Raw genomic sequence first — 57,671 nt, 5'->3', positions numbered from 1 at the left:
ACACCCTGGAGCGCTTCTACTACGGCTCGCTCTACCTGATCGGCTCCGCAAGCCGGGCGGGCAGGACCGCTCCCGGCCTGTACGGTGTCTGGGCCACGACGGACTTCCCGCAGTTCAACGGCGACATGCACCTCAACTACAACTGGATGGCCAACTTCTACGGCGTCTACTCCAGTAACCGGCCCGAGCTCGCACTGCCCTACTACGACCTGGTCCAGGCGTACCTGCCCGAGGCCCGGCGACGCGCCCGCGAGGATCTCAACCGGGTCAAGCCCGACTACATCGGCAGCCGTTTCCCCAGCGGCGGCCTGCCCGGCGGGGTGCTGTTCCCGGTCGGCATCGCGCCCTTCGGGGCGACCGCGGACGACAACTACCACCAGCAGGTCGGCAACTCCCTGTTCACGGTCACCCAGTACATCGCCTACTACGACCACACCCAGGACCGAGCGTTCCTGTCCGGCAAGGCGTATCCGTTCATGAAGGAGGTCGCCACCTTCTTCCGTCACTATCTGGAGTGGGACGGCACCCGCCACCGCCTGTGGACCGGGCCGCACGAGGGGACCTGGGGCCGCAACTCCAGCGCCGACGTCGGGATGCTCCGGCACCTGCTGACCTCGCTCGTCAACGCCAGCGTCGAGCTGAACGTGGACGCCGGTGAACGTGCGACGTGGCAGGGCATCCTCCAGGCGCTGCCCCCCATCCCCACTACGACGTACAACGGGCAGACGGTGTACGCGCTCGCCGATCCGGGCACGATCTCCGGCGGTGACACCCGTGCCATCCGGCCGGGCGACAACACCGTCAACCTGGAGTTCGTCCACCCCGGCGAGTCACTGGGCATCAACTCGCCGCAGGCCGACCGGCAGCGGGCGATCGCCACGCTGGACGCCATGAACTCGTGGGGGCAGGACAACAGCTTCCCGAAGGTGTTCACCCAGGCCGCCCGGGTCGGGTACCCCGCGCAGAGCCTGATCGACCGGCTCAAGGGGCAGATCACCGCCAGGTCCGCGCCCAACCTGCGGGTCACCGACCCCAACCACGGGCTGGAGAAGGCGGGGGCGATCGAGGCGGTCAACAGCATGCTGCTGCAGAGCGACGGCGGCGTCCTGCGGCTGTTCCCGGTCTGGCCCGCGGCGAAGAACGCGTCCTTCGTCAAGCTCCGGGCGAAGAACGGCCTGGTCGTGTCCAGCGCGCGCAGCGGCGGCCAGGTGAGCTACCTCGACATCACCAGCGACGCGGGCCGGACCGTCCGCGTGGGGAACCCGTGGCCGGGCCGCACGGTCGTGGTGACCCGGGCCGGCGGCGGCACCGTCGGGCACACCGTCTCCGGTGACGTCATCACCTTCGCGACGCAGGCGGGCTCCACCTACACCGTCGCCCCCGTCTGAGCCGGTGGTGAGGCGGGCGGCCGCCCGCCTCACCACCCCGGATCCCCTAGTACAGAGATCCGATGATTGACTGACGCCCATACAACCCTGAAACGCCCTGGTCCGGCATGGACCGCTCCACGTCAAGGCCGTATCTGCATGGCTATTCTCGCTATCCCACAATCTGTTTCCGGGATGTTGTGCGCTTATTGCGTTCAGGTGTCAAGGACTGTCAATATGGTGAAAGTGGTCCGAGGTTATGTCGGCGATGACGTCTGGCCCTTCGTGCCTTCTGGTGGCGTCCGCCTGCCGGGACAAGCCCGCTCGATCGATGATCGACAGCATCGGTCGCCCTCGACGTCGGCACGGTGAAGCACCTGAAACCGTTCCGACCGAGAGGAGTGCACGTGGAAGTCTCACGCCGGAGGTTCATGACTTCCATGGCGGCCGGATCCGCCCTGGCCGCGGCGTCGGCGTCCCAGGTGATGTCCGCCCTGACGAGCGCCGCGAGCGCGGCGAGCCCCGTCGGCGACGTGGTCGGCAAGATCACGGTGGGCTATCAAGGCTGGTTCGCCTGCATCGGCGACGGAGCCCCCATCAACACCTGGTGGCACTGGAGCGCCAACGCGGGGCAGCCGCCCTCCCCGAGCAACACCACCATCGTCGCCTGGCCCGACATGCGGGAGTACCAGCGCACCTACCAGACCGCGTACGCCAACCTCAACAACGGACAGCCGGCGACGCTGTTCTCCTCCTACGACCAGCAGACCGTCGACACGCACTTCCGCTGGATGCGGGAGAACTCCATCGACACGGCCGCCCTGCAGAGGTTCAACCCGAACGGCGGGGAGGGGCCGACCCGCGACGCGATGGCCGCCAAGGTGCGCACCGCGGCGGAGGCGAACGGCCGCAAGTTCTACATCATGTACGACGTCTCCGACTGGTCGAACTTCCAGCCGGAGATCAAGGCCGACTGGACGAACAAGATGAGGGCGTACACCTCCTCACCGATGTACGCCATGCAGAACGGCAAGCCCGTCGTCTGCATCTGGGGCTTCGGCTTCAACGACGGCCAGCGCCCCTTCGCCCCCGCCCCCTGCCTGGACGTGGTCAACTGGTTCAAGAGCCAGGGCTGCTATGTGATAGGCGGCGTGCCGACCTACTGGCGGCAGGGCATCAACGACTCCAGGCCCGGGTTCCTCGACGTGTACCACGCCTTCAACATGCTCTCGCCGTGGATGGTCGGGCGCATCGGCAACGTCGCCGACACCGACCGGTTCTACACCAACGTCAACGCCCCCGACCAGGCCGACTGCAACGCCCACGGCATCGACTACCAGCCCTGCGTGCTGCCGGGCGATGTGAAGAGCCGGCAGCGCGCCCACGGCGACTTCATGTGGCGCCAGTTCTACAACATGGTCCGCGTAGGCGCCCAGGGCATCTACATCTCCATGTTCGACGAGTACAACGAGGGCAACCAGATCGCCAAGTCGGCCGAGACCCTGGCCACGGTCCCCGCCAACTCCGGGATGCTGGCCCTGGACGAGGACGGCACCGCCTGCTCCTCGGACTACTATCTCCGGCTCACCGGCGACGGCGGCAGGATGCTCAAGGGGCAGCTGCCGCTCACCGCCACCCGGCCCACCCCGCCCGTGGTCTCCGGCGACAGGCAGCCGCCCAGCGTGCCGGGCAACCTCTCGGTGACGGGCAGGACCGCCACCACCGTGACGCTCGCCTGGTCGGCCTCGGCCGACAACGTGGGGGTGACCGGCTACCAGGTGCTGCGCGGCGGCACCGCGGTGGCCACCGCCCCCGGCTCGCCGTACACGGTCACCGGCCTGACCCCGGCGACGGCGTACAGCTTCACGGTCACCGCGCGCGACGCGGCCGGCAACACCTCGGCCCCGTCGAACGCCGTGAGCGTGACCACGGCGCCGGGCTCGGCGGCGGTCTCCCTGCGCTCCCGGGCCAACAACCTGTACGTCACCGCCGCCGGCGGCTCGCCGCTGATCGCGAACGGGACGTCCGCCGGGGCCGGGCAGCAGTTCGAACGCGTCGACCTGGGCAACGGCAACGTGGCGCTGAGAGCCAGGGTGAACAACCTGTACGTGTGCGCCGAAGCGGCCGGGGCGCAACCGCTGATCGCCAACCGCACCGCGGTCGGCCCGTGGGAGACCTTCCAGGTGGTCACCAACTCCAACGGGTCGATCAGCCTCCGGGCCCAGGCCAACGGCCAGTACGTGTGCGCCGAAGGCGCCGGGGCTCAGCCGCTCATCGCCAACCGCGGCGCGATCGGCCAGTGGGAGCAGTTCGACCTGGTCGCCGGCTGACCACCGGCATCCGCGCCGGGCGAGCCGTCGGGCCCGCCCGGCGAACGGGACGGCGGTGAGCACCCCCGTCCATGCATGCGAGCGCCCACGGCCGCCCCCGCTCCGGGGCCGGCCGTGGGCGCCGCGTTCAGTTGGTGATGAGGTCGAACGACTCCCAGGGGCCGACGGCCGCGCGGTTGGCGATCAGCGGCTGGGATCCACCGCCTTCCGCGCAGACGAACATGTTGTTGACGGTGGCCTTGAAGCTGACCGTGCCGTCCGGATTGCTGATCTGCTGGAAGGTCTCCCATGACCCGGCCGAGGCGCGGTTGGCGATCAGCGCCTGGGCGCCGGCGTTCTCCGCGCTCACGAACTGGTTGTTGCCCTTCGCCCGCAAGGCGATGTTCCCGTTGCCGAGACTCACCCGTTCGAACTGCTCGGCCGTGCCCACCGCCGTCTTGTTCGCGATCAGCGGCGAGCCGGTGGGCGCGGTGACGTACATGTTGTTGGCGCGGGAGCGCAGGCTGATCGTCCCGGTGCCGGAACCGCCGGTGGTGACGCGCAAGGCATCGACCATGCCGACCGCCGTGGACTTGTTGACGATCTTGAGGGTGTGCTGGCCGCTGGACAGGCCGGTCTTGCCGTACACGACCTGCTGGACCTGACGGCTTCCCGAGACGTTGAGGTTGACGTTGGCCTGGAAGACGTTGTCGAGGTAGACGTCCACGTTGCCCATGTCACCGTTGCGCTCCGACAGGTAGTCGATGCCGGTCCCGGTGAAGGTGTACGTCGCGGTGGCGCCGACGGTGGTGGTGTGGTGGGTGTCGTCGTTGTAGTCGCCGTAGCCCCGGCCGGTGGTCTGGTGCCAGTTGGCGTCGTAGGTCAGCTCCGTGTCGTTGATCAGCGCGTTCCCGGTCTGGCCCGCCAGGCCCAGGGCCGAGGCGGTGCCGCTCAGCGCCTTGGCGCCCTGGTTGGCGGTGCCGGTGAGGCGGGTCGAGGTGTAGGCGCTCAGCGGCTTTGCGGTGCGCTCCACCACGTACACGGTGTTCGCCGAAGTCGGGAAGGTGATCTCGCCGGCCGACCCGGTCGTGATGATCGCGCTGTCGGAGGCCCGCCGCACCCGCACCTGCTGGGTGCCCCATGGGTTCACCACGGTGGCCTGGTTGCCGTACTGGCTCCGGATGCCGACGTACTTCGTCTCGCCGCCCTCGCGCTCCGAGCTGACCAGGAAGCCGTCCTTGGCGAGGAGCGTGAACTTGCCGACGAACGAGGAGTCTCCCGGCGCCGCCGGGAACACCCGGATCTTGCCGTTGTAGCTCTGCATCAGCGCCTCGTTCATCGCCGTCAGGTGCACGCCGAGGTACTCGAAGACGCCGTTGGTGTTGCTGGTCATGCCGTTGGGGTAGTTCTGGTACTTCTGCAGCATGGTCTTCATGCCCTGGTAGGTCTGGTCACCGAGGCCGAGGCGCGCCGCCTGCACCGCGTCGTTGGACCAGACGTTGCCGTAGGGGAACGGCCGCTGGTTCCACGTGTTGACCGCGGTCTGGTGGTCGGGGTAGCCGATCCCGGTGAGGTCGTACGGCCAGATCAGCTCGGCCGACACGTTCTCGTTGTTCCTGGTCTGCGAGATGGGCGGCTGGTGCGGCTGGTAGGCGCCGTTGGAGACCACATACGGCGTCAGGTGGTCCAGCACGTTCTGCCAGCCGGAGCGCAGGCCGCTGTCCAGCCCGAGCTGATTGCTGGTTTGGATGGTCAGCGGGAAGATGCTGCGCACCGCGGCGAGGTCGGTGATCGCGTTGCGGACGTTCCAGTACGTCTCGTGGGAGTTGGAGTTGGCCATGTAGTAGGTGTTGGTGGCGGCGTCATGGGACAGCATGGCCGAGTAGAACTTCGCGGTCTCGCGCATGAAGGGGTAGGCGACGTTGCGCAGGTAGTTCACGTCGTTGGTGTACCGGTAGCGCAGGTACATGCTGTAGGCGGCCTCGTAGCCGGTCGACAGGATGTTCTTGGTGTAGTCGCTGCCGACCGTGCCGCGCGCGTTGCCGTCCCAGCCCATGGTCTCCGGCACCCACAGGCCGTCCACGCCGTACCTCGTCTGCGTGTACGACTTCAGCGCGTTGTAGTTACGGCTGAACAGGTTGTTGTGCCGGTCTATCAGGTCGGTGTGGTTGGACCCGAAGAACGAGTAGTAGACGTCGCGTTGGTTCCAGTACCAGTAGGCGTTGCTCCACTTGGAGTTGTCCTGCGTGGCGCGGAACACCCCGTTGATGAAGTGGGCCGGGTAGTTGCCGTAGCCGGCCGCCGCGATCATGTACGTGGACAGGTAGTAGACGTTCTCCATGTAGTCGGCGTCGCGGGAGGCGTTGGAGTACTGGACGAACGACTTGGCCCAGAAGGCGTGCCACCAGTTCTTGTAGTTGGTGAACGTGGTGGAGTATCCGGTGCTCTTGACCGACGACAGCTGGCTGCGGGCCTGGGCGACCGAGTCCCGGTTGGGAGCGTTGATCCGGCTCGAGGCGGTCAGCCAGATCGTGTAGCTGGAGGTGGGCGTGATGTTCAGCCGCACCTTCCTGCCGTCCACGACCTGGGTGGTGTAGGCGGCGCCCTCGACGGTGGCGGCGAAGGTGTAGCCGAAGCCGTTGGCGTCGGTCTGGCCCCGGCTGAACCCGGCGACCTGCGAGTCGGCGAAGGTGGAGATCGTCCGCCAGGTGTTCAGGTCGGGCACGTCGGCGATGTTCTGGACGGTGGCCGGGTCCCACATGCTCAGGTCGAGGGCCACGCTGGAGACGCCGCCGCGGGTGTCGTCGACGTGGATGCCCATGACCTCGGAGTTGGGAGAGCCCATGACGGTCACGGTGCGGTTGGAGTCGTACTTGGTGGTCAGCGTGCCGTCGTACAGCGACAGGCGCTGCTGGAAGCTTGTGTAGCCGGTGTCCATGCCGGGGTTGGAGTACAGGTTGACCAGGCCGGCCGCGTACGTCGACTGCTGGGACAGGTCGACGCCCGACACCTGCATCGTGAGGCCGTTCTGGTTCCACGCCATCGCGCCGGTGCGGCCGTTGCCGACGGTGAGCCCGTACAGCGGGTTGGTGTTGGGCCGGTTGTACACGATGTCGTGTTTGGACAGGTATCCCGGGTAGTCCACGTTGAGCGTCCCGGTCGTCTGGTCGAACGCCGCGTCGGTGACCGAGGCGAGGGCCGGCGTGGCCGCGCCGGCGACCAGGAGGCCGGCGACGAGCGTCAACGTGGGCAGGGAACGTAACAGCCTCTTCAAGGTGGTTTCCTCTCCTGCAGGCGGGCGCGCGGAGCGGCGGCACTCCCCTGGTCCGAGACGTCGCACCGCTTCGTTTTCAGACTGTCAGGCGCAGTTAACATTGGATGTCTTCGCTCGTCAATAGGCGCACGCCAGCACTGAAAACTCGGCACATGCCCGGATTTGGCCGGTGATTACGTTACCTCGGCCGCTACCAGCGACGATCGCTAGCTCGGGAGGACAGGGATACCTCCGATGTATAGCCTCATCAGAGCTGCGGCTTCGCTCTCAGGAGAGCCCGGATGCGGAGAGCCGGGTGAGGGTCTCCTCGGCCTGCCGGAGCAGCAGAACCGCGCCCTGCGCGCGGGACAGGCCGGCTGCTCGCCGCAGGAACCTCGACGCCTCCTCCGGAGGCCGGCCGCAGGTGAGGAGCGTCAGTGCCCGCAGGCGCAGGTTCCTGGCCTCGAAGACGCGCTCTCCGGTCCTGGCGGCGATCTCCTCTGCCGCGTCGAGCCGGGCCAGGGCCTCGCCCGCGTTGCCCCGCCGGAGCTCCTGCTCGGCCAGCATCGCCAGGAAGCAGGGCAGGTTCAGCGAGGTGCCGGTGCGGGAGAGCTCCTCCAGAGCCCTCTCCATGCGGGGGATCCCCGTGCCGGGGTCTCCCATCTCGGCCTCCGCCCAGCCCAGCAGGACCGAGCCGATCACGGTGATGGGGGCGATGAAGTACTCCTGCGCCAGTTTCAGCGCCGCGGCGGCGTGCCGACGGGTGAGCGGCGGATCCTGGCGTATCCACGCGAGCCTGGCGGCGAAGATCAGGGCCAGGGCTTCGGGGACCGGGCTCGCCAGCGCGGCGGCGCGTTCACGGGCTTCGCGATCAAGACGGTCGGCCTCGCCGTCGTCTCCGCGCAGCGCGGCGGACAGCGAGGCCAGGGACCTGCCGTGGGTGCGCGGGTCGTTGAACCCCAGCGCGGCCGCCACCTCACCCGCCCGGTCGGCGAGGTCGACACTCGCCATGATGAGCCGGTTCGCCGGCGTCTGGTCGCCGCGGAAGAAAGTGATCATGCCGCGGGCGTGCACGGCGGCGATCGCGGCCAGAGCGTCGTCAGGGTGCGCGGTGAACTCGTGGGCGATGCGCTCGGCCTCCCGCAGCTCGCCACCGTTGATGCGGGCGACGCAGAGCCCCCACGGCGCGGGAACCCATTGGGCGCTGTGCAGGGCACTGCGCGGGCTCAGATCGCGGGCGCGCATGAACGCCGCACGCGCCTGGGCGCTGGCGTGGCCGTGCCTTCCGGCCAGCAGCGCGCCGAGCCGAACCTGGATCCGCAGTTCCTGGTCGATGCGGTCCTGTTCGGCCGGCAGCGCGCGGGCCAGCCGCAGCGCGCGGTTCAGCAACGTCTCGGCCTGCTCGTGGGCGAGGCTGCGCTGTGCCCGCCTGGCCGCGGTGAGCAGGTGCGGCAGCGCGTCCTGCGGGCCGGTGACGGGCCAGGCCTCCCACAGGTGGTGGGCGATCTCGTCGATGTCGGCGCCGGCCCGCAGCATGGCCTGACCGATCTTCTCGTGCGACCGCGCCCGGCGGACCCGGCCGAGCTGGTGGTAGAGGGTCTCGCGGACCAGCGGGTGGGCGAACCGGTAGCGGCCCAACGCGGTGGGGTCCTCGATGAGCAGGCCCGCGACGACGGCGGTCTCCAGGCTCTCCAGCAGGAGATCCTCGTCGAGGCCGGTGGCGCTGCCCAGCGGCGCCATGCCGAACTCCTGCCCGGCCACGGCCGCGACCGACAGCACGCCGCGAGCCCGCTCGGGCAGCCGGTGCCAGCGACGGCGGATCACGTCCCCCACCCCCGCCGGGATCTCCTCGGCCAGCCGCCGGCGGATGGCCTGGTCGGTCAGCGCCCCCTCGCTGCTGAGCATGCGGGCCAGCTCGGTGACGAAGAAGGGATTGCCGCCGGTCCGCTCGTGCAAGGCCGCCAGCAGCTCGGCCGACGCGGCGGTGTGCGTGCATTCCTTGACCAGCATCGTGACCTCGTCGAGGTCCAAGGGCCCGAGCCGCAGCCTGCGCGTTCTCCGTACCCTCGCCAAAGAGGCCAGCAGGTCGCGGACCGCCGGGCAGTGCTCGTGCTCACGCAGCGTCGCCACCAGCAGCACCGGCGAGCGCCCCGTCTCGGTCGCGAGATAGCTCACGAGCTGGATCGAGGGGACGTCGGCCCAGTGCAGGTCCTCGAACACCAGCATGAGCGGTTGCCGCCGCGCCATCTCGGTGACGACCCGGGCGATCGCGTCGTAGACCGGGACCCGTATGTGCTCGGAATCGAGCCGCTGGAACTCCGGATCCGCGTACGTGACCGCGTCCACCAGTGCCGGGACCAGCAACGACAGCAGGGGGGCGTGCGGCTGGGCGGCGGCGGCGAACGCCTCGGGCCGTTCTTCGGCGAGCCGCCGCAGCAGTTGCACCCCCAGCCAGTACGGCGGCGTCGCCGCGTCCTCGACCGCCCGGCTCCACACCACGAGCGATCCGCGCGCCGCCGCCCGCGAGACCAGCGCCTCCGCCAGCCGGGTCTTGCCTATTCCCGGCTCGCCCACCAGGAGCACCGTGCGTCCCTCTCCTTCGAGCGTCGCCTTGAGATCGGCCTCGAGCCGGCTCATCTCCACGGCCCGGCCGATCAGCCGCTCCGCCGGGAAGGCGGGCACCCGGCTCGGCGTGATCGCCGGTGCGACCGCGGGGACGGCGGGATCCAACGCCGGGGACTGGTTCAGGATCTCGTCGAACCGTCTGCGCAGCCCCGGGCCGGGGTCCACCCCGAACTGGTCGGCGAGCGCGAGCCGCACGGTGTGGAAGGCCTCCAGGGCCTCGGTCTGGCGCCCTGCCCGGTACAGGGCGAGCATGCGCAGCGCCACCAGGCTCTCCCTGAGCGGGTGACCGGCCACCAGCGTCTCCAGGTCGTCCAGCACCTCGTGGTGGGACCCGAGGGCGAGCAGGCTCTCGGCCCGCGTCTCCAGCGCGACCAGGCGAAGGTCACGCAGCCGGTCCGCCTCCTGCCTGGCGAAGTCGTGGCCGGCCAGGTCCTCGTACGGCTCGGCCCGCCACAGCGCCAGCGCGTCCTCCAGCACGGTGAGGGTCTCGGCGGCCCGGCCCGCGACGAGGAGCCTGCGCGCCTCCCTGACGGCGTCCTCGAAGACCAGCGCGTCGACCTGGTCCCGCGCGACGGCCAGCAGGTATCCCGGCGGCCTGGTGACGATGACGCGGGGAAGCTCGCGCGCGGCTCGGGGAGGTTCCACGACGGTGCGCAGGTTGGAGATGTAGGCGCGCACGGTCCCGGTCGCGGTGGCGGGCGGGGCGCTCTCCCACACCTCCTCGATGACGCGGTCGAGCGACACCACCTGGCCGGCGCGGGTCAGCAGCACCGCGAGGACCGCTCGCTGTTTCCGGGGCCCGAGGGAGAGTGGCCGCCCTTCCTCGGCGACCTCCAGCTGTCCCAGGACGCGGAACTCCATCAGACCTCCTTGGCGGCCGCCGACCGGTAAGGCTCCGCGGAGGAACCCAACGGCTGGACGAACCCATGGGCGGCCCTCACGAGGAGGGCACGCCCTTCATCCAGCCGCGCGGACGATACCGGCCATTCCGCCGTCACCCATCGGGGCGCCATGACAACGTTGTGAATGTTTCGCGATCGGCGCGAACCCACATGGCACGACACTAACCTCCTACTAGCCTCCTGCAAGGGGCTTGCAACTGCCGTCCTGCAAGCTCGGGCCACCTGAACACCGACGGAGGACGATGTCCGCGGGAGGAAGCCTGTGAGCAGGGACGGGAGCCGGAGATGAGACCGGCCACCCAGGACGACCTGGATTCCTCGATCCTGGAGGGCGAACGCGCGCTGTTCGCCGACGGTGACCTGAACGCCGGCCGCAGGTGGCTGGACGCGGCCTACCGCGAGGCCGAGCGCCGAGGCGACGCGGAGGCGATGGCGCGTGCGGCGCTCGGTCTGGGCGGGGTGTGGGTCCACGAGCACCGCACGACCGCCGAGGCCGCGACGGTGCGGATGCGGCAGCGCCACGCCCTGCCGCTGATCCACCCTCGGTCCTCGCTCGCCCTTCGGCTGCGCGCGCGGCTCGCCGGCGAGGAGGACTACAGCACCGGCGGGCACGCCGCGATCCTCGCCATCGTCGCCGAGGCCAGGCGCGCGTGTGACCCGGTGGCGCTGGCGGAGGCGCTGAGCCTGGCCCACCACTGCGTGCTGGGTCCCGAGCACGGGGCGCTGCGGCTCGAACTGGCCCAGGAACTGATCGACGTGGCCTCCGAGACGGGCCGCCGGGGCGACCTGCTGATGGGACTGCTGTGGCGGACGGTCGACCTGTTCATGACGGCCGACTCGCACGCCGAACGCTGCCTGGAGGAACTGCGGGACCTGCTCGCGCGGGAGCGGCACCTGGCGGTCGCGTTCGTGATCAGCGCGATCGAGGTGATGCTCAGCATCCGTGGCGGCCGGTTCGCCGAGGCCGAGGCCCTGGCGGCCGCCTGCGCCGACCGCGGGGCGGCGGCCGGTGACGCGGACGCCATGGGGTGGTACGGAGCGCAGCTCGCGACGATCCGCTGGTACCAGGGCCGGATCACCGAGCTCGTCCCGATGCTGTCGGAGATGGTGAACTCGACCACGCTCAGCGCGATGGACAATTCAAACTTCGCGGGCCTGGCGGTCGCGGCGGCCACCGCGGGAGACCGGCGCCTGGCGGCGGGCATGCTGGCGCGCCTGCGCGGCCAGAACCTCGCGGACCTGCCGCGATCCAGCACCTGGCTGATGTCGATGTACGCCGTGGTGGAGGCGGCGCATCTGCTCGCGGACACCGCCATCTCGGCCGAGGCCTATTCCCTGCTCGTCCCGTTCGCGCGGCAGCCCGTCATCGCCAGCCTGGGCGTCATCTGCCTGGGATCGGTGCACCACTCCCTGGGAGTCGCCTCGCTGACCATCGGCGATGCCGGCAGGGCCGTGGAGCACCTGCGCGCGGCCGTCCGCGGCAATCTGGCGCTGGGGCACTGGCCGGCGGTCGTCATCTCCCGATCGCGTCTCGGCCAGGCGCTGGCGCTGCGCGACGGGCCGCGGGACGAGGCGGCGCGGCGGGAGCTGGCCTTCGCCACGCAGGACGCGGTGGCGCTCGGCATGACGCTGCCCGCCGGCGCGACACGAGGTCCGGTGAGCTCGGCCGCCAAGGACGTCACCCGCGGCGAGCGGGCGCCCGCGGTGGTGTGCCGTCGCCGGGGCAGGCAATGGCGTGTGGAGCTCGGTGCCCGAGTCGTGATCGTCGACCACAGTGTCGGGATGAGCCACCTGGCGACCCTGCTCGCGAACCCGGGCTACGAGATCCCCGCCATCGACCTGGCCGCGGGCCCCCGGCACCCGGGTGCGGCGTTGGCGAGCGGTTCCGCAGGGCCCGCCCAGCCGGTCCTGGACGATCTGGCCAAGAGCACCTACAGGCAGCGGCTGACCCAGTTGCAGGCCGAGATCGAGGAGTTCGAGTCGATGAACGACCTGGAGCGCGCCGCGGTGACCCGCGCCGAGCGCGACTGGCTGGTCACCGAGTTGACCTCGGCCACCGGCCTGAACGGGCGCCCGCGCGGGTTCGTCGCCAGCGACGAGCGGGCCAGGATCGCCGTGGGCAAGGCCATCCGGCGCGCCGTGAACCGCATCACCGAGGCCGACCCGGTCATCGGCGCCGAGCTGCGCGCCACCGTGTATACGGGAGTCCGCTGCTCCTACCGCCCCGAATGACCCGGCGATCGCGGCGCCCCGCCAGGCCGGGTCCCGCGCCTCAAGCGCCCCGGCGATCGGGGCGCCCCGCCGGCTAGGGCGGGTCCAGGGCGTCCGCGTGGGCCTGCCTGAGGGCGGCCATGACGGTCTCGCGCAGGCCGGCGCACACGGCGATCGTCGCGGAGGATCCGGCGGTGTGCTCGGTGTCGTCCAGATCGAGCACCACACCGCCTGCCTCACGCACCAGCAGTGCCCCGGCCATCGTGTCCCACGGCTGGTTCGCCAGGATGATCGACGCGTCCAGCCTCCCCTGCGCCACCCACGCGAGGTCGACCGCCGCGGTTCCGACCATCCGGATCCGCTGGGCCCGGGCGCCGAGATGGGTCAGCAGGGCGATCCGGACGCGGTTCTTCGCCTCCGCGCCGGCGCCGACGGCGAAGTCGCCGATCGAGATCATCGCCTCCGGCAGCGCCTGGACCCCCGACGCCCGGATGCGCTCGTCTCCCGCGTACGCCCCCTGCCCCGCCGCCGCGGTGTAGCCGGCACCGAGGAAAGGGAGGTCGATGGCGGCCAGGACACCACGCCCGCCTTCGACCAGCGCGAGCGACACCGCACACAGCGGAATGCCGCGGGCCAGGTTGGCCGTGCCGTCCACCGGATCGAGGGCCCACCACAGCGCGTCGCCTGCCGGGCCGGTGCGTCCGTGCTCCTCCCCGAGGATCCCGATCTCCGGGGTCTCGCGGGACAGGAAGTCACGCACGGCTTCCTCGACGGCGAGATCGACGTCGGTGACGATGTCGCGCTCCGCCTTCGCCACCACCGAACGCAGCACCCGGGACCGGATGATCCGGTTGGCCAGCGCCACGGCCTCCCTGGCGACCGGCAGCAAATGGGCGTGGCCGGTCACCTCAGGCACCGGCGGTGCCGAGCCGGCCGTTCGAGTACGTGCCGAGGTGCGGCAGCTCGTGCCCGAGCCGGTCGCGTTTCGTGGTCAGGTACCTGATGTTGTGGTCGTTCGCCGGCACCAGGAGGGGGACCCGGGCGGCCACCACGATCCCGTGCGATTCCAGAGCGTCCACCTTGTCGGCGTTGTTGGACATCAGCCGGACCGAACGGATCCCCAGGTGCTTCAACACCCGGACCGCCGGGCCGAAATCGCGGGTGTCCACCGGATATCCCAGGGCGGTGGCCGAATCGATGGTGTCCAGCCCGTGCTCGTCCTGCAGCACGTGGCTGCGCACCTTGGCGACCAGGCCGATGCCGCGGCCTTCGTGCCCTCGGAGATACACAAGGACGCCGCTTCCCTCGCGGACGATCGCGTCGAGCGCGGCGTCGAGCTGTTCGCCGCACTCGCACCGCATCGCGGCGAAGATGTCGCCGGTCACGCACTCCGAATGCACCCTGACCAGGACGCTTTCCTCCGTCCTCACCGCACCGAAGATCAGGACTAAATGTTCGTTTCCGTCGTGGGCGTCCCGGAACGCAACCGTGCGGAAGGTGCCGCGTCGAGTCACCAGGTCGGCCTCGGCGATGTCCTCGCGCGCGATCCCGTCATCACCCATCTGTATCTCCTCGTCTCTGACCGCAGGACCGGCTGCTCACGCAACCACCGTCCCGGCGGCCCCAAGTGTTGCAAGTTGGCGCGCGGCGGCAGAGGCTAGCAGCCTATGAACGGATCTGCCTACCTTCTCCCGCTTCACACCACCGTCGAGGAAAGAAATCGGCGCGCCGACGTGGCGCTGCTGCCCATCGGCAGTTTCGAGCAGCACGGGCCCTACCTTCCCCTCGCCACCGACACCGTCATCGCGTGCACGATCGCCGATGCGCTCGCCGCCGCCCATCCCGTGCTGCGCCTTCCACCGGTCACCATCTCCTGCTCGCACGAGCACGCGGCCTGGCCGGGGACGGTGAGCATCTCGGCCACGACGCTGTACGCGATCGTCCGGGACGTCGCGGACTCGCTTCGGCGATCCGGCGTCACCAAGCTGGTCCTGGTCAACGGGCACGGCGGGAACTACGTGCTCGGCAACGTCGTCCAGGAGGCAGCGGGGAACGGGAGCCGCATGGCGCTGTTCCCTGGGCCCGCCGACTGGGAGTCGGCACTGAGCGCGGCCGGCGTGGAGACCTCGCCATGGAGCGACATGCACGCCGGCGAGATCGAGACGTCTCTGCTCCTCCACGCGCACCCCCAACTGGTCAGGCCCGGTTACGAGACGAGCGACCACATCGCGGACGATCGACCTCACCTGCTCACGCTGGGCATGGCGGCGTACACCGAGTCAGGGGTCATCGGAAGGCCGTCACTGGCTTCGGCCGCCAAGGGCAAGGCCGTACTCGAGAGTCTGGTCGAGTCGTTCGGCGGTTACCTGTCCTCGCTCGGCCGCTAGCCCCGGGACCCTCACGGCCGCGGCCAGAGCGGGCTCCCGCACAACGGCCACCGGGACGGGCTCCTTCGCCGCCGCCGTCCTGCCTGGTCCGGCGACGCGGCGCAGGATCAGGACGGCGGCGCCGGGCAGGCTCGCGACGAAGGCGAGCACGCCGTACACCACCCCGGCCGTGAGCCCCTGCTGGGCGCCCAGCCCCACGGCGCCGAACGCCATCGCCAGGAACGCCTCCCTGGGCCCCCAGCCGCCGACGTTCACCGGCAGCGCCATCACCATCAGCGCCAGCAGCATCAGCGGCAGGAGCCGCCCGACCGGCGCCGACGAGCCCGCGGTGCGCACGGCGACGAGGAACAGCGCGAGGTACCCCAGCAGCGCCGCCGACGACAGGGCCAGCACCCCCGGCCAGGTGTCCCTGGCGAGCAGGCCAAGACGCATGTCGGCCAGCGCGGTCGCGACCGCGCCGCGCCATCGTGAGGTGCTCGTGCCCCACCGGACCCATGCCGCCGCGAGCGCGCCCGCGGCGGCGAGGCCGGCGAGCACGGCCGCCGCCGCCCCGAGGCCGGGCATGAGGTCGTGCGCCACCGCGGCGACCAGCGAAGGGTCGACGACCAGCACGACGGTCCCGGCGGCGATGAGGACGACCTGGCCGCCGACCCGTTCCAGCACCACGGCACGGACCCCGCGGCCAAGGTCACCGACGTTCTGCCCGTGGCGCACCGCGCGGTGGGCGTCGCCGAGCACGCCGGCCGGAAGGACCGCGTTGAGGAACAGCGCCTGGTAGTAGTCGGCCATGGCCGTGCGCACCGGCAGCGGGAGGCCGAGCCGGCGCGCCACCAGGCACCACCGCCAGACGCTGAACACGGTGGTGAGCAGCCCGATCACGAGCGCGGCCAGCACCGCGCGTGCGTCGACGAGCCGGAGCCCGTCGACGAACGCGCCGGTGCCGAGCCGCCACACGAGCGCCCCAAGGATGGCCACCGCGAGGAGCATGCGCAGCCAGGGCCACATTCGCCGCGTCATCGGCACCCACCGGCCGCCGGCGACGGGAGCGCGAGCAGGTCGTCGTGATGGACCACGACCCGCAACCCGCCCGCGGCGCACGTGTCGAGCCTGCGCCGCAGGTAGTCCTGCGCGTGCGCTGTCAGGTCGGGCCGTTGCTCGCAGGCGGCGCCGACCCAGCCGCGCAGCCACTCGGCGGTGAGCGCGGCCTGGTCCGCGCCGAGCCGCCACGGGCTCGGCCGGGTGTGGACCACGGCGCCGCGGCGCGCGAAGGCCGCGGCGGCGACCTCGACCGCGTCGGGCCCGAGCAGGCGCCGGCCGCCGGTGACGCGGCGCTGGTGGGCGTCGAACGCGGCGGCGATCTCCGAGTCGAGCGGGTCGGCGGGGTCCAGCTCGACGCGGCCCAGGACGGAGATGGTCAGCAGCGCGGGGCAGCGGGCCCCGGCGCAGGCCTCGGCGAGCTCGTCCACCTCCTCGGCGGTGAGCAGGTCCAGCAACGCGGAGGCGGTCAGCAGCGAGGTTCCCGCGAGCTCCTCCGCGCGCAGCCGGGTGACGTCCCCCTGTTCGGCCTCGGCCGTGACGGGGCCGCCGTCGGCGGCCGGGCCGTAGGCGCCTGCGGCGGCGTGCGCGAGCAGCTCGGGGTCCTGGTCGTGCAGGATCCACCGCTGCGGGCCGGGCAGCCGGCCGGACAGCCAGCGCCCCATGGCGCCGGTGCCGCAGCCGAGGTCGCGGATGACCGGCCCGCCGCTCGGCGCCACGGCGGCCAGGTACGCGCGCAGCGGGTCGAGCAGCTCGGGCGCGCGGGCCGCGGCATCGGCCGCCTCGCGCAGCGCGAGCCATTCGGGGGCGTACCGGGGCGCGTCCGCGTCGCGCTCGGCGTTGATGTGACGCTCAGCCTTCACGTCTTGCAGAACGTTGACATCGCCCTCCTGGTTCACTTTCGCCTGCATCGTTCGTGTCACGCCCTCGGCGACCGCAGCCCTTCCAGCACCTCACCCAGGCGGCGGGTGGTCAGATCCCATCCGGTCAGCGTGCCGCGCCGGGCACGGGCGGATGTCCTGAGGCGTTCGCGGAGGGCAGGGTCGCCGAACCAGCGGCGCAGCGCGTCCGCGAGCGCCACCGGGTCTTCGGGAGGCACCAGCAGCCCCGGCACGTCACCGCCGGGCGCGCGGCCGAGGGTCTCGGGCACCGCGTCCACGGCCGTCGCCAGCACGGGAACCCCGCGAGCCAGCGCCTCGGTCACCACCATGCCGTACGTCTCGCCGCGCGAGGCCAGCACCGCCAGGTCGGCGGCGGCGTAGGTGTCGGCCAGCAGCTCGCCGGTCCGGGGGCCGGCGAGCAGCACCCGATCGTCGAGGCCGAGCTCCCCGATCAGCCGCCGTAGCCGCGCGAGGTACCCGGGCTCGCGGCTCAGCGTCCCGGCGCACACACAGCTCCACGGCAGGTCGGTCAGCGACCCGAGGGCGCGTACGAGCAGGTCCTGTCCCTTGCGGGGGGTCACCGCGGCGACGCAGATCAGCCGGGACACGCCGTCGGTGCCGGGGGCGAGCGGCGCGGGGTCGGTGCCCGGCGGGACGACGTGCACCCGGTCCGGGTCGAGGCCGTGGTGGCCGATGAGCCTGCGCCCGGCCCACGGGCTGGTCGCCAGCACCGCGGTCGCCGCGTGGAGCGTCGCGCGCTCCGCGGCGTCCAGTTCCCTGGCCGGTCCGGGCGCGATCCCGGTCTCGTCCGCCAGCGGCAGGTGCACCAAGACCGCGAGGCGCAACCGCCGCGCCTGCGGGACGACGATCTCGGGGACCCCGCAGGCCACCAGCCCGTCGATCAGCACCACGGCGCCGTCCGCGAGCGCGGTGAGCCCGCGTGCCAGCTCCGCGCGGGCGCCCTCGTCCGGTCGCGGCCAGGCGCCGGCGACGGTGATCTCGCGCACCGGCCGGCCCGCGGCGGCGAGACCCTGGCATACCCGCCGGTCGTAGATGTTGCCGCCACTCGGTACGGTCGCGTCGTCCACGTCGCCGGGCAGGACGACGTGCACCGAGCGCCCGGCGAGGGCCGTGCTCACAGCGAGCGCTCGAAGCTCGCCCAGGCGATGTGCGACTCGTGCAGGGTGACGCCGATGCCGTCCAGCCCGCGGGCTCCCTCGCCCAGCGCGCCCTCGTGCACCCGGCCGGCGAGCCGGTCGGCGATGACCTTGGCCAGGAATTCGGTCGTGGTGTTGATCCCGGCGAAGTCCTGCTCGTCGTCCAGGTTGCGGTAGTTGAGCGGGGCGAGCACGGCGCCGAGCTCCTGGGTGGCCAGGCCGATGTCGACCACGATGTTGTCGGCGTCGAGCTCGGCCCGGCGGAACGTCGCGTCCACGACGAACGTCGCGCCGTGCAGTCGCCGCGCCGGGCCGAAGACTTCGCCATGGAAACTGTGCGCGACCATCAAGTGATCGCGAACGGTGATGCTGAACAACGAGTTCACCCTCCAGGGAGGTCGACCGGCTGGTACTCGGCCGGACCATACACGACTCGATGGCACAACCCGGGCAATTCACCGCTGGAAAGGCGGGACAGCACCTCGGGCAGGTCCGCGAAGTCGCTCTCACCGGTGATCAACGCGTCGAACGCGGGGTCGGCGAGCAGGGTCAGGGCCAGCGACAGCCGGTCGGCGAAGGTACGCCGGGCCCGCCGGGCCGGGGACACCGCTCCCACCTGGCTGCCGCGCACGACCAGGCGGCGGGAGTGGAAGGCCTCGCCCAGCGGCACGCTGACGCGCCGGTCGCCGTACCAGCTGAGCTCGACGACGGTCCCCTCGACCGCGAGCAGCTCCAGTGATCGCGCGAGCCCTTCCTCGGTGGCGCTGGCGTGCACGACCAGGTCGCACTCCCCCGCGGCCCCCTCGGGCGTGACGAAGTCGACGCCGAGCGCTTCGGCGACGGCCGCACGCGAGGGATCGACGTCGACCAGTTGCACCCGGACACCGGGAAACCCGGCCAGCACCCTGGCCACACAACAGCCGACCATCCCCGCCCCGACGACGGCGACCCGGTCCCCGACCAGTGGCGCCGCGTCCCACAAGGCGTTCACCGCGGTCTCCACGGTCCCGGCCAGGATCGCCCGCGCCGGGGGCACGGCCTCCGGAACGGGGGTCACCGCGCTCGCCGGGACGGTGTACCGGGTCTGATGGGGGTAGAGGCAGAAGACGGTGCGGCCCCGCAGCTCCGGTGGTCCCTGCTCGACGACGCCCACGTTGAGGTAGCCGTACTTGACGGGCCCGGGGAAGTCGCCTTCCTGGAAGGGCGCCCGCATCACCTGGTGCTGGCTTCGCGGCACGCCGCCGCGGAAGACGAGGGTCTCTGTGCCCCTGCTCACCCCGGAATAGAGGGTGCGGACCAGCACCTCACCGGCGGCGGGCCGCGCCACGGCGACCGGGCGGATCTCCCCCTTGCCGGGAGATCGGAGCCAAAAGGCATTTGCTTCGAACCCCATCGGCATTCTCAACGTTCCCCATGACAGCGGATCGGCTCTACCGAGCCTGGTCGGCCGAATGATATTGGACGCGTCGCGTCCAGGGGCACGTTGATCTGGAGGCGCGGTGACCACACTCGATTGGCACGGCACAGGGGTGTCGGTCCGGGCGCCGGCCATCGGGGTGGGCGCCCAGATCGTCCTGCTCGCCCTGCTGTGGGTGGGCGTGGGCCTGCGGCCGGAGGGCTGGCTGGCCGGAACCATCTATGCCGTGATCCTCTCCGTGATCCTCACCTGCGCCCTGCTCCGGTCGCGGACCCGGTCGCTCGGACCCGCCGACCGGGTCACCCTGATCCGCGCCGAACTGGTCGGGGGTGTCACGGCCCTGGTGGCGACCACCTGGGTCGGCAGGGCCACACCGGCCGGGCTCATCGTCGCGCTCGCCTCCGTGGCACTGGTCCTGGACGCGGTCGACGGTTACGTGGCGCGGCGGACCGGGACGGTGTCGGCGCTGGGCGCCCGTTTCGACATGGAGGTCGATGCCTTCCTCATCCTGGTGCTCAGCGTCTTCGTGGCGACGTCGCTCGGCGCGTGGGTGCTCGCGATCGGCGCCATGCGGTACGCCTTCGCCGCGGCGGCCCGGGTGGCGCCCTGGCTGCGGGCGCCCCTGCCTCCGAGCTTCGCCAGGAAGACCGTGGCCGCGCTCCAGGGGATCATCCTGGTGGTCGCGAGCGCCGGCGTGGCGCCGGGCCCGGTCGCGACCGGCCTGGTCGGGCTGGCGCTGGCGTCGCTCATGTGGTCCTTCGGCCGGGACATCGGGTGGCTGTGGCGGAACCGGCGGCCGCGCCCCCTCCCCGCCGTGACGCGGTACCGCGAAGCCGCCGTCCCTGTCGCGCGCTGATCCGGACCCGCGGACCGGCGCCGCACGAAGCCCCGCCCGTGTGGACCTCATCCAGTCCTCCGGATCGGTGCGGGACGGCCGGTACTACCGAATGCGGTTTCGTATATACCGTCGCTATACGCCGGTCTGGGAGAGTCGAGGCGGAAATGGTCGGCAGTCGGGGCGAATTCAGTCCAGGGGGAATATCCAGCGATGCGTACGGGATTCAGGAGACTTACCACCGCGCTGGTGGCCGCGGCCGCCACGTTCCTGTTGGTTCACACTCCTCCGGCGGAGGCGGTGACGGAAGGGCAGTCCGGGCCTCCGGTGAACTGCAACATGCACTGGGGAACGGCACAGGAATGCACCGGTCAAGGGCCCTCCGAATAGCGCCGCGGCGTGTCCAGCGCACCATTCACGGCGCGCCTTCACCTCGTTCACGCGTGCGGGGAAGCGGGAGAGGAAATTAAAGCTCTAAACCTCATCGGGGGTCACTCGCGCGGGCCCGGAAAGAAGGGCGGCGACCTCCTGCGCCTCGGGCGAGCCGAGGGCCGACAGCAGGGTGTAGGCCTCGCTCCACAGCTCCCGGGCCCGGGCGTGGTCCCCCTGGTCGTCCTTGGTCTTCGCCAGAGCGCGCAGCGCCCGGGCCCGCCACGGAGCGTTGTCCATCTCGCGGAACAATCGCAGCGCCCGGTTGATGTGCTCCTCGGCCCGCTCGGTGTCGGACTGCGACCCGTACAGCGTCCCCAGGGCGAGCGAGGCGCTGGCCTCGGCGAACGGCTCGTCGAGAGCGCGAGCGATCTTCAGTGCGGACGTCAGGCTGTGCTCGGCCTCGGATGCCAGGCCCAGCTCCAGTTGGGCCTGGCCCAGCCCGCGCGAAAGGAACGCCTCGCCGAGCAGGTCGTGTAATCGCCTCACGAGCGGAAACGCGGCGGAGAAGGCTTGGGCCGCCTCCTCGAAACGCCGTTGGCGAAGGTGGACCTCGCCCAGCCGGTACTGTGCCTGCGCTTCGCCACGCCAGTTGCCGATCGTCTGGAACGAACGCAGCGCCTCCTCCAGGAGGGACTCCGCGGAGTCGAGCCGGCCGCGGTCGAGGCTGATCTGCGCCATGCCGATCAGGACGTTGGCCTCGGCCGCGCGATCCCCGGCACGGCGTAGCAGGGACAGGGCCTCGTCGTAGTGGGTGGCGGCCGGTCCGACCTGTCCGGTGGTCCGCTCGAGCAGGGCGAGATTGCGCAGGGCCAGGGCGTAACCGTGGTCTTCGGCCATCTCGGCGAACAGCTCGCAGGCGTTCTCCAGGAGCGTGCGCGCCTCGGCGTACCGCTGCCGGTAGAGCGCCAGGCTGCCGAGCCCATACACCATGGCCGCCTCACCGCGCCGGTTTCCCGCTCGTCTGACCGCGTCCAGGGCGGTCTCGTGGGTGGTCTGCCAGTCGTCGAGGTGGCTGTGGGCCTCGAAGAGCGCGACGCAGGACATCGCCAGGTCCCAGGACAGGTCGTCGAGACCGAGGGCGGCCGTCTGCGAGACCGCCCTGATGAGATCGGGGCGCTCGCCGTCGAACCAGTCGAGCGGGTCCTCCAGCAGGTCGGACACGAGTCGCTGATCGGCACGCCAGCGCGGCGCGTCGCCGTGGATCACCGCGAAGTCGCCGCCGTACAGCCGCCCGTGAGCCTGTTCCGCCAGGGCCAGCAGGCCTCCGTAGGCGCGGGCCAGTGCGGCGGTCCGCTCCGCCTCCGGCTCCTCCTCCAGCGCCCGCTCGCGGGCGTACAGCCGTACCAGATCGTGGAAGCGGTAGCGTGGCCGGCGTGCCTGGTCGTGGACGTTGACCTCCAGCAACTGGGCGGCCACGAGCTGTTCGGTCAGGGCGTGGGCCGTCTCGACATCGGCGTCGAGCAGCGCGGCGGAGACCCAGCCTTCGAACGTCGTCATGTCCAGCAGCGCGAGCCTTCGGAACAGGCTCGCGACCCGCGGGGCCAGGCCCCGGTAGCTCAGGTCGAAGTGGGAGCGAAGCTGGGTGTCGCCGTGGCTCAGCTCGTTGAGCCTCTGCCGCTCGTCGGCGAAGCGGTCGGCGAGATACGCGGCGGTCAGGTGCGACCGGTTGGCGAGACGCGCGCCGACGATGCGCAGGGCCAGCGGCAGCCCGTTGCACAGCTCGCTCAGCCGGGCCGCGGCCGGGTCGCCGCGTAGCCATGACGCGCCGGCGACCTCGGCGAGCACCGCCAGGGCGTCGCTGGGGGCCAGGGTGCCAAGGCGCACGACCTGGGCGCCTTCCTGGGACACCAGGCCGTCGAGGCTGTCGCGGCTCGTGATGATGACGGCGCAGGTCGGAGAGCCCGGGAGCAGTGGCCGAACCTGTGCGGAGTTGTGCGCGTTGTCGAGGACCATGAGCACCCGCCGCTGGGCCAGCATGCTCCGCAGCAGGCCCGACCGCTCGTCGAGATCGTCGGGAACGCGCGTCCCCGGAATCCCCAGCGCCCGGAGGAAGCGGTCGATGACGCCGTGGGGCGAGAGCGGTTCGATGTGCTCGGAGTAGCCCCGCAGGTCGACGTAGAGCTGCCCGTCGGGGAAACGGCGGGCGACCCGGTTCGCCCAGCGGACGGCCAGCCCGGTCTTGCCGACGCCGCCCATGCCCGTCACGCCGAGGAACGCGGGCACCCCGCGGCTCAGGCGGCGGTCGAGCAGCCGGTCGAACTCGGCCAGCTCGTGATCGCGGCCGATGAAGTCGGCGATGTCGGGCGGTAGCTGGGCGGGGATGGGGAACAGCCGGGTGGGCTCGGGCGGGGCGCCGTCCACCGCGTGGGGTTCGAGGGAGCGATCGGCTTTCAGGATCGCCTCGTGCAGCGCGATCAGATCGGTGCCGGGCTCCAGGCCGAGCTCCTCCACCAGGATCCGCCGGCCCTCACGATAACGTTCCAGGGCGTCGGCCTGGCGGCCTGTCCTGTAGAGGGCCAGCATCAGGTGGGCGCGGAGCCGTTCCCTGGTGGGGTGGGTCGCGACCATGGCGGTGAGCTCGCCCACGAGGTCGGCGTGCTTGCCGAGGGCGAGGTCGGCCTGGATGCGCTGTTCGGTCGCGAGCAGGCGGGCCTCCTCCAGGCGCAGCGCCGCGTGCCGCAGGAAAGGGGTCTCCGCCAGGTCGTCGTAGGCGGGGCCGCGCCACAGCGCCAGGGCCTGGGTGAGCGACTCGCTCGCCTGGGCCGGGTTCCCCGCGGCGAGGGCGTGCGCGCCTTCCGCGGCCAGCTTCTCGAAGCGGTGGACGTCCAGCTCGTCCTCATCGACCATCAGCGCGTAGCCGGACGGATGACGAACTATTCGTCCGACTCCGCCCAGCATCCGGCGCAGATGGTAGATGTACAACCGCAGGTTCTCCTTGGCCGAGGGCGGGGGCTCCTCCCACAATGCGTCGAACAACTTCTGCATCGCTATGGGGGTGTTGGGGTGGCTGACCAAAGCGACCAGCAGCAGCCGCTGTTTGGCCGAGCGAAACGGGACGGATTGACCGTTGACCGTGACGATGAGCGGGCCCAGAACCCCCACCTGCATAGCCGCTCCGTTGCTCCTTAGGAGACGTGCTAGATCGAAAAGACTCTATCGGCAACCACCCGCCATACCGTGCTTTCTAAAGTGATTGTTAGAGGGACGAAATGCCCTCCTGATCGGTGGGAAACCTCTGACAGAACGCCAGAGACGTTGTCAATTCAGTGTTCAGGGATGAGGGACGGCTCGGCGCCGCTCGCCCTCGCGATGGCGTCGAGCAGCCCGCCGACGGTCTCGATGGCGAAGTACTCCCGCAGGTCGAGTGCGATGCCCCACCGCTGCTCGATCAGGGTGAGCAGGCGCAGGGCGGTCATGCTGCTCCAGTTCCCCAGAGCCTCGAACCTGGAGTCGGCGGTGATCGGCCGGTCCTGCTCCCTGGTCACCAGGACGATCAGCCGGGTGAGCCCGGCGAGCGTGTCATGCATGGACGGTGTCCTCCTCGTTGATCAGTTCCACCCACGCCGGCAGCAGCCGGGGACGCGGGGTCAGCGGCAGCGCCAGCCTGTCGTCGCCGGCCCGCCGGAACCCCGCGGCGTGGTAGAACTCCCCCGCCTGGTGGTTGCGGCCGCTGGGCCGGAAGTCGGCCTCGATCGTGCTCACCCCCTCGGCGAGCGCGCGGTCGATCACGCCCTGCAGCGCGGCGTACTCGACGCCGCGGGCGAGCACCCGGCAGCTCATCACGAAGTTCTCGATCAGCCAGCGGCCGGGGCGCCTGGCGATCCAGACGCCCCCGACGATCCCCTCGGCCGCGAAGTCGTCCGCGACCTCGAAGCCGAGCAGGAGGTGGTCCGGCGAGCAGGCGAACGCCCTGGTGCCGGCCTCTGAATGCGCGCCCTTGACCGTCGTGAACTGGTTGGCGCGCAGACCGAGCTGGGTCAGCCGGGGCACGCTGTAGTCGTCGGCGCGTCGCAGGGTCACTCGCAGCCCGAGGCTGTGCAGGTAGTCCTCCGCCGAGGTGAACGACTCGGCGGATCGCCGCCTGTCGGCCCGTGCCCGGTACAGGCCGGTGCGGTCCCTGTCGCCCGCCGTGGTGGCGAGCACGGCGAAGTGGTCGTGCTCAAGGAGCCGCGCCGCGTGCGTGGCGGGATCTCCCGACAGGCGCACGACCGCGACCTCGGGCAGTGCGTGCCGGACGAGGTCGCACTCGAAACGGCTGTCGTCGGCGAACACGAAGGAGTCCAGGCCGAGGCCGAGGCTCTCGGCGGCGAGACGCAGGTTGCCGTCCTTGGGCCGCCAGTCGACCATGCGCATGACGAAGTCCTCGGCCCGCAGCAGCATGCCGGGGTGGCCGGCGAGCACCTGGTCCACCAGGTCGGCGTCGTTCTTGCTGGCCACGGCGAGCAGCACACCCTGCCGCCGCAACGACCTCACCCTGCGCTGCAGCTCGACATAGGCGTTCCCGGGGTAGAGGGGACCGAGCTGGATCCCGCCCGGCCCGTCGTCGCCGACGATGCCGCCCCACAGCGTGTCGTCCAGGTCGAGCACCAGCACCTTGCGCGACAGCCCGGCGACCGCGCGGCAGAACGCGGCCGCCTCCCGGGCGTACAACGCCTCCACGCCCGGCGACCACGCCATCCCGGCGAACCGATGGAGCCGGTCGTCACGCAGGGCGCCGGGATGGCCGGTCAGCAGCGACTCGAAGTCCAGGACGTGGACCGAAGCGTGCCGCTCGGGCATCTCCAGCATGGCGCCGTTGAGCTCGCGCCAGACGCGTCCCAGCGCCGCCCGGTCCCGGTAGGAGATCACCGAGCGTTGCTCGGCCCGCGACAGCGGAACGGTGTGCGACAGCACCGTACCGGGCGAGCGCCCGGTGAAGCCGCCGATGGCCCGTTCGAGCGTCGCCAGCCGCCGGTGCAGCGGCTCGCGCAACGACGCCGGCTCGGCCGGATCCCAGTCGTCCGGCAGCAGCGCCTCGTCGTGCAGGAGCAGCAGGGTCACGTCCGGCCGGAACGCGGCGAGGCCGGAGCCGGGGTCGGCGAGCTGCACCTCGGCCTGGTCGAACGGGCAGACGTGCAGCTCGGCCGCGATCCCCGCGCGCAGCAGGAAGAGACGGAGCAGCGGAGCCACCGACTCCGCCGTGAAGGTCGCGGCGACCGCCACCCTCAGCGGACGCGGCGGGCGGTCCGCGTCGCACACCAGGTGGGCGGGCACGTCCGCGAGCAGCCTGCCCGCCTCCACCAGGACGGACGTACCGTCCGGCGTGTCGAGGCCGTCGAGCGCGGCCAGCACCGCGGGGTCGGGAGCGGCATCCGGCCGGGTGAGCAGGGTGAGCCGCTCCAACACCTCGTCGGGACTCATCGGAGCTCCTCGGCAGTGGGCTGGACGCGGAGCAGGGTGCAGGACCAGTGCATGCCGCTGCTCATGCTCGTCAGCGCGACCAGGTCGCCGGGGACCAGCTCGCCGGACGCCAGGAGCCGGTCGAGCCCGAATATCTGGTCGGCGCAGCCGAGATGGCCGTGGTCGAGGGCCAGTTCGGCGTTGGTCCGCCCGATCGGCACGCCCAGCTCCCCGGCCAGGTCGGTGAGCGCCTTGAGGTTGTCGTTGAGATGGATGACCCTGGTGACGGATTCGGGCGTCACCCCCGCGCGCTTGCAGGCCCGTTCCAGCACTTCCCGGTTGCGCCGGAGCGCCATCCGGGCGAAGTCGAACATCGCCGCGACGTCCCCCTCGAAGAACTCCTCCAGCCGGTCGAACGGATCGGAGACCCGGACCGGCCCGGCGAGCGCCTGGGTGAACGGGCTGGCGGCGCCCCCGATGTCGAGCCGGTAGAAGCCGGCGTACCGGCCGTCGGTGATCGTCTCGGTGGTCAGCCACCGGCACCCGCCGGCGCCACGGCGGACGAGCGCGGCGGCGGCCCCGTCGCCGTTGACGCACGTGTTGGCGGACATGCGGTTGGAGTACTCCTCGCAGACCCGGTTCGCTCCGATGATCAACGCCGTGTCGTAGTCGTCGTGGGTGGCGAACCTGCCCGCGACCGTGTCGAAGGCGGTGACCCCGCCGCCGCAGGCCTGGTTGACGAGCACCGCCTCGGCCCGGTGCGCCTCCAGCCTGGCCTGCACCGACGCGGCCGCATCCCAGTAGAGGTACTCGGCGATGTCGGACATCGCCAGCACGATGAGGTCCACTTCCGCGGCCGGCGTGCCGGTGCGGGCCAGCACGTCCTGCCCCGCCCGTACCGCCAGGTCGGTGAGGCCGACGCCGGTCTCGGCGCGGTGGAAGGTGCGGTAGCCCCAGCCGCGGACGGTGCGGAGGTCCTCGACGTAGCCGGGGGCGGCCGCCATGACCGGTGTCGGCTCGCCGAGCGCGTGGCCCGTGGCGACGATCCCGAACGTCACGAGCCCTCCTCGGTGAGCCACTGCCGCAGGCCCGCCCTGACCTCGGACGAGGCCAGCTCCCCGGGAGGATGGCGGGCCGCCGCGGCGTGTCCGGGGATCAGGCGCTCACCGTTGCGGCCCGCCTTCGCGCTCGGCAGGCGATCGGCGACCGGCGCGCGACCGGCCGCCGACGCGCGGGCGGCGATCGACCGGGTGATCTCCGCGGAGCGTACGGCGATGGTGGACAGCAGCCCCGAGCTGATGCCGTGGGTGTGCTCGGTCGGGCCCTGGAGGTAGATGCCGCAGTCGACGCCGTCGACGGTCTCGACCCGGTAGTCGCGGGTGACCCGGGGCCTGCCCTGGTCGTCTCGCAGGCAGTACTCCCCCATCTCGCCGAGCAGGCCGAAGACGTCCGCCTCCCGGTAGCCGGTGGCGTAGATGACCACGTCCGCGTCGAGGACGTCGATCTCCCCCGTCGGCAGCGACTCCACGGCCACGCGCACCCCCGACGCCGTCTCACGGGCCTCCACGACCCGGGAGAGGTTGAGCATGCGGAGCCGGTGGTGGCCGTTGACCTTCTCCTGGTAGGAACGCCGGTAGAGCTCGTCGATGAGCTCCACGTCCACCACCGAGTAGTTGGTGTTGCGGTGGTAGCCGAACAGCGTGCGTTTGACCTCCTCCCGGGCTCCGTAGTAGGTGTCCACGGCCTCGGGGTCGAAGACGCGGTTGGCGAACGCGCTGTCGTCGGCCGGGCTGTAGCCGTAACGGGCGAACACCGAGCACACCTCCGTGTGCGTGAAGACGCGGTGCACGTACTCCACGGCCTCGGCCGCGCTCTGTCCCGCGCCGATGACGACGACGCGCCGTGGCCGGCCTCCGGGCATGGCCTGGATCCGCGACAGCAGCTCGTCGCTGTGCCAGATCCGCTCCGAGGCGGTCACCCCGGGCGGGAGCACCGGCTGGAGGCCCGTGGCCACCACGACGCTGCGCGCGCGCCGCACGCGCAGCTCGCCGTGAGGTCCTCCCGTTCGCACGGACACCTCTAGTGAGCGGATCCTCCCGCCGGTGGGCACGGGACGGACGTCGACCACCTCGGAGTCGTAGTCGACCAGGTGGGGGAAGTGGCCGGCGACCCACTCCAGGTAGTCGTTGAACTCGACCCGCGAGGGGAACAGGCTCTTGTGGTTGATGAAGTCGACGAGCCTTCCCTTGGCGTGCAGGTAGGACAGGAAGCTGAACTCGCTGGACGGCTTGCGCATCGTGACCAGGTCCTTGAGGAAGGACACCTGGACGGTCGCCCCGTCGATGAGCATGTCGCGGTGCCATCCGAACCGCTTCTGCTTCTCGAAGAAGATCGCGGCGATCCGGTCGCCCGTGGGGGCGTCATCGTTGTGCTCAGCCAGCGCGACCGCCAGTCCCAGGTTCGACGGTCCGAACCCTATCCCGGCGACCTCGCACATCCTGGACGGTTCACTTGACGTCAGGTCGGACACGTTCACCCGTTCTCACTCCAGTTCTCAGTCGAGGTGCGCCACCCTGGGTCCATCCGGAGGCCGGCGACCCGTGGTGGCGGCTACGACCGCGGCCTGATCATCAGCGCCGCCGTCTTGTGCGGGAATTCGACCTCGCCCTCCCGGTGGAAACCCGCGTTTCCGAACGCTCGCAGGGAGGGCGTGTTGGTCACGTTGGGCTCGGCCACCACCCGCTCGCACGCCGGGTCGGCGGCCAGCAGGCCGTCGGCGACCGCTTTCAGTAGCCGGCTTCCGAGCCCGTGGCCGGTGTCGGCGACGTCGCCGATGGCCACATGGACACCGAGGTCGTAAGGCATCGACGCGTACCGGGAGGCCAGGCGGTCGCGCAGGACACGGTAGATCTCGACATAGGCCACGGCCCTGTCCTCGTGGTAGACCACGCACGGCAGCGAGTGGTCGCTCGCCAGCTGGCCGGCCAGCTCGGCCTCCCATTTCTCCAGGCTCCACGCCTGGTCCCAGGCCGTGGCCACGTGGGGCTCGTTCATCCAGCGCCACACCATGGCCACGTCATCGCCCGTCGGCGACACCGCCCGGATCCGCCACGGCGCCCGGAGCGCGGGCAGCGGGGGCGGCCCTACCGGCGACTGCTTCATCTGTCCTCCTCATGCCTCTCGCACCGCGCGCTGGGTGATCCCGATGACCGAGACCACGAGCACGCCGAGCCCACCGGCCACGAACGCCGCCTCCACCCCCAGGCCCGTCACGATCAGCCCGATGACGGCCGCCGAGATCGGGAAGGCCGCGATCGTGACGGAGGTGAACGCCGCCATCACCCGTCCGCGTACCGCGGGCGGGGCGATCCGTTGCAGAAGGGTCAGCGCGATGATGCTCAGCGCGCCGGCGACCAGGCCGAGCACGGCCGTCGAGATCATCAGGGCGGCCAGGCCGGGCAGGCGGGTGAGGGCCAGCAGCGCCAGTCCGTCGAGGACGACCAGGCCGACCGCGAGGTAGCCGGGCCGTGACACCTTCCAGGCCGGCCCCGCGGCCAGCGTGCCGGCCAGCAGCCCGGCCCCGTGGGCGCTGAGCAGCAGCCCGAACACCTGCCGGCCGTCGGAGAACTCCTGGTCGACGAAGACCGGCAGGGCCACGCTCACCAGGCCGGCCGACGTCAGCTGCAGGGCGCCCGCCATCATCAAGATGGCCTGGAACAGCCTGGACCCGCGCGCGAACGACCAGAACCCCGAGCGGGCGTCGTCCTGACCGCCGCCCCGCGGTTCCGGCTCCGTGGTGCCGGGCGCGCCGAGGGCCCGCTCGCGCCGGCCGCTCATCTTCAGCAGCGTTCCCGCCGAGATGAGGAACGTCAGCGCGTTCACCGCGAGGACCGCCGCCGGTGCCGTCGAGGCCATCGCGATCCCGCCCACGAGGGGGCCGGCCACCACCGCGACGACGATCACCGCCTCGCTGACCGCGTTGCCCGAGGCGAGTTCCTCCTCCGGCAGCAGGGCGGGCATGACCGCCCAGTAGGCCGGCAGGAACAGGCCCTCCAGCGCGCCGAGGACGGCCACCCCGATGCCGAGCCACAGGAGCCCCTGACCGCCCGAGCCGATCAGCGCGATCAGCCCGGCCAGCACCGCCGCCCGGGCCAGGTCGGACACCAGCATGACCGATCGGGGGCTCCACCGGTCCGACAGCATGCCGCCGATGGGCGAGCCCACGACGCGGCCCACCCCGAGCATCGTCAGGATCAGCGCGAGGTCGCCCGCGTCCCCGTCGCGCAGCACGATGAAGGGCAGCGCCACGAGGAACGCCATGTCGCCGAAGGTCGAGAGCATCTGGCCGGAGACCAGCCATCTGAAGTCCCGGTGCCGGAGCGGGGCCAGCAGACCCCGCGCCGGCAGGGGTGGACGAGGTGCGTCGGCGACCTGCTGGGCCGGTTCGCTCACGGCACGCCCTCAGCCCGTGACGGGCTCGGGGAGCCCCGCCTGCGCCGGCCTGAACCCCAGGACGTCCGAGCAGAACTCGTGCCAGCCCTCTCCCCCATCGGCGAGCAGCGGCTCGCCGCCGGGGAACGGCTCGGCGGTCACCGAGTGGTCGTCCCAGAGGTAGACGATCTCGTACGCCTCCGCGCCCTCGGGCGGGACGGCGGACGCCACCGCCTGGGCGAAGCGCGGCGAGGCCAGCAGCCGGCCCGTCTCGTACGCCCGGCAGTACCTGATCACGACGTCTCACCGTCCATGTGCCGGCGCAGGCTGAGCGGGCGCATGTCGGTCCACGTGCGCTCGATGTGGTCAAGGCACGTCTGCTTGTCGCCGACGACGCCGACCTCGGTCCAGCCGTCGGGACGCGCCTGGTCGGCCGGCCAGATCGAGTACTGCTCCTCGTGGTTGATCACGACGGTGAACTGCTGGGTCATGGTGCTCTCAGACATGTTGGTCCTTCCTTTCTTCGAGGGGTTCGGTCACGGGCTCCACATCGGCCACGCCTGTTGCACGGATGCCGGCGCCGGCGCGCCTGACGGCCGCGCCGAGCCACGCGCCCGCCACCGCCAGGAGCACGATGTAGACGAGCGTGGCGGCGACGACGGCCCAGCCGAGGCCCCGGGTGTTGAGCGCGATCGCCCCGGTGAGGTCGGCGACGTCGAGCGTGCGGGCCCCGCCCTGCCAGACCAGCGAGGCGGCCCCCGCCATGAGCGTGCCGGCGAGCATGGCCGTGAAGGCGGCCCTTCCCGGTACGGCGGCGGCCACCGCGAGGCCGGTGAGGGGGATCACCCACCACCAGCCCAGTGACAGCGCGATGAGGTCGACCGCGAGGGTCGCCACGAGGATCGGCCAGCGGTTCACGGCGTCGCCTTCCATTTCACGGTGGAGATCTTCTCGGCGGCCGCCCCTTCGACGACCGGCCACGATCGGCCCTTCATCCACAGCGAGATCCCGTTGCCGTACCACGGCGACATCGGGTTCTCGCTCTGGCCTCCCGCTATCACCGTCTCGGCCTTGCCGGTCCCCCAGTCGATGGAGAAACGCATGGTCGCGCCGGCGGTGGCGAGGTTGCTGAGGGGGTTGCCCTTCGCGTCGTCCCGGGTGCCCACCGAGGCGTTGATGGTGCGCGGGTTGCCGCCCCACGGATAGGGACCGATGTCGAGCGCGGACAGGCCGGCCAGGGAGGGGAACAGCACCGACTGGTAGGTGCCGTACCTCCACTTGGCGAAGTCCTCTCCGTACTTGCCGACGGTGCGCTTCACGCTCTGGCGGAAGGCCTCGCGCAGCACGTCCGTGGCGTTGCGCTTGGTGCCGTCGGGCAGCGAGAAGAAGGGGTTGTCCCGGTCCTTCTGGACCCATGACGTCACGGTTCCGCGCAGCGTCTCGTTGGCCCAGGCTCCGGCGTCGGGGTTCCTCGGCAGCAGCGCCTGGTCCGGGTCCTGCGCCAGGCGGTGGTGGGTCCACCAGGGCTGGAAGGTCACCCAGGAGAGCCGGTTCTTGAACGAGTCGAAGAACGCCGGCTGCGGCGCGTCGGGGGTCGCGTTGTAGTCCCAGCGGGCCAGCAGGTCGGCGACGCGCCGCTCCACCGGGGTGAGCTGGACGCCCTTCAGCGCGTCCAGCAGCAGCGGGACGAGCTGGCGGGCGTGGTTGTCGTGCCAGTCGGTCTGGAGCTGGGCGGACTCCGTCAGGCTCAGCTTGGCGTCCTGCGCGAGCCGCAACACGATCTCGCCGTCCCGCCACCCGCGTTCCACGTAGTTGTAGGAGGTGGAGTACTGGTAGGGATAGTCGCCGGTGGTCTCTCGCTGGTTGGCGGACACGATGTAGCCTTCGGGCGGATTGACCGACGAGGGCAGCGCGTCGAACGCGATCGAGCCCGCGATGTCCGCCGAGCCGTCGCCCGGCAGCGGCAGCGCCGGGTCGTGCCCGGTCACCTGGGGCGCGACGCCCACGTTGAGCATCGCGATGTTCCCCTTGGCGTCCGCGTAGGCGAAGTTCAGCGCGGGGGTGGCCCAGCCGCGCAGGGAGTCACGGAACCCGTCGAGGCCCTTCGCCCGCAACAGGTTCATGACGCCGCGCAGGTTCTCGCTCGGCAGCGTTCCGGCCCACCACACCGAGATGGGCCGCCCCTCGACCTGCAGTATCGGGCCGTGCGCCGTGAGCCGGACCTTGTGGTCGACCGCCGCCTGCCCCCGGACCTTGATCGGTTCGGCCAGCGTGGTCTCCCGGCGCCAGCCGCCCTTCCAGTAGTACTGGCCGGGCCGGGCGGGGTCGGTCTTCTCCAGGTAGTACAGCGTCGTCGGGCGCTGGGACGCGGTGAGTCCCCAGCTGAAGTGGTCGGTCTTCCCCAGCAGGGGAAGCGGGAGCCCCGGGGTGGTGGCGCCGGAGAAGTGGTAGCCGGGGCTGGTTCCCTCGATCTGGTACCAGACGGAGGGCAGACTGTGAGGCAGGTGCGGGTCGGCGGACAGGATCGGCGCGCCCGACTCGGTCCTGCTGCCCGCGACGACCCAGGCGTTGCTGTTGCCCATCGCGTGGACCGCGCCCTCCGGCAGGTTCCCGAGCCTCTCGCGCAGTGGCTCCATGCTCTTGGCCAGGCCGGCGGCGCGCACGGGCACGGGCTTGGACTCGCCCGCGGCGACCGGCTTCGGGGTCGCGGCGAGATCGTCGGGGAACGCGCTGATGGGCAGGGGCGCGAGGGGCAGCTTCTTGAACGGGCCCTTGTCGTAGGGCTGCTGCTTGTTGGCGGGAACGGCGGGGAACCACTCGTCGAAGATCTTCTGCCCGAGCGCCTCCCGGGCGTAGGAGAACCTCACCGCCTGGTCGTCGAAGCTGATCTTCTGCCCGACGAGTCGCTGGACCACGAGGCTGTCCACCGGGGTCCATTCGGCCGGCTCGTACCCGAGCACCTTGAACAGGGTCGGCAGCCGGCCGCTCCGGGTGAGCCCGCCGATGGCGTCGTTGGCTCCCGCGCTGTAGGCGAGCAGCATGGCCCGTACCGGGTCACCGGCCGGCAGCGCCGCCCAGTCGCGCTCCGCGGCGCGCCGCAGGCCGAGGTCGCGCTCGAACCGATCGGATTCCAGTGCCTGCGGCCCGATCACCTCGGACAGCTCGCCGCGTCCCTGCCGCCGGGTCAGGTCCATCTGGGACAGGCGGAAGCGCGCGTGCACGTAGCCGATGGCACGGAACAGGTCCTCGTCGTTCTCGGCGCGGACGTGGGGCAGGCCGCTGTCCTCGAACGACACGGTGACCGGCTTCGCCAGCCCGGAAAGGGCGATGTCCTCGGACTCGGCCCGGCCGGCGTCGGCGGCGAGCCGCCACACCCCGCTGCCGGGGTTGACGGCGTCTCCCAGCGCGGGCAGGCCCGCCACGCCCACGAAGGACGGGACGAGCACGGCGACCGCGAGGAGCAGGCCGCCCGCCAGGTCCAGGCCCCGCCGTATCCGGCGAGGGGGCTTGCGCGGCATGGTCATGACATTCCTTCCGCCCGGTCCGCTCCGGCCTCCTGTGGGCACCAAGCGGTGTCATCGGTCAAGGGTCGTCGCATCAGTCGTGCCTGCTTTCGTGGGTTGGGCCGGTGGAGATCTCCTCCGGGCCGGCCGTGGCGCGCCGGGTCCGCACCCGGGCGGCCAGGCCCGCGGCTGTGCTGTCCCTGAACAGGTCGCGCAGCCCTGGCCGGTACCCGGTCGCCTGCTCTATGTCGAGCGCCAGCTTCATCGCCGACATGGAGCTGCCGCCGTGCTCGAAGAAGTCGTCGGTGACGCCGAGTCCCGGCTTGTCCAGCACGCGGCGCACGCAGCCGAGGACCAGCGATTCCAGGGCGTCGTGGGGCGCCACGCGCTCGCCCGGCGCTCGCTCGGCGGCCGGCGCGGGCGGCTCGATGCGGCCTCCCCGCTCCGGGGCCGTACGCTCGGCGGCGCCGGTGAGGGACACCGATCCGCCGGACGTGACCCGCGCCGCCTCCCCGGTGCGGAACAGCCGCCGGCCCGGCGCGAAGGGTGAGGGCGGGAACCGTTCGGCGGTCAGCGCCGGCCGCCCGAGGTATCCGTCGGCGACGCCGGTCCCGCCGATGTAGAGCTCCCCGGCGACCCCGGCGGGCACCGGCCGCATCCGCGGGTCGAGGACGAACAGCTCGGTGTTGGCGACCGGCCGCCCGGCACCGCGCTCGCCGGCCCCGGGGCTGGAGCGGTGTCCGGCGGTCCGCGGCGGTGCGGTGCCGTGCTCGTCGGCCTCTGGCGGGGTCGCCCCGGACGGGGCGACCATCGACACCGGCGCTCCCGCCGGGCCGTACAGGGTGGAGACCTCCAGATCGGTGAGCGGTACGTCCCCGCAGGACCAGATGCGCAACGGCCGTACGGGCCGCCATCCGGAGTCCAGCAGCATCCGCCAGGTCTCCGGGGCCGCCCCGGCCACCGTCGCCCCGCACTCCTCGATCAGCTTCGCCAGCGACATGGGGTCGGCCGCCTGCGCCTCGGTGGCCACCACCACGCGCGCTCCGGCCAGCAGCGGGGCGAGCAGCTCCGGCAGCGAGCCGGCGAGCGTCAGCGGTGTCGCCGCGAGCACCACGTCCTGTGCCGCCAGCCCCGGTTCCGCGACGATCGACGACAGCGCGTTCACCACCGCCTCGTGCGGCACCAGCAGGCCCGGCGGTCCGGACGGGTAGGCGACATACGCGCGGTCCCGCCCTGAGAGGCCCGCCGGGAGGGTGCGGCCCGCCTCCTCCCGGCGGGCCCGTCCTGGAAGGTCCGCCGGAAGGGCCCGGCCCGTCTCCTCCGCCGGTACGTCCTCCAGGTGGAGGGTCTCCAGGCCGGGCGCCGTGAGCCCGGCGGCCGCCTCCGCGCAGGTGAGCAGGAGCCGCATCCCGCAGTCCGCGGCGACGAGGCGCAGCCGTCCGGCGGGGGGCCGGGCTTCCAGCGGCACGCAGGACGCGCCCGCCAGCCACACGCCCAGCAGCGCCGGCACCACCATCGGCGAGCGCGGCAGCATGATCCCCACCGCGTCGCCGCGCCGTACCCCGCGGGCCACGAGCGCCGCGGCCACCCGGCGGGCGACCTCCTCCACCCGCGCGTACGACAGCGACCGCTGTGGCCGTTCCCCGCCCGCGACCGCGACCCGGCCGCTCGGCCTGCCGGCCAGGACGACCTCGGCCGCCGAGCCTTCCGGCACCGCCGCCGAGGGCCCCGATCCCGCCTCGCGCAACCACGCCCGCTCGGCCGCGGAGACCACGTCCGCGCCGGCCACGGGCGCCTCGGGATCGGCCTCGGCCAGCCAGGCGAGGACGGTCCCCACCCTCTCCACCAGCCGCTGGGCGCTCTCCCGCTCGAACACGTCCCGGCTGAACTCCAGGTCGAGCAGGAGCCCGGAGCCCTCACGGTGCACGTCGAGGGTCAGGTCGTACTTCGACAGGCCCGGCTCAGGGTTCTCCCCGGTGACCTCGACGCCGGGCCAGCTCAGGTCGTGCTTCAGCGTGTCCTGCCCGTTCAGCATCACCTGGAAGACGGGGGTGCGTGACAGGTCCCGCTCCGGCTGCAGGTGCTCCACCAGGCGCTCGAAAGGCAGATCCTGATGGGCGAACGCGTCCAGGCACGTACGGCGCACCCGCGCGAGCAGCTCGCCGGCGGCGGGGTCGCCCGACAGGTCCACCCGCAGGGGGACGACGTCGATGAAGCAGCCGACGAGGCCCTCGGTCTCGGGCCGGGACCGGCCCGCGGTCGCCGTGCCGACGACCACATCCGGCCGGCCCGACATCCGGGAGAGCACGATGCCGTAGGCGGCGAGCACCACCATGAAGAGGCTCGCGCCGTGGGCCTGGGCCACCTGCTCCAGCCGGGCGGCGAGCGGTTCGGCCAGGCCGTGCCGGACCCGGCCCCCCTGATAGGACGGATCGGGCGGGCGCGGGTGGTCGGTGGGCAGCTCGATCGCCGCCGGGGCCCCGACGAGCACGCCGGACCAGTGCTCCAGCTCCTCGCGCAACCCCTCTCCCGACAGCCGGTCGCGCTGCCACAGCGCGAAGTCCCCGTACTGCACGGGCAGCTCCGGCAGCTCGGGAGGCAGCCCGTCACACCAGGCCGAGTAGGCGATCGACAGCTCTCTGGCCAGCACGCCCAGGGACCAGCCGTCGCAGACGATGTGGTGGATCACCAGGAGCAGCACATGCTCCTCGGGGCTGACCCGCACCACCACCACGCGCAGCGGCGGCGCCGACCACAGGTCGAACGGCCGGCGGACCACCTCCAGCTTGACCCTGGCGAGCTCCCGCTCCCGGTGCCCGTCCGGGAGCCCGGAGAGGTCGACCAGGGTCGGCGAGATCGTCCAGGATTCCGCGACCACCTGGACCTGCGAGTCCCGCTCGAACCGGGTCCTGAGCGCTTCGTGGCGGTCCACGACGTGCTGGAAGGCGGCGACCAGCGCGTCTGTACGCAGGGCGCCGTCAAGCCGCAAGGTGATCGGCATGTTGTAGGCGGCGTTGGCCGGATCGAGCTGTTCGAGGAACCACAGCCGGGCCTGCTGGAACGACAGGGGGAACAGGTACTCCTCCCCCATGTACGGCTCTGCCTCGCTCATCGTGGCCTCACTCTCCGTTCCGCGGCCGGCCGGGACCGCGACGTCGCTCGCGGCGGTCGACCCGTGTGATCGGCGCGGCCGTCGAGCCGCGTGTCCGGTCCACGGCCTCGACCATCCCGGCGACGGTCGGGGCCAGGAAGACGTCACGCAGGGCGATCTCCACGCCGGTCCGCTCGGCGAGCCGGGCGGCGATCCGCGGTATCTGCAGCGAGTGGCCGCCGAGCTCGAACAGGTCGTCCTGGAGGCCGATGGCCGGCACTTCCAGCACCTCGCGCACCACGGCGGCCACCGCGCGTTCGAGGTCGGTCTCCGGCGGGTCGAGCACGGTGTCGGCCTGCGCCACCGGCTCCGGCAGCCTCTCCCGGTCGACCTTGCCGTTCGCCGCGCGGGGAAGCTCGTCGAGCAGCACGAACATCGAGGGCACCATGTAACCGGGCAGCGTCTCCGCGACGTGGGCACGCAGGCCGGTGATCGCGCCCTCACCGGCGCGCCCGGTCCCGACATAGGCGATCAGACGGGTGCCGCCCGCCCGCGTGGCACCGGGGACGACGACGGCTTCCAGCACATCCGGGTGCCGCACGAGGGCGGCCTCGATCTCACCGGGTTCGATGCGGAATCCCCGGATCTTGACCTGGGCGTCCGTCCGCCCGGCGAACTCCAGCACTCCCGCGGCCGTCCATCTGGCCAGGTCGCCGGTCCGGTACATCCGGGAGCCCGGGGGGCCGAACGGGTCGGGGACGAACACCGCCGCGGTGGCGCCCGGCCTGCCGGCGTAGCCGCGTGCCAGGCCGGGGCCGGAGATGAACAGCTCGCCCACCACCCCCGGCGGCACCATCCGCAGGGCGGGGTCGAGCACGAAGGTCCGGGTGTTGGAGTCGGGGCGGCCGATCGGCACCGAGTCGCCGTCCCACCCCGCGGTGGCCTCCCAGAGCGTGGAGTTCACCGTGGCCTCCGTCGGGCCGTAGGCGTTCAGCAGCCGCCTGCCCGGGGAGAACCGCGTCACCACCTCGGCGGGGACGGTCTCGGACCCGGTCAGCACGGTGACGTCGGGCGGCAGGTCACAGCCGGGGGGCAGGACGGCCAGCAGCGAGGGCGGCAGCGCCAGGTGCGTCACCCCGTGCTCGGCGATGTAGCCGGTGAGCGGGGCGCCGGACACGCGCCGGTCGGCGGGGACGACGACCAGCCGTGCGCCGGTGTGCAGCGCCATGCTGAGCTCCCAGAAGGCCACGTCGAAGCCGACGGAGGCGAACTGCAGGATCCGGCTGCCGGAGTTCACCTGGAAGCGCTCGACCGCCGTGGCCACCAGGCTCGGCACGCCCGCGTGGGTCACGATCACACCCTTCGGCTCCCCGGTGGACCCCGAGGTGTAGATCACGTACGCCGTGTTGCCGGTCGACAGCGGCCGTGCGCGGTCGGCGTCCGTCGGGGCGGTGCCGGGCCGGCCGGCGAGCGACGCGGCCACGGCGGGGTCGTCCAGCAGGATGACCGGCGCGTCCGGCGGCAGGGCCGGGGCCGTCTCGCGGGTGGCGAGCAGCAGCACCGGGCGGGCGTCGGCCAGCATGAACCGGATGCGGGCGGCGGGGTTGTCCGTGTCCAGCGGCAGGTAGCCGCTGCCGGACTTGAGCACGGCGATCAGTGCGACGAACAGTTCGGGTGAGCGCGGCAGTGCGAGGGCCACCAGCCGTTCCGGCCCGGCGCCGCGTTCGATGAGCAGGTGGGCCAGCCGGTTCGCCGCCGCGTCCAGCTCGGCGTAGGTCAGGGACCTGTCCTCGAAGACGATCGCGACACGGCCGGGGTCCCTGGCGACCTGCGCCTCGAAGGAGTCCGGCCAGCATTCGTCGGGCACCTCGCTGGCCGTGTCGTTCCAGTCCAGGGCCAGCCGGCGGCGCTCGTCCTCGCTGAGAACCGGGATGTCGCCGATGGGCCGGTCGGGGTCGGCCGCCGCGCCTCGCAGCAGCCGCTCCAGCCGGTCCACGATCGCCACCGCCGTCTCGCGGTCGAAGAGGTCGAGCGCGTAGACGAGGTTTCCCTCGATGCCGTCCGGGTGCTCGTTGAACGCGAACCCGAGGTCGAACTTGGCGGCGACCGGCCGTACCTCCTCCACGCGGACGGCCGGCTGCGGCAGGTCGAGTACGGGCGGCGGGGCGCTCTGGTAGGCGACCACGACCTGGAACAGTGGATGCGTGGACAGCGAGCGAGCCGGGTTGAGCGCCTCGACAAGCTGCTCGAAGGGCAGCTCCGCATGCTCCTGCGCCACGAGGTCGGTCTCGCGGACCCTCGCGAGCAGCCGGCGGAAGGTGGGGTCCCCCGAGGTGTCGGTGCGCAGCACCAGGGTGTTGAGGAACAGCCCGATCAGGTCGTCCAGCGCCTCGTGACCGCGGGCGTCGACGGGGGTCCCCAGGGGGATGTCGGTCCCCGCGCCGAGCCGCGTGAGCAGCGCGGCCACCGCCGCCTGCACCACCATGAAGGGGGTCACCCCGCTCTGGCGGGCCAGGTCGCGCAGCTCCTGGAGGGTCTCGGCGCCGAGCCGGAAGCCCACCGTGTCACCGCGGTGGGTCGCCACCGCCGGCCGCCGGTGGTCGGCGGGCAGCCGCAGCTCCGCGGGAAGGTCCCGCAGCGCTTCGCGCCAGTAGGCCAGTTGCCCGCCCAGCGGGCCTGCCGGATCGCCCGGGACGCCGAGCGCCCGCCGTTGCCAGATCGCGTAGTCGCGGTACTGCACGGGAAGCGGAGACCACCGGGGTGCCCGGCCCTGGCGGCGGGCGAGATAGGCGTGGGCGAGGTCGCGCAGGAACGGCCGCAGGGATGCCTCGTCACCGGCGATGTGGTGGATGACCAGGAGCAGCACGTGCTCATCGGGACCGGCGGCGAACAGCCAGGCGCGCAGCGGGATCTCCCGTGCCAGGTCGAAGCCGTGAAGTGAGGCCGCGTCGAGGCGTGCCCGCAGCCCCTCCTCCGTGGTGTCCACGATCTCCATCGGGACGGCCGCGGCGCCGGGATCGAGGACGACCTGATGGACGGCGCCCTCGACGTCGGGGAAGACGGTGCGCAGGCTCTCGTGCCTGGCAACCACGTCGTCCAGTGCCGCGGCGAGCGCCGTCCGGTCCAGCGGGCCGGAAAGGCGCAGCGCGAGGGGAATGTTGTAGGTCGCGCCGGATCCCTCCAGCCGGTGCAGGAACCACAGGCGCCGCTGGGCGAAGGACAGCGGGGCCGGTTCGTGCCCGCCGGCCGGGACCAGCGGCGGCCGGTCGTGCTCCTGGCCGGTGGCGGACGCCAGCTCGGCGGCGAGCGCGGCGGCGGTCGGGTGCTCGAACAGCTGCCGCAGCGACACCCTGCGCCTGAGGATCCTCGACAGCCGTCCGGCCGCGCGGGTCGCGAGCATGGAGTGCCCGCCGAGGCCGAAGAAGTCGTCGAGCACCGAGATCGTGTCGGTGCCCGCGCCCAGCACGTCGCCGAAGACCTGCAGGACCACCGCCTCCAGCGGGGTACGCGGCGCGACCCTGCCCGCGGAGGGCCGAAGGCCCGGGGGCGCGGGCAGGGCGTTGCGGTCGGTCTTGCCGTTGAGGGTGCGGGGGATCTGGTCCAGGACGACGAGGGCCGAGGGGATCATGTACTCCGGCAGCAGGTCGCGCAGGTGGTCGCGGAGCTCCGCGAGGGACGGCGGGGTCGGCCCCGTCACGATGTAGGCGACGAGCCTGTCGTCGCGGACCGTCACCACGGCTTCGGCGACCTCGGGGTGGCCGGCCAGCCGGGTCTCGACCTCGCCGAGCTCGATGCGGTGGCCTCGCACCTTGACCTGCCCGTCCGCCCGGCCGGCGAAGGACAGCGAGCCGTCGGAGCCGAACCTGGCCAGGTCGCCGGTGCGGTACAGCCGCTCGTCCGCGGCGAACGGCGAGGGCACGAAGCGTTCGGCGGTCAGCCCTGGCCGGCCCAGGTAGCCCCGCGCCACCCCGGCGCCGCCGATGTGCAGCTCGCCGACCGCGCCCGCGGGCACAGGGCGCATCCGGTCGTCCAGCACGTAAAGCCTGGTGTTGGCCACGGCGCGGCCCAGGGTGATCCGGCCGGGGTCGCCGACCTCGCCCGCCGCCGACCAGATCGTCGTCTCGGTCGGCCCGTACAGGTTCACCACCGTGTGCCCGGCCGCCAGCAGCCCGGCCGCCACCTCCGGCGGCAGCGCCTCCCCGCCCGACCACACCCGCAGCGGGCGCGCGGGGCGCCGGTCGGACTCCAGCAGCAGCCGCCAGGTCGCCGGGGTGGCCTGCGTCACCGTCGCGCCGCACGCGTCGACCAGTTCCGCGAGCAGCACGGGGTCGGCCGCCTGCGCCGCGCCGGCCACCACCAGCCGGGCCCCGGCGAGCAGCGGGCCGAACAGCTCCAGCACCGAGATGTCGAACGACAGCGTCGTCACCGCGACGAGCACGTCATCCGGCCCAAGCCCCGGCTCGGCCACCATCGACGCCAGCAGGTTCAGCACCGCCGCGTGCGGCACCATCACGCCCTTGGGGCGTCCCGTGGACCCGGAGGTGTACATCACGTACGCCAGGTCGGTCCCGGACACCGTGACCGCGGGCGCCGCCACACTGGCGGGCAGCTCTTCCAGGACCACGATGTCCAGCCCTGGCCCGGCGACGCGGTCCACCAGGCCGGCCGCGCCGATGACCACCCGCGCTCCCGAATCGGCGATCATGAAGCCCAGCCGCTTGGCGGGGAACTCCGGGTCCAGCGGCACGTACGCCGCCCCCGCCAGCCACACGCCGAGCAGCACCGGCACCACCAGCGGTGAGCGCGGCAGCATGACCCCCACCGCGTCGCCCCGCCGCACACCGCGCGCGGCCAGCGACCCGGCGATCGAGCGCGCCATCTCCGCCACCTGATCGCGCGACAGCTCCTCCGTCAGGCGCTCGCCGTCCGCCACCGCGAAGTCCCGGCCGTCCAGCAGCACGTCGGCCACCGAACCGCCGGGCACCACGGCCTCGGCGCCGGTGCCCGCCTCGCCCACCGCGGCCAGCCCCGCCGCCGGCACCACGTCCACGCCCGACACCGGGTCCCCGGGGCCGGCGTCGGCGAGCCACTCCAGCACCGTGCCCAGCCGGGCGACCAGCCGGGTCACGCCGTCCTGCTCGAACACGTCGCGGTTGAACTCGACGTGGCCGGTGATTCTCCCCGGCTCGTCACGCAGCCACAGGCTGAGATCGTGCTGGGCGGTGCCGTTGTCCATCGGATACGGCGCCGCCTCGACGCCGTCCAGGTCGAGGGCCGGTGCGGGCCCGCTCTGCAGGGCGAGCATCACCTGGAAGACCGGGGTCCGTGACAGGTCCCGCTCCGGGCGCAGGTGCGCCACGAGCCGCTCGAACGGCACCTGCTGGTGCGCGTACGCCTCGACGCACACCCGTCGCACCCGTGCGAGCAGTTCCTTCACGGAGGGATCCCCCGACACGTCGACCCGCAACGGCAGCACGTCGATGAAGCAGCCGATCAGGTTCTCGACCTCCGGGCGCGGGCGGCCCGCGACCGGCGTGCCGACGACGACCTCCTCCTGGCCGGCGCAGTGGCGCAGCACGACCGCCAGCGCCGTGAGCAGCACCATGAACGGGGTGAGGTCGTGCTCGGCGGCGATCCGCCGCACGGCCTCGCCGGGGCCGGTGCCGAGTCCGATCGGAAGGGTCCGGCCACGGTGGCGGAAGACCGGCGGGCGAGGGTGGTCGCCCGGCAGGTGCAGTACGGGCGGCGCGCCCGCCAGCGCCCGCGTCCAGTGCTCCAGCTCCGCCCGCAGCACCTCGCCCGACAGCCGGTCCCGCTGCCAGGCCGAGAAGTCCCCGTACTGAACGGGCAGTTCGGGCAGCGCGGGCGTCCGCCCGTCGCGCAGCGCCGCGTACGCGGCCGACAGCTCCGCCGCCAGCACGCCCACCGACCACCCGTCGCAGGCGATGTGGTGCACCACCACCAGCAGCACGTGCTCGGCCGCCGCGGAACGCACCAGGACGGCCCTGATCGGCAGGTCGCCGGTGAGATCGAACGGGGCGAGCGCCGCCTGCCGGAGCACCCGGTCCGCGTCGACGCCCCTGTGCTCCGCGTCCACGACGGCGACCACGAGCCCGTGATCGGCCCGGATCCTCGGCCGGGGAACGTCACCGTCGGCCTCGAAGGTCGTCCGGAGCGTCTCGTGCCGGTCGACCACCAGGTTCAGCGCACCGTGGAGGGCCTCGACGTCCAGGTCGCCGCGCAGGCGCACGGCGAGCGGCATGTTGAACTGCGAGCCGGCCGGGTCGTACTGGTGCATGAACCACAGCCGCTGCTGGGCGAACGACAGCGGCATCCGGTCGCGGTCCCGTACCGGCACCACCGGCGGGATCGCCTCGCCCTCGCCGACGTCGGACAGGGCCTCGGCCGACGCGGCGAGCGTCGGATGGTCGAACACCACCTGCACCGGCACCGGCCTGGACAGCTCGTCGGCGAGCCGGGCGACGACGCGGGTGGCGAGCAGCGAGTGCCCGCCGAGCCGGAAGAAGTCGTCGGAGCGTGAGATCCCCCGGACGTCGCGGCCCAGTGCGTCCGCCCAGGCCCGTGCGACCAGCCGTTCCAGATCGGTGGCCGGAGGCTCGGGCTCTGTTGATTCCCGCGCGGGCGCCGGTCGCGGCAGCGCGTCCACGTCCGGCCGGCCGTCGCCGTCCAGCGGGATCCGCTCCACCGTGAGGAACGCGTCCGGTACGGCGGCGGCGGGCAGGTGCGCGCTCGCCAGTTCCCTCAGCTCGTGGTGGCGTGGCTCGCCACCGCCCGGGACGACGTAGGCGACCAGCCGGGACTCGCCCCGCTCGTCGTCGCGTACCGCGAGCAGGACGTCGGCGACCCGTGGGTGGGTGGCCAGCCGGGCCTCGACCTCGCTGGCCGCGACGTGCCGTCCGCCGATCTCCAGGCGCCTGTCCTGCGCGGCGGTCACCACGAGCGTTCCGTCCGCCCGTGACCTGCCCCGGTCGCCGGTCCGGAAGAGCCGCCGCCCGGTGCCGAACGGCGAGGGCACGAAGCGCTCGGCCGTCAGGGCCGGGCGGTTCAGGTAGCCGGTGGCGATCGCCGGGCCGCCCAGGTAGATCTCGCCGACGGCCTCCACCGGCACGGGGCGCAGCGCGGCGTCGAGCACGTGGACCTCGACCCCGGCCACGGGAAGCCCGCACGAGGCCTCGGGCACGCCCGATCGCGCGGACCCGCCGGCCCTTCCCGCCACCGCCACCGCCGGGCCTTCTGGCGGCCCGTAGACGCCGGCCAGCGTCGTACGCCCGAGGCTCCGCCCGGCCGCGCGGACGTGCCGCGCCGACAGGGCCTCCCCGCCGATCAGCAGTTCGGTGAGCGGTTCGAGCGCCTCGGGGTCGTCGTGGACGATCTCGCGGAACAGCCGGGTCGTCAGCAGCGCGGTGGTGACTCCGTGCTCGCGGACGGCGGCGCCGACCGCCTCCGGGGTGAGGGCGCCGGGAGGGAGGATCACTCCGCTGGAGCCGGTGAGCAGGGTCGTCCACAGCTCCCACAGCGCGACGGATGACGACACCGCCCCGGTGAGCAGGCACACCCGGCCCGGCGACGCGCCGCCGGCGGGCAGGGCGTCGATGGCCGCCCGGGCACCGGCGGCCGGGCGGGCGACCGCCTCGTGGGTGAGCAGAAGGCACGCGGATCCCGGGACCGGGCCGCCGGGCTGGATGACGGCGGCGGGGGCGCCGGGCCATCCCGGGGGCGGCTCGTAGGCGTCCTGTGTCCGCGGCCCGAGCCGGTCCAGGCTGATCGTCCTGACACCGGCGGGGCCCAGCGCGAGGAGGATCTCGCTCGTCGTCACGAGCAGGCAGGGATCGCTCTCCGCGATGAGGTTCCAGTGGCGTTCCACCGGGTCGGCCGGGTCCAGCGCGAGGTAGTGCCCGCCCGCGCGGACGACCGCGAGGCACGCGACCGCCTGGTCGACACCGCGTTCCAGGCACACCGCCACCGGCCGCCGGGCCAACGTCGCGCCCGCGCATTCCGACCGAAGGACCGCCGCCAGCCGGTCGGCCTCGGCCATCAGCTCGCCGTAGGTGAGGCGCCGCTCCTGGTCGGCCAGGGCGAGCCTGCCCGGATCGGTGGCGGCCACCCCGGCCACCGCCTCGCCGAGTCCGGCCCCGGCCAGGACGTCCGGCAGGTCCGGTCCGTGACCGAGCCGGGCCTGTGGCGCGGCGGCGGGCAGGGCGATCTCGGCGAGCGGGGTCCAGGGAGCGGAGATCGCGGCGCCCAGCAGGGTGACCAGCGACGACGACAGGCTCTGGGCCAGTCCCGCGTCGAAGCGCCCGGTGTCGTACTCGCAGGTGAGGAAGGGCTCCCCTGCGCTGTAACCGATGCCGAGGGTGAGCGGGAACTTCGCCGAGCGCGGCTGGAGCGGGATCGGCTCGACGTCCAGCCCCCCGAGGCGCCCGCCGGGCAGCAGTTCGGGGTCGACCGTCAGCATGATGTCGAAGAGCGGCGCGCGGTCACCCTGCCTGGCCTCGGTGACCCGCTCCCTGATGAGGTCGAACGGCACCTCGCCGTGGGCCATCGCGTCGCGCAGCGCGCGGGCGGTGATCGTGGCCAGCTCCGCGAACGCGGGGTCGCCGTCCCAGGTGATCCTCAGCGGCAGGGTGTTGACCAGGAAACCCACGGTCCGCTGGGTGTCGGGGGTGTCGCGGCGGGCGAACGGGACGCCGACCACGACATCGGTCCGGCCGGTCATCCGGTGGCACAGGGCCGCGAGCGCGGAGAGGTAGACGGCGTGGTCGGTGGTCCGCCGCTCGCGCGCGAACTCCCGCACCCTTTCGGCCAGCTCCCGGTGAAGGGGCAGCCGCACCGTCCCGCAGGCGCGGTCCGCAGGCTCGTCGACGCGTTCGGGCAGCCCGGACGGGCCGGCGCCGGCGAGCGTCTCGACCCAGAACCGCACCGCGCCGCCGTTCCGCGCCAACGCGCCGTTCCGCGCCGACGAGATCTCCCGTAACGCGAGATCGACCGGCTGCGCCTGCTCGACCGGGTACGGCGGCAGGCGGTGATCGCTGATGTCGGCGGCCAGTTCCTCCAGCAGCACGCCCACGGACCATCCGTCCGCGACGATGTGATGCGCCACGAGCAGCAGCAGGTGGTCGTCCTCGCCGAGCCGCCACAAGACCGAGCGCAGCAGGGGCCCTTCCTTCAGGTCGAAGGGGGCGTGTGCCTCCTTCGCCGCCTCCACGAGCACCTCGCCGAGATCCCGGCCGGTGGCGTCCACCGTGGCCAGGTGGTGGGCCGAACGCCTGGCGACACGCTGCAGCGGCCGGCCGCCCACGCCGACGAACGTGGTGCGCAGCGCCTCGTGCCGGTCGACGGCCCCCTGCAGCGCGCCGGCCAGCCGCTCCTGCGCCAGCGGTCCGCGCAGGCGCAGCAGCGCCGGCATGTGGTAGGCGCTCTCACCCGGGGTGAGCTGGTCGAGGAACCACAGGGCGCTCTGCGCGGCGGTCGCGGGGAACAGCCCGTCGCGCTCCCCCGGCGCGGCCGTCATCCGGGCGAGCAGCGCGCGCTGAGCGTCGGTCAGTGTGGTCGGCGAAACGGTCACAGCCTGTCTCCCCCAGCCTCCAGGTCGAGGTATTCGAAAGCCTCCGCCGGGAGGGCGGCGACGTGCTCCAGCAGTTCCCGGTCGAGGTCGGCGGCGACCGGGCCCACCGGCCGCGCGGGCAGCTCGGCCAGCGTCGCGGCGAGCATCGCGACCGTCGGATGCCGCATCACCTGTCCCGGCTCCACCGCCAGGTCCAGCCGCCGCGCCAGCTCGGCGGAGACCCGCACGGCGAGCAGGGACTGTCCGCCCAGCTCGAAGAAGTCGTCCGTACGGCCCACCACCGGCTGCTCCAGCAGGCGGGACCAGACCTCGGCGACCACCGTCTCGACCTCACCGATGGGAGCGACGTGCTCCCTGGCGGCGGGGCGGGGGCGTGGCAGCCGCTCTCTGTCGATCTTGCCGTTGACCGTGGTCGGCCAGTCGCCGACGAGCACGATCTGGCCGGGGACCATCGGTCCGGGAAGCCGGGCCCTCAGATGCCGCGCGATGTCCCTGGCGAGGCTCGGCTCGTCGACCAGCTCCGGTGCGACCCGGGCGTAGCCGATCAGCCGTGTACCGGACGGGGCGCCCTCGGCGAGCACGACGGCGGCCGTCACCGCGGCGTGCCCGGTCATGACGGTCTCGATCTCCCGCGGCTCGACCCGCATGCCGCGCACCTTCACCTGGTGGTCGGCCCGGCCGACGAAGACCAGCTCTCCGGTGCGCCGGTAGCGCGCCAGGTCCCCGGTCCGGTAGAGGCGCCGGCCCGGCGCGAAGGGCGAGGGAACGAACCGCTCCGCGGTCAGGCCCGGACGGCCGTGGTAGCCGCGGGCCAGGCCGTGCCCGCCGATGTGGATCTCGCCGACGGCGCCGATCGGCACCGGGTTCATCCGCTCGTCCAGCAGGTAGACCGAGCAGTTCCGCAGCGGCCTGCCCAGCGGCGTGACGCCCTGCTCGGTGCCGGCGGGATCCACCTCGTGGAACGTCGCGCACACGGCGGACTCGGTCGGCCCGTAGCCGTTGACGATGGCAAGGCCCGGCACCAGCTCGATGATCCGCCGCAGCAGCGGCTCGGGGATCGGCTCCACCCCGACCAGCACCCACCGCAACCGGATACGGCCCGGGTCGCGCGCCAGCCATTCGGCGATGTCGGGCAGCAGGTGCGGGGGCAGGTACGCGCCAGTGATCCGGCGGTCGGCGGCCCACTCCATGAGCGCGCGGGCGTCGTCGCGGGCGTGCGGCGGGCACACCTCCACCGCCGCCCCGGCGGTGAGCGCGGAGAACACCTCGTGCACCGACACGTCGAAACCCGGGCTGGTCCACCAGCCGCAGCGGTCACCGGGTCCGATGGGGACCCGGGACCGCAGGTCCGCCGCCAGGTTCAGCGGCCCCCGATGCCCGCACGCCACGCCCTTGGGCGCTCCGGTGGAGCCGGAGGTGTAGATGACGTACGCGAGCCCGTCCGGATGCGCCGCCGACGACGCCGGCACGGCCTCCCTACGGCCCTCCGGATCGGCCGGTCCGCCCCGGCCCGGCAGACCGTCCATCCCTGCCGGTTCCGTCGGGGGAACCGGGTGGGCAGGGTTCACGGTGATGTCCTCGACCAGTACCGGGTGCCCGCGCAGGATCGGGCGGGTCGCGGCCAGGCCGGCGGTGGTGACCACCACGGCCGGCCGGGCGTCCTGGAGGATCGCCGCCAGCCTGGCGTCGGGGTGGTCGACGTCCAGCGGCAGGTACGGAGATCCGGCTCGCATGGCCGCGACCATGGCGACCACGAGATCCGCCGAGCGCGGCATCAGCAGGGCCACCGGCCGCTCGCCGCCCGCGCCATGGGCCCGCAGCACGGATGCCAGCCCGGCACTGCGGCGATCGAGCTCGCCGAAGGTCAACCGGCCGTGCTCGTCCCGGACGGCGACGTCGTCGGGCCTGGCCGCGCACATCGACAGCACGGCCTCGTGGATCCCGGCGGCGGGTGCCTCCGGTCCCGCCGACCCGGGGTCCTCGTCCTGTGTGGTACCCGGGTTCCAGCGCTCCAGCAGCAGGGCGCGCTCGTCGGCCGAGAGGATCTCCACCTCGCCCGGCCGCAGCCACGGGGCCGCGGTGACCTCGCCGAGCAGGCGCATCGCGTGGCTCGCGAACGCCTCGACGTCGGCGCCCGCGAGCGCTCCGGTGTCATAGGCCAGCGACCAGCCGAGCCCCGCGTCCGTCGCCACCATCTCGACCGACAGCTCGAACGGCACGGTGTGCTGCGTGATGAACCGGGTCCGTACCTCGAGCCCGCCCAGCCGCAGGCCCTCCGCCGGCGCGGCGGCGAGCAGGGACACTGCGTGGCCGCTCGGCGCCTGCTGCTGGGCGACCAGGACGCGGATCAGCTCGCCCCCGTGGTCCGCCGGGGCACGGTCGTTGAGTATCCGCTGGTAGGGGTAGTCCTGATGGGCCTGCGCGTCGGCCACCCGTCCGGCGAACCTGCGCAGGTGGGCGCGGAAGTCCTCGGCCGGGTCGATCTCGCAGACCAGCGGCAGCGGGTTGACGAAGTAGCCGACCGCCGAGGCGGACTCGGGGTCCAGGCGTCCGGAGGCGGGCATGCCGAGCACGAAGCGCCGCTCGCCGGTGTAGCGGTACAGCGCCCACGCGAGCCCCGTCACCAGCACCGTGTACGGCGTGGCGCCCGTCTCGCGCACCAGGGCACGCAGACGTTCGACGACGGCCTCGGGGGCGCGCAGGTCGTACCTGCCGGCGGACGCGCGGGCCTCCTCAGTCGTGCGCACGCCGTGCCCGCCCGCGGCCAGGGGGTGCGGCCTGGCCTGCGGAAGCGCTGCGGGAGGCGGGGGCCGGCGCAGGTGCCCACGCCAGAACTCGGCCAGTTCCCGGCCCCGGTCGCCGGACAGCAGCCGGGCCCGGCGGGCGGCGAGCACGGCGGGGTCGCCCGCGGGCTTCCAGTCCGGCCGCCCCCCACGGGATAGCAGGACGTAACCTTCGCCGAGCTCCCTGGCGAGCAGGTCCAGCGACCACACGTCGCAGGCCATGTGGTGGACGGCCAGCACCAGGACGCCATGGCTCCCCATGGCCCCACGGGAGCGCCGGACGAGGCTCACCCGCCACAGCGGCCCGGCCGCCGGGTCGATGCCCTCGCTCGCGTGGTCCCGCACCGCTCGCTCGAACTCCGCGTCGTCCACGTCGCCCAGGTCGGTGACACGCAGCGTGAGCGGTTCCAGGCACGGACGGCGCCGGGGCCGCCCGGCCACTTCGGGAAAGTAGGTACGCAACGCGGGGTGCCGGTCGGCGAGCACCCGGACGGTCAGGTGGAGCACCGCGGGATCGACGGGGGCGGCCAGATCCAGGGCGACGGACACGACGTAGTGCAGGGGATCCCCGGACAGCCGGCCGGCCAGCCACAGTCCCAGCTCGCCGTCGCTCAGGTCGTCCTCCGCGCCACCGGACGTCTCCACGGCCCCGTTCACACCCCTGGCGCCGTTCACCCCGGCGCCGTTCACACCCGCGCCCGGCGTGGCCGCCGGTTCGGGCCCGTTCGGCGTGGCCGGGGCACCGGGCGGGGTGCCCGGATCCGGGGTGGCCGTGCGGGCCAGGTCCCGCGCGCTCGCGCCGGCGAGCAGGTCACGTAGCGACAGGTCCATCGCCAGCTCGCGCCGTACGACGTGGCACAGTTCGACGGCGCGCAGCGAGTCGAGGCCCGCCGAGGTGAGCGGGGCCTCCGTCCCGATCGCGGAGGCCGGCGCCTCCAGCACGACGCGGGCCAGCTCGGCGATGCGTTCGGCCAGCCGGGGCGCCACGTCGTCCCCGCCCGGCCCATGGGCGCCGGTGAGCTCGTCGGCCACCAGGTGGAGCTCGCCCGCCACGTAGCGCCGGCGGCACTCGCTCCGGCGGATCTTGCCGCTGGACGTCTTGGGGATGGTCCCCCGCCGGGCGAACAGTATCCGCTCGGCGCGTACCCCCAGCGCGGCGGCGAGCGCGCGCTGCATCTCCGCGGTCACCTCGGCGCGTACCGAGGGGCCGAGGTCCGACAGCTCGACCAGGACGGCCAGCGCCGTCTCCTCCCCCAGGTCCACCTCGAAGGCGGCGACCCCGCCGGGGCGGATCGCCCCGTGGCATCCGTAGAGGGCGTCTTCGACATCCTCGGCCGCCAGGTTGCGGCCACGGACGATGACCAGGTCCTTGAGACGGCCGGTCACGTACAGCTCGCCGTCGCTGAGGAAGCCCAGATCGCCGGTGCGCAGGAGTCGCACGCCGTCCTCGCCGACCGAGAAGGTGTCCTCGGTGCCCGCGGGAGCGTTCCAGTAGCCTTGGGCGACGCTCGGCCCGCGTACGCAGATCTCGCCGATCTCGCCGTCCGGCACCGGCGTGGTCTCGCCCGGCCGGAGCGTCTCGATCACGTGCCCGGGGATCGCCCTGCCGCAGGAGATCACGCCGCGGTCCCGCGCGGAGTGCGATTCGACCGGCAGCTCGCGCAGGCCGGCGCCCTTGGTCCCGCCTGAGGCGATGAGCGTGCTCTCCGCCAGGCCGTAACAGGGATACAGCGCCTCGCGCGCGAACCCGTACGGCCCGAACGCGGCCACGAACCGGTCCATGGTCTCCCGGCGGACCGGCTCCGCGCCGCAGAAGGCCACGGACCAGCTCGACAGGTCCAGGCCTTCGCGCCGCTCGGGAGTGATCTTGCGGACGCACAGGTCGAAGGCGAAGTTGGGACCGCCGCTCGTGGTGGCGCGGTGCTCGCTCACCGCGGCGAGCCACTTCCCGGGGTCGGCGAGGAAGGTCAGCGGCGACATCAGCACGACGGGGAATCCGGCGTAGACGGGCTGCAGGATCCCGCCGATCAGGCCCATGTCGTGGTACGGCGGCAGCCAGATGACCCCCACGCTGTCCTGGCTGTGGCCGAACAGGGCTCGGATCGCGGCGGAGTTGTCGAGCAGGTTGGCGTGCGTGACGATCGTGCCCTTGGGAGCGCTGGTCGACCCCGAGGTGTACTGCAGGAACGCCACGTCGTCCGCGCGGACCGGCGGAGGGCCGTCGTCTCCCGGCTCCTGGCCGTCCGCGTCGACGGGCAGCCACACCATCGGTTCCGTGACGCCGTGAGCGGCCAGGCTCTCCCGTGTGAGGTCGGTCAGGCCGGCGAGGGTGAGCACCACCCGGGGCCGGGCGTCGGCGAGCACGGACACCAGCCGCGGCACCTGCCGGTCGTCCATGGGCGGGTAGGTGGGGACCGCGATCACTCCGGCGTACAGGCAGCCGAAGAACGCGGTGACGTAGTCGAGACCGGGCGGCAGCAGCAGCACGGCGCGGTCTCCCGGGGCGGCCGCCCGCCGCAGCCGCGCGGCCAGCGCCGCCGCGCGGCGGTGCAGCCCGCCGTAGGTCAGGCCGGCGCCCTCGCCGTCGAAGCTGATCGCGACGCGGCCGGGGCTCTCCTGGGCCCTCTCCCATAGGACATGCGCGAACGAAGGCCCGTGGTTCATGACCGCCCCACGATCTTGGTTCTCGCCAGCTTGAGCGCGTGGATGACGTCGACCGCGGGCAGCGCGCTCGCGTCGCTGGTGCGCAGGCTGCTTCCGGTGTCGCCGCCGAACCTGCGGCACACGTACTTGTGCGACTCGTAGACCGTGCCCAGCGCCCGGACGAACGCCCGGTGGTCGGGGGCCAGCTCCGCCGGCAGCGCGCGCAGCACCGGCCGCAGCCGGGCGAAGAGCTTCACCATGTAGAGGTGATCGGGAGAGAGCAGCCCGCTGAATCCGGGGCTGACGAAGGGTGGTTCCATGGACGGCCGAACTCCGTTCTCATACTGGCCGGCGCTGAACTCGGAGGTGAACACGAACGCCGCGGCGGAGCCGTTGAACAGCCGCGTGACCAGCCGCAGGTTCCGGCGGGCCGCGGCGAGGTCCTCCTCGGCGAGCGCGGACCGGAAGGACTGGAGCGCGACGATCACGCACTGGGTCAGCACGAAGAAGACCTGGTGGCCGACCCGCCACCGGCGGTGCGGGTCCATGTGCCAGCGCAGCAGCGGGGGCTCCGACACCGCGACCCGGCCGGCGGTCCGGTCCTCGCCAACGGCCAGGCAGATCATCTCCTGCAGCGTCGCGCACAACGACGACCAGTCGGCCCAGCTCATCCGGGTTCCGGCGGCCATCCCCTCCTCGAGCAGCGAGCGGTAGGCGACCAGCAGCCCCCGGGAGAACACCCCGTCGGCCGGCCGGTCCACCCTCACCACGTCGAAGAAGGCGTCGAACTCGCGAAGCCGCTCGTCGTAGGTATAGGCGATCTCCGGCCTGCCCGCGGGGCCGGTGTACGGGGCGGGTTCGTCCCCGTGGGGCGCCGCAGGCAGGACCCGCAGCCGCTCCAGCAGGTCGGTCGAGGACAGGCCGGCGGCCAGTCGCCTGGCGAGCAGCAACGGCGCCGGCGCGTCCTGCGTCACCCGTAGCTCCTGCTCGGTGTACGGCAGCCGGCTGGGCTGGAGCAGGACCAGGCTCATCGCATGCTCCGCGCGCCGGCGAGGCGGGCCCGCTGCTCGGCCGGGTCGGGAAGGAAGCCGACGTCGACCATGTAGGAGAAGCACTTGTGCGCGAGCTCCGTTGTCATCAGCGGGGCCTCGATCCCGGTGCCCGCGATCATCGTGAGGGTGTTGCGGCACTCCTCGAACAGGTTCGTCTGGGCGAGGACCTCCGCGGTGAAGGCGGGCAGCACCGAGCGCACGCGCGGCTCGAACAGCAGCGGCAGCAGCGGGAAGAGCGGGTTGTCCGGGCCGAGCGTGACCAGGTGCTGGATGGCGGTCTCCAGCGGGACGGTCTCGAACACGTACCCGAACGAGCGGACCCAGCCGTACACCTCGGTGAGCGGCACCGGGTGCTGGTTCCACAGGTGGAAGTTGCGGCCGATCGCCTTCTCCTGCAGCGAGATGTGCGCGATCGCGCTCGCGGCGTAGTCGATGGGGATGGCGTCGAAGAGGTAGTCGATGTCCGGGACCACGCCGAACTCCAGCAGGCCCTTGATCTGCAGCAACAGGTAGTCACTGGTCTGGGTGGCCCCCGTCTCGGTGTGGCTGATCATCATCCCCGGGCGGTAGATCGCGGTGGGGATCCCCCGCTCGCGCCCGATGCGCGTCAGGTGGTCGCCCGCCCACTTGCTGCGGGCGTAGGCCTCGGGCGCCTCCACGGGCACCAGCTCCTCGTCCTCCATGTACGGCCGCTGGAGCCCGGTGTGCAGGAAGGCGTCGATGCTGGAGATGTAGTGCACCGCCTTGAGCCGCTCGGTCACGGCGAGGCGCAGGATCTCGGCGACGGAGTCCACGTTGGCCGCTTTGATCGCGCTGTAGGGGTACACGAAGTTGACCAGCGCGCCGCAGTGGTAGATGGCGTCGATCATCCCGCCGAGCCGGGCGAACCCGGTGCCGTCGAGGCCGAGCAGCGGCTCGGCGAGGTCGCCGGGGAGCGCCTCGATCCGGGTGTCGTACGCGTCCTCCCAGATGAGGTAGGTCCGCATGACCTCACGCACCCGGTCCTTGCCTTCGGCTGCCGATCCGGCGCGCACCAGGCACCAGACCGTCGCGTCGGTGCGATCGAGGAGCTCCTTGAGCAGGAAGGCGCCGAGGTACCCCGTGGCGCCGGTGAGCAGGATGTGCTCCGGCTCGCTCCAATCGGCCTCGGCCATGCCCTCGGCGGGGCGGATCGACTCGTCGAGGACCGTCTGCGCCAGCACTTCCTCGAGGTCGCCGGTCTCGGCCCCCTCGGCCTGGCTGCGCCTGGCGGCCTCCAGCATCCGCGTTGCCCCGGCGACATTGGGCACCTCGAACAACTGGTGCATCGGCACGCTGACGCCGAAGCGGCTCCACAGGCCGAGCGCCAGCCGGGCCAGGTGCAGCGAGGTCGCCCCGAGGTCGAAGAAGCTGTCGGTCGCCCCGAAGCCCTCGACGTCGAGGATCTCGGTGACCAGCTGCGCGACGTCGGTCTCCAGCGCGGTCAGCTCGCGTCCGGCCGTCGCCGCCCCGTTCAGCCGCGGGTCGGCGAGCTCGGCCCGGTCGACCTTGCCCGCGACGTTGCGCGGCAGCCGGTCGAGGAGCACGATCCTGCTCGGCACCATGTGCGCGGGCAGCAGGCCCGCCATGTGCTCCTTCAGCTCTTCGGGGTCGGCCCGCCGCCCGTCGGCGCAGGAGGCCCACGCCACCAGGATCGGGCTGGCGCCGAGGGGGCGCACGTCGGCGACCGCCTCCGCGACGGCGGGGTGGGCGGCGAGCGCGTGCTCGACCTCGGCCAGCTCCACCCGGTAACCCCGCACCTTGACCTGGTGGTCCACCCGGCCCCGGAACTCCAGTTGCCCGTCGGGCAGCCGCCGCGCCCGGTCACCCGTCCGGTACATGCGCCCGCCCGGCTCGGCGGCCCACGGGTCGGGCAGGAACCACTCACCGGTGAGGCCGGGCCTGCGGTGGTAACCGCGGGCGACGCCCGTCCCGCCGACGAACAGCTCACCGACCTCGCCGTCGGGGACGGGGTTGAGGTCGCCGTCCAGGAGGTAGGTCCCCGCGCCGGGGATCGGGAAGCCGATGGGCACCACGGCGTCCGGGCCGCCGGGGGTCAGGGTGGCGGTCGTCGTCCACACGGTCGCCTCGGTGGGCCCGTAGTTGTTGATGAGCCGGCATCCGGGAAGCAACGCGTGGTGCCGCTCGATGAGCGCCTGGGGGCACGCCTCGCCACCGACCATCACGCAGTGGAGGCTGGTCAGCGGCCCCGCGTCGTCGGCGTGGATCAGCGAGTACAGGGAGGGCGTGCAGTCAAGGTGGGTCACGCGATGCCTGGCGATGAGGTCGCGCAGCGCCCGGGGATCCCGGTGCTCCTCCGCGGAGGGCACCACGACCTGGCCGCCGGTGGCAAGGGTCCAGTACAGGCCCACCGCGCTGGCGTCGAAGGAGAACGACACGAGCAGCAGGAAGCAGGCCGGTCCCGGCCGGTCGAAGTCCCGCTGCGCGAGGGTCGTGCGGACGATCTGCCGGTGCGCCACCGTCACGCCCTTGGGCTCGCCGGTGGAGCCGGAGGTGTAGATCACGTAGGCCGCGTTGCCGGGGAGGACGGGCGACGAGGGCGGGTCTGCCGGCTCCTCCTGGAGATGCTCCAGATCCGAGAGCACGGTGGTCCACTCGCCCTCGGGCGCGGCGCCGCTCAGCGCCTCCGGGGTGATGAGCACGGAGGCCCCGGAGTCGGCCATCAGGTAGTGGAACCGGCGCGGCGGGTTGGCCGGGTCGATCGGCACGTAGACGCCGCCCGCCTTCAGCACGGCGTACATGGCCACCACCGTCTCCGCGCGGCGCTCCGCGATGACCGCGACGGCGGTCTCGGGGCCGACGCCGAGGCGCCGCAGGCGGTGGGCGAGCCTGTTGGCCCAGGCGTCGAGTTCGGCGTAGGTGAGGTCGGTGTCCAGGTGCGTCACCGCGCACGACTCGGGGGTCCTGCGCACCTGCTCCTCGATGAGCCGGTGGAGCAGGCCGACGGTTGCGGAGCCTCGAGTTCCTGTCTCGCTCATCGCTGGGTCACTCCAGTTGCCATAGATACGCCGGACGTGGACGCGCCCTGGACCGGAAACGGTGCGGGCGTAGCGTCTAGAACAGATGATTCAGACGGGCTGCACATTTGGCGCATACGGCTGCTTCGCCGCAGCGCTGACCTCGGCCGGTGGCGCGAGGAAGCCGATGGCGACCAGGTTCGCCAGGATCTTGCGGCCCAGCTCGCGGTCCATCGGCGGGCATTCGATGCCCGTGCCGGCGAGGGCGGCGTCGGTGCCGGCCGTGCTGATCCGCGGGGCGGGCTCGTCGGGAAAGGCGCCGCTGAGCAGGGGGATGATGGGGAACAGCGCGTTGCCGGGATCCACGGCGCGCAGCCTCTCGCACCAGTCCTCGTAAGGGATCACGTCGAACGGGTAGCCGTAGTCCACGACCCACTGCCAGATGTCGCGCAGGTCCACGCTCCGCGGATTGGCGAAGTGGAAGGTGCGGCCGAAGGACGCCTCCTGGCGCGACAGGTGCACGACGGCCCGGCTGACGAAGTCCACCGGCATGAAGTTCAGCGCCATGTCGTTCGCCGGCCCGGCACCGAGCTGGATGCATCCCTTGACCAGCACGCACGAGTAGTCGGTCGTGTGCGTGACGCCCGTACGGCTGTGCCCGAGGATGATCCACGGCCGGTAGAGCACGACGGGCAGGCCCCGGTCGCGAAGGGTCGTCACCATCTCCTCGGCGACCCACTTGCTCTGGCTGTATCCGTCGCCGATGCCGGTGGGGTCGCCCATCTCCTCCTCGGCGATCAACCGGTCCCCGCCGTGGGCGAAGATGTCGATGGTCGACATATGGTGCACCGCCTTCGCCCTCCCCCGGCAGGCGAGCCTGAGCACCTCCTTGGTGCCGAGGACGTTCGCCGCCCTCAGCGCCGAGTAGGGGTAGACGAAGTTGACCTTCGCCCCGCAGTGGTAGATGACGTCGATGGTCGCGGCCAGTTCGTCGAACCGCTCGGGGGTGAGCCCCAGCAGCGGTTCCTCCAGGGTTCCCCATTCGACGACGATGCGAGACCGGTAGGACTCGTCCCACGCCTGGTAGCCGCGCAGCGTGCGTTCCACCCGCGCCCGCGCCTCCTCGGCGGTCGCCGCCCTCACCAGGCAGTGCAGGGTGGCCTCGCCGGTTCGCAGGAGCTCTTCGAGGATGAACGCGCCGAGGAATCCGGTGACGCCGGTGAGCAGGATCCGCTTGGGGGCGAGGATGTCCGCGACGGGGAGCCCTCGCGGCGTCAGCTCCTCCTCCACGCGGATGTCGGCGACCAGACGGCTCATACCGCCGCCCGTTCCACCTGTACCGGCGGGGTCGGAGCCGCCGCCCGTTCCACCTGTACCGGCGGGGTCGGAGCCGCCG

At 72.4% G+C, this 57,671-nt stretch carries 31 protein-coding genes (1 of these 31 only partly in view); 5 read left to right on the top strand and 26 right to left on the bottom strand.

The window, feature by feature from the left end:
- Window positions 1-1,388 carry the 3' portion of a discoidin domain-containing protein gene (locus ABD810_RS20235; RefSeq protein WP_344942335.1) on the top strand. Its footprint begins 1,372 nt before the window's first position, so the window shows 1,388 of its 2,760 coding nt (coding positions 1,373-2,760); the start codon falls outside the window, past its left edge; its stop codon occupies window positions 1,386-1,388.
- 410 nt (window positions 1,389-1,798) lie between these two features.
- The gene (locus ABD810_RS20230; RefSeq protein WP_344942331.1) at window positions 1,799-3,697 is read left to right on the top strand and encodes a fibronectin type III domain-containing protein; all 1,899 of its coding nucleotides are present in this window, start codon (window positions 1,799-1,801) and stop codon (window positions 3,695-3,697) included.
- Window positions 3,698-3,824: 127 nt separating this feature from the next.
- On the opposite strand, the gene ABD810_RS20225 is transcribed toward ABD810_RS20230, so the two are convergent.
- Together ABD810_RS20225 and ABD810_RS20220 are read right to left on the bottom strand one after the other, a co-directional pair.
- Window positions 3,825-6,950, bottom strand: a complete 3,126-nt coding sequence (locus ABD810_RS20225) for a fascin domain-containing protein (protein ID WP_344942328.1) — start codon at window positions 6,948-6,950, stop codon at window positions 3,825-3,827.
- A gap of 267 nt (window positions 6,951-7,217) precedes the next feature.
- Entirely contained in the window at window positions 7,218-10,415 is a 3,198-nt protein-coding gene (locus ABD810_RS20220) for an ATP-binding protein (protein ID WP_344942325.1), read from the bottom strand.
- A 326-nt stretch (window positions 10,416-10,741) separates the two neighbouring features.
- Here ABD810_RS20220 and ABD810_RS20215 point away from each other — a divergent pair, with 326 nt between their 5' ends.
- Window positions 10,742-12,688: a hypothetical protein gene (locus ABD810_RS20215; RefSeq protein WP_344942322.1), complete on the top strand. Its 1,947-nt coding sequence runs from the start codon at window positions 10,742-10,744 to the stop codon at window positions 12,686-12,688.
- 73 nt (window positions 12,689-12,761) lie between these two features.
- On the opposite strand, the gene ABD810_RS20210 is transcribed toward ABD810_RS20215, so the two are convergent.
- Both ABD810_RS20210 and ribA read right to left on the bottom strand, forming a co-directional pair.
- Window positions 12,762-13,574: an inositol monophosphatase family protein gene (locus tag ABD810_RS20210; protein ID WP_344942320.1), complete on the bottom strand. Its 813-nt coding sequence runs from the start codon at window positions 13,572-13,574 to the stop codon at window positions 12,762-12,764.
- 1 nt (window position 13,575) lies between these two features.
- The gene (ribA, locus tag ABD810_RS20205) at window positions 13,576-14,229 is read right to left on the bottom strand and encodes a GTP cyclohydrolase II (protein ID WP_344942317.1); all 654 of its coding nucleotides are present in this window, start codon (window positions 14,227-14,229) and stop codon (window positions 13,576-13,578) included.
- 105 nt (window positions 14,230-14,334) lie between these two features.
- Between ribA and ABD810_RS20200 the strand changes: the two genes are divergently transcribed.
- On the top strand, window positions 14,335-15,054 hold the full coding sequence (locus tag ABD810_RS20200) for a creatininase family protein (protein WP_344942314.1): 720 nt from the start codon (window positions 14,335-14,337) through the stop codon (window positions 15,052-15,054).
- On the opposite strand, the gene ABD810_RS20195 is transcribed toward ABD810_RS20200, so the two are convergent.
- From ABD810_RS20195 to ABD810_RS20175, 5 genes are read right to left on the bottom strand one after another with little or no spacing between them, the layout of a single operon-like run.
- Window positions 14,968-16,071, bottom strand: coding sequence for a lysylphosphatidylglycerol synthase transmembrane domain-containing protein (locus tag ABD810_RS20195; RefSeq protein ID WP_344942311.1), 1,104 nt, complete (start codon window positions 16,069-16,071; stop codon window positions 14,968-14,970). The two genes, ABD810_RS20200 and ABD810_RS20195, sit on opposite strands and share 87 nt — an antisense overlap.
- A complete protein-coding gene (locus ABD810_RS20190) occupies window positions 16,068-16,952 on the bottom strand; it encodes an SAM-dependent methyltransferase (RefSeq protein WP_344942307.1) in 885 nt (294 codons plus the stop codon). The genes ABD810_RS20195 and ABD810_RS20190 overlap by 4 nt, the downstream gene beginning before the upstream one ends.
- Window positions 16,953-17,008: 56 nt before the next feature.
- Complete coding sequence (locus ABD810_RS20185) at window positions 17,009-18,109, bottom strand: glycosyltransferase family 4 protein (protein WP_344942305.1); 1,101 nt, start codon at window positions 18,107-18,109, stop codon at window positions 17,009-17,011.
- Complete coding sequence (locus ABD810_RS20180) at window positions 18,106-18,504, bottom strand: 6-pyruvoyl trahydropterin synthase family protein (RefSeq protein WP_344942302.1); 399 nt, start codon at window positions 18,502-18,504, stop codon at window positions 18,106-18,108. Before ABD810_RS20180 ends, ABD810_RS20185 begins: the two co-directional genes overlap by 4 nt.
- A gap of 5 nt (window positions 18,505-18,509) precedes the next feature.
- Complete coding sequence (locus ABD810_RS20175) at window positions 18,510-19,520, bottom strand: zinc-dependent alcohol dehydrogenase (RefSeq protein ID WP_344942299.1); 1,011 nt, start codon at window positions 19,518-19,520, stop codon at window positions 18,510-18,512.
- Between the two features lie 106 nt (window positions 19,521-19,626).
- Here ABD810_RS20175 and ABD810_RS20170 point away from each other — a divergent pair, with 106 nt between their 5' ends.
- The gene (locus tag ABD810_RS20170; protein ID WP_344942297.1) at window positions 19,627-20,400 is read left to right on the top strand and encodes a CDP-alcohol phosphatidyltransferase family protein; all 774 of its coding nucleotides are present in this window, start codon (window positions 19,627-19,629) and stop codon (window positions 20,398-20,400) included.
- Window positions 20,401-20,853: 453 nt separating this feature from the next.
- Here ABD810_RS20170 and ABD810_RS20165 read toward each other — a convergent pair whose 3' ends face one another.
- The 17 genes from ABD810_RS20165 to ABD810_RS20085 form a co-directional block, all read right to left on the bottom strand.
- On the bottom strand, window positions 20,854-23,919 hold the full coding sequence (locus ABD810_RS20165; protein ID WP_344942293.1) for an AfsR/SARP family transcriptional regulator: 3,066 nt from the start codon (window positions 23,917-23,919) through the stop codon (window positions 20,854-20,856).
- 155 nt (window positions 23,920-24,074) lie between these two features.
- Window positions 24,075-24,338, bottom strand: a complete 264-nt coding sequence (locus tag ABD810_RS20160; RefSeq protein ID WP_344942290.1) for an acyl carrier protein — start codon at window positions 24,336-24,338, stop codon at window positions 24,075-24,077.
- Window positions 24,331-26,211 (bottom strand): HAD-IIIC family phosphatase, encoded by a 1,881-nt coding sequence (locus tag ABD810_RS20155; RefSeq protein WP_344942288.1) that lies wholly within the window; start codon window positions 26,209-26,211, stop codon window positions 24,331-24,333. Before ABD810_RS20155 ends, ABD810_RS20160 begins: the two co-directional genes overlap by 8 nt.
- Window positions 26,208-27,248, bottom strand: coding sequence for a 3-oxoacyl-ACP synthase III family protein (locus tag ABD810_RS20150; protein ID WP_344942285.1), 1,041 nt, complete (start codon window positions 27,246-27,248; stop codon window positions 26,208-26,210). Before ABD810_RS20150 ends, ABD810_RS20155 begins: the two co-directional genes overlap by 4 nt.
- Window positions 27,245-28,726: a lysine N(6)-hydroxylase/L-ornithine N(5)-oxygenase family protein gene (locus ABD810_RS20145; RefSeq protein WP_344942282.1), complete on the bottom strand. Its 1,482-nt coding sequence runs from the start codon at window positions 28,724-28,726 to the stop codon at window positions 27,245-27,247. Before ABD810_RS20145 ends, ABD810_RS20150 begins: the two co-directional genes overlap by 4 nt.
- 74 nt (window positions 28,727-28,800) lie before the next feature.
- Window positions 28,801-29,352, bottom strand: coding sequence for a GNAT family N-acetyltransferase (locus ABD810_RS20140; RefSeq protein ID WP_344942278.1), 552 nt, complete (start codon window positions 29,350-29,352; stop codon window positions 28,801-28,803).
- A 9-nt stretch (window positions 29,353-29,361) separates the two neighbouring features.
- Window positions 29,362-30,642, bottom strand: a complete 1,281-nt coding sequence (locus ABD810_RS20135; RefSeq protein WP_344942275.1) for an MFS transporter — start codon at window positions 30,640-30,642, stop codon at window positions 29,362-29,364.
- A 9-nt stretch (window positions 30,643-30,651) separates the two neighbouring features.
- Entirely contained in the window at window positions 30,652-30,918 is a 267-nt protein-coding gene (locus ABD810_RS20130) for a hypothetical protein (protein WP_344942272.1), read from the bottom strand.
- On the bottom strand, window positions 30,915-31,127 hold the full coding sequence (locus ABD810_RS20125; protein ID WP_344942270.1) for an MbtH family protein: 213 nt from the start codon (window positions 31,125-31,127) through the stop codon (window positions 30,915-30,917). The genes ABD810_RS20130 and ABD810_RS20125 overlap by 4 nt, the downstream gene beginning before the upstream one ends.
- Window positions 31,120-31,539 carry a hypothetical protein gene (locus tag ABD810_RS20120; protein ID WP_344942268.1) on the bottom strand — a complete coding sequence of 140 codons (420 nt, stop codon included), beginning with the start codon at window positions 31,537-31,539 and terminating at the stop codon, window positions 31,120-31,122. The genes ABD810_RS20125 and ABD810_RS20120 overlap by 8 nt, the downstream gene beginning before the upstream one ends.
- Entirely contained in the window at window positions 31,536-34,145 is a 2,610-nt protein-coding gene (locus ABD810_RS20115; RefSeq protein ID WP_344942266.1) for a penicillin acylase family protein, read from the bottom strand. Before ABD810_RS20115 ends, ABD810_RS20120 begins: the two co-directional genes overlap by 4 nt.
- Before the next feature lie 73 nt (window positions 34,146-34,218).
- On the bottom strand, window positions 34,219-37,236 hold the full coding sequence (locus tag ABD810_RS20110) for a condensation domain-containing protein (RefSeq protein WP_344942264.1): 3,018 nt from the start codon (window positions 37,234-37,236) through the stop codon (window positions 34,219-34,221).
- Between the two features lie 7 nt (window positions 37,237-37,243).
- On the bottom strand, window positions 37,244-46,801 hold the full coding sequence (locus ABD810_RS20105) for a non-ribosomal peptide synthetase (RefSeq protein WP_344942263.1): 9,558 nt from the start codon (window positions 46,799-46,801) through the stop codon (window positions 37,244-37,246).
- Entirely contained in the window at window positions 46,798-52,248 is a 5,451-nt protein-coding gene (locus tag ABD810_RS20100) for an amino acid adenylation domain-containing protein (protein ID WP_344942261.1), read from the bottom strand. The genes ABD810_RS20105 and ABD810_RS20100 overlap by 4 nt, the downstream gene beginning before the upstream one ends.
- Window positions 52,245-53,258, bottom strand: coding sequence for a hypothetical protein (locus tag ABD810_RS20095; RefSeq protein ID WP_344942258.1), 1,014 nt, complete (start codon window positions 53,256-53,258; stop codon window positions 52,245-52,247). The genes ABD810_RS20100 and ABD810_RS20095 overlap by 4 nt, the downstream gene beginning before the upstream one ends.
- Window positions 53,255-56,296, bottom strand: coding sequence for a non-ribosomal peptide synthetase (locus tag ABD810_RS20090; protein WP_344942255.1), 3,042 nt, complete (start codon window positions 56,294-56,296; stop codon window positions 53,255-53,257). Before ABD810_RS20090 ends, ABD810_RS20095 begins: the two co-directional genes overlap by 4 nt.
- A gap of 90 nt (window positions 56,297-56,386) precedes the next feature.
- On the bottom strand, window positions 56,387-57,671 hold a 1,285-nt coding region (locus ABD810_RS20085; RefSeq protein ID WP_344942251.1), incomplete at its 5' end, for an SDR family oxidoreductase.

Source organism: Sphaerisporangium flaviroseum, from assembly GCF_039537005.1.
Lineage (GTDB): Bacteria > Actinomycetota > Actinomycetes > Streptosporangiales > Streptosporangiaceae > Sphaerisporangium > Sphaerisporangium flaviroseum.
This window is presented reverse-complemented; position numbering and strand designations above follow the sequence as displayed.

Excerpts from the sequence above, each read along its gene's own strand:
- ABD810_RS20230 (WP_344942331.1), top strand. The coding sequence starts at position 1,799 with ATGACTTCCATGGCGGCCGGATCCGCCCTGGCCGCGGCGTCGGCGTCC.
- ABD810_RS20220 (WP_344942325.1), bottom strand. The coding sequence starts at position 10,415 with ATGGAGTTCCGCGTCCTGGGACAGCTGGAGGTCGCCGAGGAAGGGCGG.
- ABD810_RS20215 (WP_344942322.1), top strand. The coding sequence starts at position 10,742 with ATGAGACCGGCCACCCAGGACGACCTGGATTCCTCGATCCTGGAGGGC.
- ribA (WP_344942317.1), bottom strand. The coding sequence starts at position 14,229 with ATGGGTGATGACGGGATCGCGCGCGAGGACATCGCCGAGGCCGACCTG.
- ABD810_RS20200 (WP_344942314.1), top strand. The coding sequence starts at position 14,335 with ATGAACGGATCTGCCTACCTTCTCCCGCTTCACACCACCGTCGAGGAA.
- ABD810_RS20195 (WP_344942311.1), bottom strand. The coding sequence starts at position 16,071 with ATGACGCGGCGAATGTGGCCCTGGCTGCGCATGCTCCTCGCGGTGGCC.
- ABD810_RS20175 (WP_344942299.1), bottom strand. The coding sequence starts at position 19,520 with ATGGGGTTCGAAGCAAATGCCTTTTGGCTCCGATCTCCCGGCAAGGGG.
- ABD810_RS20165 (WP_344942293.1), bottom strand. The coding sequence starts at position 23,919 with ATGCAGGTGGGGGTTCTGGGCCCGCTCATCGTCACGGTCAACGGTCAA.
- ABD810_RS20160 (WP_344942290.1), bottom strand. The coding sequence starts at position 24,338 with ATGCATGACACGCTCGCCGGGCTCACCCGGCTGATCGTCCTGGTGACC.
- ABD810_RS20155 (WP_344942288.1), bottom strand. The coding sequence starts at position 26,211 with ATGAGTCCCGACGAGGTGTTGGAGCGGCTCACCCTGCTCACCCGGCCG.
- ABD810_RS20140 (WP_344942278.1), bottom strand. The coding sequence starts at position 29,352 with ATGAAGCAGTCGCCGGTAGGGCCGCCCCCGCTGCCCGCGCTCCGGGCG.
- ABD810_RS20125 (WP_344942270.1), bottom strand. The coding sequence starts at position 31,127 with ATGTCTGAGAGCACCATGACCCAGCAGTTCACCGTCGTGATCAACCAC.
- ABD810_RS20115 (WP_344942266.1), bottom strand. The coding sequence starts at position 34,145 with ATGACCATGCCGCGCAAGCCCCCTCGCCGGATACGGCGGGGCCTGGAC.
- ABD810_RS20110 (WP_344942264.1), bottom strand. The coding sequence starts at position 37,236 with ATGAGCGAGGCAGAGCCGTACATGGGGGAGGAGTACCTGTTCCCCCTG.
- ABD810_RS20100 (WP_344942261.1), bottom strand. The coding sequence starts at position 52,248 with ATGAACCACGGGCCTTCGTTCGCGCATGTCCTATGGGAGAGGGCCCAG.
- ABD810_RS20095 (WP_344942258.1), bottom strand. The coding sequence starts at position 53,258 with ATGAGCCTGGTCCTGCTCCAGCCCAGCCGGCTGCCGTACACCGAGCAG.
- ABD810_RS20090 (WP_344942255.1), bottom strand. The coding sequence starts at position 56,296 with ATGAGCGAGACAGGAACTCGAGGCTCCGCAACCGTCGGCCTGCTCCAC.